This window comes from Streptomyces sp. NPDC055254 (assembly GCF_053606025.1).
Map to the genome: position 1 here is coordinate 345600 of NZ_JBSGQV010000001.1, position 55112 is coordinate 400711.

Here is a 55112-nt window from a genome sequence, read left to right on the forward strand (position 1 = left end):
GACACACCGTCGTGGTTGTTGGCGACGCGGTAGATCATTTCCTGGATCAGAACGGTCTTGCCGACACCGGCACCACCGAACAGACCGATCTTTCCACCCTTGACGTACGGGGTGAGAAGGTCGATGACCTTGACGCCGGTCTCGAACATCTCGGTCTTCGACTCGAGCTCGTCGAAGCGAGGCGCCTTGCGGTGGATCGGCCACCGCTCGGTGACCTCGGCGTTCGTCTCGGGGTAGTTCAGCACCTCACCGAGGGTGTTGAACACCTTGCCCTTGGTGAAGTCACCGACGGGGACGGTGATGCCCTCGCCCGTGTTGGTCACCGCGGCCTGGCGGACCAGACCGTCGGTCGGCTGCATCGAGATGGTACGGACGAGGCCGTCACCCAGGTGCTGCGCGACCTCAAGGGTCAGGGTCTTGAGCTTGCCGTCCTCGGCCGGGTCTGCGACCTGGACCTTGAGGGCGTTGTAGATCTCCGGCATGGCGTCGACGGGGAACTCCACGTCGACGACCGGGCCGATGACCCGGGCGACGCGGCCCGTGGCGGCGGCCGTCTCAACAGTGGTCGTCATTACTTGTCACTCCCCGCGGTCGCGTCAGCCATGGCGCTCGCGCCACCGACGATCTCGCTGATTTCCTGGGTGATTTCGGCCTGGCGGGCCGCGTTGGCAAGCCGGGAGAGGCTCTTGATGAGATCCCCGGCGTTGTCGGTCGCCGACTTCATCGCACGGCGGCGGGCGGCGTGCTCGGAAGCGGCCGACTGCAGCAGTGCGTTGTAGATACGGCTCTCGACGTAGCGCGGCAGCAGGGCGTCGAGGACGTCCTCCGCCGACGGCTCGAAGTCGAACAGCGGAAGGATCTCGTCCTTCGCACCGCTCTCCTCCGCAGCCTGGTCGAGGCTGAGCGGCAGCATCCGGCCGTCCACCGCGTTCTGCGTCATCATCGACACGAATTCCGTGTAGACGATGTGCAGCTCGTCGACGCCGCCTTCGGCCGTCTCCGTCTGGATGGCCTCGATCAGCGGCCCCGCGACGCGCTTGGCGTCGGCGTAGGCCGGGCTGTCGGTGAAGCCGGTCCACGAATCCGCGACCTTGCGCTCGCGGAAGCCGTAGTAGGCCAGACCCTTGCGGCCGACGATGTACGTGTCGACTTCCTTGCCCTCGCCGCGGAGCCGCTCGGAGAGCCGCTCCGCCTGCTTGATGGCGTTCGAGGAGTAGCCGCCGGCCAGACCGCGGTCGCTCGTGACGAGCAGAATCGCGGCACGGGTCGGCGTCTCGACCTCGGTCGTCAGGGCGTGCTTGGTGTTCGAGCCGGTCGCCACCGCGGTCACCGCACGGGTGAGCTCGGTCGCGTACGGCATCGACGCCGCCACCTTGCGCTGCGCCTTGACGATGCGCGAGGCGGCGATCATCTCCATCGCCTTGGTGATCTTCTTGGTCGCCGTGACGGCACGGATGCGACGCTTGTAGACCCGGAGCTGCGCTCCCATGAGTCAGGTCCCTTCCGTCGTCACTTGGAGACGTTGACGGCCGGCGCGTCCTCGCCCAGGAGCTTGCCGTCCGAGGTCTCGAACTGCTGCTTGAACCCGGTGATGGCGTCGGCGATCGACGTCAGGGTGTCGTCCGACATCTTGCCGCCGTCGGCGATGGAGGTGAGGAGGTCCTTGCGCTCGCGGCGCAGGTGCTCCAGCAGCTCCGACTCGAAGCGACGGATGTCGTTGACCGGGACGTCGTCCATCTTGCCGGTGGTGCCGGCCCAGACGGAGACGACCTGCTCCTCGACGGGCATCGGCTGGTACTGGCCCTGCTTGAGCAGCTCGACCAGGCGCTTGCCGCGCTCCAGCGAGGCCTTCGACGCGGCGTCCAGGTCGGAACCGAAGGCGGCGAACGCCTCCAGCTCGCGGTACTGGGCCAGGTCCAGGCGCAGACGGCCGGACACCTGCTTCATGGCCTTGTGCTGCGCGGAGCCACCGACGCGGGAGACCGAGATACCGACGTTCAGCGCCGGGCGCTGGCCCGCGTTGAACAGGTCGGACTCCAGGAAGCACTGGCCGTCGGTGATGGAGATGACGTTGGTCGGGATGAACGCCGACACGTCGTTCGCCTTGGTCTCGACGATCGGCAGACCGGTCATCGAACCGGCACCCATGTCGTCGGACAGCTTCGCGCAGCGCTCCAGCAGACGGGAGTGCAGGTAGAAGACGTCACCCGGGTAGGCCTCGCGGCCCGGCGGGCGGCGCAGCAGCAGCGACACGGCGCGGTAGGCGTCGGCCTGCTTCGACAGGTCGTCGAAGATGATCAGGACGTGCTTGCCGGCGTACATCCAGTGCTGACCGATGGCGGAACCGGTGTACGGCGCCAGGTACTTGAAGCCGGCCGGGTCGGACGCCGGGGCGGCGACGATCGTCGTGTACTCGAGCGCACCGGCGTCTTCCAGGGCGCCGCGAACGGACGCGATGGTCGAGCCCTTCTGGCCGATGGCGACGTAGATGCAGCGGACCTGCTTGTTCACGTCGCCCGAGCGCCAGTTGTCGCGCTGGTTGATGATCGTGTCGACGGCCAGGGCGGTCTTGCCGGTCTGACGGTCACCGATGATCAGCTGACGCTGGCCGCGGCCGATCGGCACCATCGCGTCGATGGCCTTGTAGCCGGTCTGCATCGGCTCGTGGACCGACTTGCGGACCATGACGCCGGGGGCCTGCAGTTCGAGGGCGCGGCGGCCCTCGGTCGCGATCTCGCCGAGTCCGTCGATCGGGTTGCCGAGCGGGTCGACAACGCGGCCGAGGTAACCCTCGCCGACGCCGACGGAGAGCACCTCACCGGTGCGCTGCACCGGCTGGCCCTCCTCGATACCGCTGAACTCGCCGAGGACGACCGCACCGATCTCGCGCTCCTCAAGGTTGAGGGCGAGACCGAGGGTGCCGTCCTCGAACTTCAGCAGCTCGTTCGCCATGGCGGAGGGCAGGCCCTCCACCTTCGCGATGCCGTCGCCGGCAACGCTGACCGTTCCGACCTCCTCGCGCGAGGCCGCGTCCGGCTGGTACGACTGGACAAAGTTCTCCAGTGCGTCCCGGATCTCCTCCGGCCGGATCGTGAGCTCCGCCATCTGGGTTCCCTGCTCTCCTTGTTGGGCCTGAAGCTTCTTAGGGGTCTGGGGGCGACCCCCAGGAATCTTCTGCAAGTTCTGCACGGCCCAACCGGGCCGCTAGGAATGCTTTTGTTCTGTTGGTGGCTGGTCAGCCGGCCATGCGACGGGTCGCCTCGGAGAGGCGGTCCGCGATGGTGCCGTCAATGACCTCGTCGCCGACTCGCACCGAGATCCCGCCGAGGACCTCGGGGTCCACGTCGAGGTTCAGGTGCATCTGGCGGCCGTACAGCTTGGCCAGTACCGCACCGAGACGCTGCTTCTGCGCGTCGCTGAGCGGAACCGCGGTGGTCACGGTGGCGACCATGCGGTCACGGCGCTCGGCGGCGAGCTTGGAAAGGGACTCCAGTCCCGCTTCCAGGCTACGTCCACGCGGGTGCGTGACGAGACGGACGACCAGGCGCTCGGTGACGGCGTTCGCCTTGCCGCCGAGCAGGCTGCGCAGCAGCTCGCTCTTGGCGGAGGCGGTGGCCGCACGGTCGGTCAGCGCGGAGCGCAGCTCGGTGCTGGAGGAGACGATCCGGCCGAACCGGAACACCTCGTCCTCGACGTTGTCGAGCGCGCCCGACTGCTGGGCCGCCGTGAGGTCGGCGGTCGCCGCCAGCTCCTCCAGCGAGTCCACCAGGTCGCGGGACTGCGACCAGCGGGACCGTGCCATGCCGGACACCAGGTCGAGGGTCTCCCCGCCCACCTGGCCCGCCAGCAGTCGGCCCACCAGCTCGGCCTTGGCCTCGCCGGACTGCGCCGGGTCCGTGATGACCCGACGCAGCGAGACCTCACGGTCGAGCAGCGCGGTGACGGCAGCCAGCTCACCGGCGAGCTTCGCCGCGTCGACGGACGTGTTGTCCGTCAGCGCGTCGAGACGCTCGCGTGCGGAGGCCAGTGCCTCGCGGCTCGCTCCGTTCATCGGGCGGCCTCGGCCTTCTCCTCGAGTTCGCTGAGGAAACGGTCGATCGTGCGGCTCTGCCGGGCGTGGTCCTCAAGGGACTCGCCGACGAGCTTGCCGGCCAGGTCGGTGGCGAGCTTGCCCACGTCCTGGCGCAGCGCCTGAGAGGCGGCCTTGCGGTCGGCCTCGATCTGGGCGTGGCCGGCAGCGATGATCTCCTCACGCTGCCGCTGGCCCTCTGCGCGCAGTTCTTCCTTGAGCGCAGTGCCCTGCTCCAGCGCGTCCTGGCGCAGGCGCGCGGCCTCGTGCCGGGCTTCGGCGAGCTGGGCCTTGTACTGCTCCAGCACGCTCTGGGCCTCGGTCTGAGCGGCTTCCGCCTTTTCGATACCGCCTTCGATGGCCTCGCGACGCTCGTCCAGAACCTTGTTGATGTTCGGGAGGAGCTTCTTGGCGAGGAAGCCGAAGACGATGACGAAGGCGATCAGACCGATGACGAGCTCGGGGAGCGGCGGGATCAGAGGACTCTGAATTTCCTCGGCCGCGAGAACCATGAGGTTCACATCAGTGCCTTTCGTCTAGTGGACTGGTCGTGAGTCCGAAGATCACACGCCGTAGACGAACGGCATGACCAGACCGATGAGGGCGAGCGCCTCACAGAAGGCGAAGCCGAGGATCTGGTTGGCGCGGATCAGACCGGCCGCCTCGGGCTGACGAGCAAGAGCCTGGGTGCCGTTACCGAAGATGATGCCGACGCCGACGCCGGGGCCGATGGCAGCGAGGCCGTAACCGATGGAGCCGAGGGAGCCGCTGACGGCAGCAAGGGTCTGGGACATGCCAGTTCTTCCTTCTCTTTCACGGACCGGTGGGGGTTGGCCACCGGACGAATAAGGGACTCAGGGAGCGTTGATCAGTGGTGCTCGGCGAGCGCGCCCTGAATGAAGCTGCAGGCCAGGAGGACGAAGACGTACGCCTGGACAGCCTGGATGAAGAGCTCGAAAGCGGTCATCACCAGGACCATGATGAACGAGACGCCCGCGTAGGCGATTCCGATGCCGTTCAGCAGGTACCAGCTGGCGATCGTGAAGAGCAGCAGCAGGGTGTGACCGGCGAACATGTTCGCGAACAGTCGGACCGCGTGGGTGAAGGGGCGGACCAGGACGTTCGAGAAGAACTCGATGACCATGACCATCGGCAGGACCGGGCCGAGCGACTTGTCGTAGCCCGTCAGGTTCTTGAAGCCGCCGACGAAGCCGTGACGCTTGAACGTCACGCTCATCCAGATCACGTACACGATGGCCGCGAGGCCGGCGGGGTACGCGATGATCGCGGTCACCGGGAACTGGGCCAGCGGAACGATGGACCAGAGGTTCAGGACCCAGACGAAGAAGAACAGCGAGACCATCAGGGGGACGTACTTCTCGCCCTCCTTCTTGCCCAGCGTCTCGTAGACGATGCCGCGGCGCACGAAGTCGTAGCCGGCCTCGGCGACCATCTGGAGCTTGCCCGGGACCACCTTGGGCTTGCGGAAGGCCGCCCAGAAGAAGGCGAGGATGACGACCGAGCCGAGGAGGGCCAGCAGCATCGTCTTGTTGAAGTAGATGTTGCTGTCCGCGTCACCGAAGATCGGCTCGAACAGGAACGAGTGCAGGCCGGGAGCCGGGAAGCCACAACCGTCGAAGATGTGGCAGTCGGTCTCGAAGGCGAGCACCGTCGTCGGGTCAGCACTCACCGCGGGCTCCTTCAGCGTGGCGCATAGGTACGGCAACCTCGTTGTGTCGGCGCGGCGCACAGCCGCTGTTCGGCACTGGACTGGTGTTACGGGTGTGGGGGCGGCGTTCAGGCATCGAGCCTCGCGATGGGACAGGCGTCAGCTCAGATGCCCGCGCCCGCAGTGCCGCAGTTGGCACCGGACGATAGCAGGATCTCGAACGCCCACTTATCCCGGCCCTACCGTTCACGACTTCGGCCCCGAGTTCTCGGGCTTGTCGCCCTTCATCGAGTCTGGTTCGACGTAAAGGATCTTGGCTTTCATGTGAGCACGCGTCTGTGCGCCGATCCACACCAGGGTGGTGGCGACGAGCGTCACGGCGAAGGCCTTGGGGTGGAACAGCGTGGTGTTCTTGAACGCCGCGACAAAAACGAAGAGCAGCAGGATCTGGGCCGTGTAGAGCATGAGCCCCATGGCCTGGAAGAGGTGCGGTAGCGACTTCGCGGTGCGCTGCAGAACGACGAATCCGATGCCCATGAACAGAATCACGACCAGCGTCGCGACGACGGCCCCGATCGCGCCCTTGCCGCCGACGACCAGCACGCTGATCACCGCGGCGAGAGCACCGGCGACAGCCGTGGGTACGGCGGCTTGCAGGAGGGATCGGACGTCATCAGACCGCATGGCGGGTCGCTCCGCGTGGTGGTGGGGGCATGGGACTCGTGCGGGACGAGCGTAGGCCCGGTCCGAGTGTGAGCCTCGGGCCAATGGACCGTCGCACTACGGTCCTTCGGCTCTGTCGCCGGGTTTAGTGAACGGTATCACAAACTATTTGATGAGAGCTTTACCTGGCAGGTGTGCCGACTGTCACACATGAGAGTGACCCTGCGCGTGTGTGCGCGCCACCGAGGCGTCTTGTCTGCTAAAGGGCGTCCATGTCGGACATGCGCCCTCGGGGTCACCGGGTCGACTCGGCCTTGCGCCGGTCGGGGAAGCGCGAACGGGGGCCCACGGCGGTCGCCCCGTTGACGCCGGAGACACCCGCGACGACGGGCCTGACGGGTTCGGGCTCCGTCGCCGTCGCCTCCTGCGCGGCCGCCTCGGCGGCGGCCTCCGCGGCCCGCGCGGCGTGCCGGTAACGGGGCGGAACAAGTCCCTCCGCCCAGCGCGGGGTCCGCGGGGTGAAGCGCGGCAGGAGCAGCAGGATCAGGCCGACGGCGCTCAGGCCGGCGATCGCCAGCACGATCCACATCGAGGCGGAGTGCACGGAGTAGGCCACCGCCCCGAAGGCGATCAACCCCGACCAGAAGTACATGATCAGCACCGCGCGGCTGTGGGAGTGCCCGAGCTCCAGCAGCCGGTGGTGCAGGTGGCCCCGGTCCGCCGCGAAGGGCGACTGGCCCTTCCAGGTCCGCCGGACGATGGCGAGGGCCAGGTCGGCCATCGGGATCGCGATGATCGTCAGGGGCAGGATCAGCGGGATGAAGACGGGGATCATCGCGTGCGTCGCGTTGCGCTCACCACCCGCGAACAGGGCCATCGTGTCGGGGTCCACCTGGCCGGTGATGGAGATGGCGGACGCGGCCAGCACCAGGCCGATGAGCATGGATCCGGAATCGCCCATGAAGATCCGCGCGGGGTGCATGTTGTGCGGCAGGAAGCCCAGGCACATGCCCATCAGGATCGCGGCGAAGAGCGTCGCGGGCGCGGCCGCCTCGATGCCGTAGCCGAACCAGATCCGGTAGGCGTAGAGGAAGAACGCCGTGGCGGCGATGCACACCATGCCGGCGGCCAGGCCGTCGAGCCCGTCCACGAAGTTCACGGCGTTGATGGTGATCACGACGAGGGCGACGGTGAGCAGGTTGCCCTGCCACTGGGTCAGGGAGACCGTGCCGAGGCCCGGGATCGGAATCCACAGCACGGTCAGGCCCTGCATCACCATCACGCCCGCGGCGATCATCTGCGCGCCCAGCTTGATCAGGGCGTCGAGCTCGAACTTGTCGTCGAGCACGCCGACCAGCCAGATCAGGGCCGCCCCGGAGAGCAGGGCCCGCGGCTCGTTCGACAGCTCGAAGACCCCGTTGAGGTTCCGCAGGTGGTCGGCGACCAGCAGTCCCGCGCACAGCCCGCCGAACATGGCGATGCCGCCGAGCCGGGGTGTCGGCTCGCGGTGCACGTCGCGGGCCCGGATCTCCGGCATGGCCCCGACCGCGATCGCGAACTTCCGCACGGGCCCGGTCAGCAGGTAGGTCACCGCGACCGTGACGCAAAGCGTCAGCAGATATTCACGCACGGGCTGCCCCAGATGTATCGCCGGCCATCTCAGCCCCACACATTAGCTGCGATGTTCCCAGTGCCGAGGACGCGAGGGGGCGGTATCCCGGTTGCGGTACGCCCCGCTTGTCCTGCTTATTGCCCGTACGGGGGAAATTCGCGCACGAGCTCCGTGACCTCCGTACGGGTCCTCGCCGCCTCTCCGCGCAGTGCGGCCGTGAACAGCTCCGCGATCTTGAACATCTGCGCCTCCCCCATCCCCTGGGTGGTGACGGCCGCCGTCCCCAGCCGGATCCCGCGCTGGTCCCCGTACGGCAGGGCGCAGGTGTCCAGCACGATCCCGGCCGCCGCCAGCCGGCCGCGGGCGGTCGGGCCGTCGACCCCCAGCGAGGCGGGGTCCGCGGTCACCAGGTGCGTGTCGGTACCGCCCGTGGTGACCGTGAAGCCGTGGTCCGCCAGGGCCTGCGCCAGGGTTCGGGCGTTGGCCACGACCCGGTGGGCGTACGTACTGAAGGCCGGTGCGGCCCCTTCGCCGAACGCCACGGCCTTGGCGGCGATGGTGTGCATCTGGGCGCCGCCCTGGGTGAAGGGGAACACCGCCCGGTCGATCCGCTCGGCGAACTCCGCGCCGCACAGGACCATCCCGCCGCGCGGCCCGCGCAGCACCTTGTGGGTGGTCGCGCACACGATGTCCGCGTACGGGACGGGGCTGGGCGCGGCCCCGCCGGCGACGAGCCCGATGGGGTGGGCGGCGTCGGCGATCAGGTGGGCGCCGACCTCGTCGGCGATCTCCCGGAAGGCCGAGTACTGGAGGTGGCGGGGATAGGAGATGGAGCCGCAGACGATCGCCTTGGGCCGGTGCGCGTGGGCGAGCTGCTGCACCTGCTCGTAGTCGACGAGCCCGGTCTCCGGGTCCACGCCGTACCCGATGAAGTCGAACCACCGCCCGGAGAAGTTGGCGGGCGAGCCGTGGGTGAGGTGTCCGCCGTACGGGAGCCCCATGGCCAGAACCGTATCCCCCGGTCTGAGCAGTGCGGCGTAGGCGGCGAGGACGGCGGAGGAGCCCGAATGCGGCTGGACGTTGGCGTGCTCGGCCCCGAACAGCGTCTTCGCCCGCTCCACCGCGAGCTGCTCCGCCAGGTCGGCGTACTCGCACCCGCCGTGGTAGCGGGCGCCGGGATAGCCCTCGGCGTACTTGTTGGCCAGCGGTGACGCGAGCGCCGCGAGGACGGCGGGCGAGGTGAAGTTCTCGGCGGCGATCAGCTGGAGCGTGCCGGCCTGCCGGTGCGCCTCCCCGGCGAGCACGTCGGCCATCTGGGGGTCCTGCTGCCGCAGCAGGTCCGTAGGCGGGGTGATGACGCTCATGGCGCGACTCCAGGGGGTACCGGGTACCAGCCACTGTAGGCCCGCTCCCCGCGACCCGCCCTGCGGAAACGCGGCCGGCCCGTCGCGCGGCGCCGCGGCCGCGCACCCACGGGGTCGGCGCGGGGCGGTGACACCCCTCAGCGCGGGGCAGTGACAGCCGTCAGCGCGGGGCGGTGACGCCCGTCAGCGCCGTGACCACGGGGTCCAGCGCCTGGTTGATCTCGTCGCCGATCGAGCGGAAGAAGGTGATCGGCGCCCCGTACGGGTCGTACACCTCGTCCGCGTCGGGCGAGGGGGCCAGCAGCCAGCCGCGCAGCGCGGCCGCCGCTCGTACCAGGGACCGCGCCCGCTCCGCCATGCCGTCGTCCAGCGGCGGCAGCGTGGCCGGGTCTATCGCCCGAACCAGCCGGGTGAATTCCTTCAGCGTGAAGGTGCGCAGCCCCGCCGAGTGCCCCATGGAGATGACCTGGGCCCGGTGGTCGCGCGTGGCGGTCAGCACCAGGTCGGCGCGGATGACGTGCTCGTCGAGCAGCTCCCGCCCGGTGAATCCGGTGGCGTCGGCCCCGAAGTCCGCCAGCACCGCGGCCGCGTTCGCCTCCATCGGGGCGCCCTCGTGGCCCCACGTCCCGGCGCTCTCCACGATGAGGTCGCCCGCGACGATGCCGCCGAGGCGGTGCGAGAGGGCGTGGCGCGTCAGCCGCTCGGTGATGGGCGAGCGGCAGACGTTGCCGGTGCTGACGTGGAGTATGCGGAAGGAGTCTCCCCCGGACTCCGCCGGGAGGTGCCCCCTTGCTATGCCACGCCCCTCAGGGCTCACGGGGCCACCTCGAGGTCGGGTACGACCTCCCGCAGCTGGTCGGCGGTGAGCGCCCCCTCACGCAGCAGGACGGGCACCTTGCCGGTGACGTCGACGATGGACGACGGCTGGATGCCGGGCGTCGGCCCGCCGTCCAGGTACACGGACACGGAGTCCCCGAGCATCTCGCACGCCGCGTCGCAGTCCTCGGGCGCCGGGTGCCCGGACAGGTTGGCCGAGGACACCGCCATCGGGCCGACCTCGGTCAGCAGCTCGATCGCGACGGGGTGCAGCGGCATGCGTACGGCCACGGTGCCCTGGGTGTCCCCGAGGTCCCACGCCAGCGACGGCTGGTGCCTGGCGACCAGGGTCAGCGCGCCCGGCCAGAAGGCGTCGACGAGCTCCCACGCCTGCTCGGAGAAGTCCGTGACCAGGCCGTGCAGGGTGTTCGGGGAACCGATGAGCACGGGCGTGGGCATGCTGCGGCCCCGGCCCTTGGCGGCCAGCAGCTCGTGGACGGCGTCCGGGCTGAAGGCGTCCGCGCCGATCCCGTACAGGGTGTCGGTGGGCAGCACGACGAGCTCGCCGCGGCGTACGGCGGATGCGGCTTCACGCAGGCCCGTCTTGCGGTCCGTCGCGTCGTTGCAGTCGTATCGCCGGGCCATCAGCGGGCCTCCTCGTGCGGAAGGGGGGTGGCAAGGAGAGACGTCGCGCCGGTCACGGCAGGGCCTTGCGGGCCGTGGCGAAGCGCGGGCGGTTGTTGAGGTCCGGGTGGTCGGCCGCGTCGGCCCAGCCCCGCTCCTCGGCGAAGATCCACGGCACCTGGCCGCCCTGGGTGTCGGCGTGCTCGATGACGACGATGCCGCCGGGCCGGAGCAGCCGGTGGGCGGTGCGCTCGATGCCGCGGATCGTGTCCAGGCCGTCCTCGCCCGAGAAGAGCGCCATCTCGGGGTCGTGGTCCCGGGCCTCGGGGGCGACGTACTCCCACTCGGTGAGCGGGATGTACGGCGGGTTGGAGATGACGAGGTCTACCTGGCCGTCGAGCTCCGGGAGGGCGCTCAGCGCGTCCCCCTGGTGCACGGTGACCCGGGAGTCCTCGGCGTTCTTGCGGGTCCAGCGCAGGGCGTCCTCGGAGAGCTCGACCGCGTGCACGCGCGAGCGCGGCACCTCCTGCGCCATGGCGAGCGCGATGGCGCCGGAGCCGGTGCACAGGTCCACGATCATCGGCTCGACGACGTCCATCGCCCGGACCGCCTGTATGGCCCAGTCGACGACCGACTCGGTCTCGGGCCGGGGTACGAAGACCCCGGGGCCGACCTGGAGCTCCAGGTACCGGAAGAAGGCGCGGCCGGTGATGTGCTGGAGCGGCTCGCGCGCCTCGCGGCGGGCGACGGTCTCCCAGTAGCGGGCGTCGAAGTCCGTGTCCTTGACGTGGTGCAGTTCCCCCCGCTTGACGCCGTGCACGTAGGCCGCGAGCTCCTCCGCGTCGAAGCGCGGTGAGGGCACGCCGGCGGCGGCCAGCCGCTGAGTGGCTTGGGCCACTTCGGCAAGCAGCAAGTTCACGCTGGTCCTCCGGGCTGCTGTCGTACGGGGGTGGTACGGGGCGTGGGTAGCGCGTCGCCGCGCGACCGCGGCAGCCCCGTCAGTGGGCGGCCGCGAGCTTGGCCGCGGAGTCGGCGTCGACGCAGGCCTGGATGACCGGGTCGAGGTCGCCGTCGAGCACCTGGTCCAAGTTGTACGCCTTGAAGCCGGTGCGGTGGTCCGAGATCCGGTTTTCCGGGTAGTTGTACGTACGGATCTTCTCGGAACGGTCCACCGAGCGCACCTGGCTGCGGCGCACGTCGGAGGCCTCCTGCTCGGCGGCCTCCTGCGCCGCGGCCAGCAGCCGCGAGCGGAGGATGCGCATGGCCTGCTCCTTGTTCTGGAGCTGGCTCTTCTCGTTCTGGCAGGAGGCGACCACGCCGGTCGGCAGGTGCGTGATCCGCACGGCCGAGTCGGTGGTGTTGACGGACTGGCCGCCGGGGCCGGAGGAGCGGTACACGTCGATGCGCAGGTCGTTCATGTTGATCTCGACCTCGACCTCCTCGGCCTCCGGGGTGACGAGCACGCCGGCGGCGGAGGTGTGGATGCGGCCCTGCGACTCGGTGGCCGGAACCCGCTGGACGCGGTGCACGCCGCCCTCGTACTTCAGGCGGGCCCACACGCCCTGGCCGGGCTCGGTGGCCCCGTTGCCGCCCTTGGTGCGGACGGAGACCTGGACGTCCTTGTAGCCGCCGAGCTCGGACTCGGTGGCGTCGATGATCTCGGTCTTCCAGCCCACGCGCTCGGCGTAGCGCAGGTACATCCGCAGCAGGTCGCCGGCGAACAGGGCCGACTCGTCGCCGCCCGCGCCCGCCTTGACCTCCAGCAGCACGTCCTTGTCGTCGCTCGGGTCGCGCGGGACGAGCAGCAGCCGGAGCTTCTCGGTGAGCTCCTCGCGCTGCGCCGTGAGCTCCTTGACCTCCGCCGTGAAGTCCGGGTCGACCTGGGCGAACTCCTTCGCCGTCTCGATGTCCTCGGCCGACTGCTTCCAGGCACGGAAGGTCGCGACGATCGGGGTCAGCTCCGCGTAGCGCTTGTTCAGCTTGCGCGCGTTGGCCTGATCCGAGTGGACCGAAGGGTCGGCGAGCTTCTTCTCGAGATCGGCGTGCTCGCCGATCAGGTCCTCGACCGCTTCGAACATCGGGGTACTCCTGGGGTAAATGTGCGGGACTGCGCGGGGGTGGCGGAACGACGACAAAGGCGCCGGTCCGGCCGCCCCCGCGTGGTCAGGGGGCGGCCGGTGACCGGCGCCTGGGTCGCGCTACTTCGTGGCCGCACCCTTGCCGAAGCGGGCCTCGAAGCGGGCCACGCGGCCACCGGTGTCGAGGATCTTCTGCTTGCCCGTGTAGAACGGGTGGCACTCGGAGCAGACCTCGGCACGGATGTTGCCGTTGGTCAGGGTGGAGCGGGTGGTGAACGACGCGCCACAGGTGCAGCTGACCTGGGTCTCGACGTACTCGGGGTGGACTTCGCGCTTCAAGGTGTCTCCTAGATTCGGGAGGGCGCCGGGTCGCAGGAGCCGAATTGCGCACTGCGTGAACCGGGGCCGACAGACCAGTCTGCCAGGACCGGGCTGCCTGTCAAAATTCTGATGACGCCTCCCTCAACGGAGGGGGCCCGGCATCTATTCCGGCCGGCTCCGGGGGCGCGCACTAGCGGACGATCGAGCCGGCTCCACCCTTGTCGCCGACCGAGTCCGCGACGGCCTCGGCGGGGATCGGCCGGTCCGCCAGGAGGGCGTCCCAGACCAGTCGGGACTCCTTGGTGAGCGGGGCCACGCGGTGGGGATCGACGGCGTCGGCGGTCACCGGCAGGGTGATCATCTGCATGTCCTGGACGTCGATGCCCTGGAGGCCCTGGGCGAATCCCGCGAGGGACTTCACGTCGCCGAGCGCCTTGTCGGTGGTCAGGGCCTTGGTGGCGGTGTCGGCGAGGTCGAGCAGCCGCTTGGGGTTGTCGAACACGCCGACACCCTTGACCTGCCTGATCAGGGCCTTGATGAAGGCCTGCTGGAGCTGGATGCGGCCCAGGTCGCTGCCGTCGCCGACGCTCTTGCGGGTACGGACCAGGCCCAGGGCCTGCTCGCCGTTCAGTCGGTTCGTGCCGGCCGCGAGGTCGAGGTGGCTGGCGGCGTCCTTGATCGGCACGGTGGTGGTCACCTCGACGCCGCCGAGGTTGTCGACGATCTTCTTGAAGCCCGTGAAGTCGACCTCGATGTAGTGGTCCATGCGGATCCCCGACATCTTCTCGACGGTCTTGACCGCGCAGGCGGCCCCGCCGACGGTGTAGGACTCGTTGAACTGCTCGCGCGGGCCCCCGGGGTCGGTCTTCCCGCCGGCGGTGGCGCAGGAGGGCCGGGCGACCATGGTGTCCCGGGGTATCGATATGACACCGGCCTTCTCGTGGCCCTCGTACAGGTGGACGATCATCGCGGTGTCGGAGCGCGCGGAGCCGCCGTCGTCGCGGCCGTACTCGCCGTTGGCCCCGCCGCGGGAGTCGGAACCGAGGACGAGGATGTCCATCGAGCCGTTGTCGGTGTTCTGCGGGCGGCCGGTGCCCAGCGCCTGGTCGATGTCCACGGTCTTCAGGTTGCCGTTGAGCTTGACGTAGAAGTAGCCGACGCCCGCGCCACCGAGCAGGACCACGCCCGCGGCGGTCCACGCGGCGACCGCGAGGGCCCTGCGGCGCTTCGCCGGCTTGCGGCGGCGGCCCGCGGCGCGGCGGCCCCGGCCCGTGCTGTCCTGGCTCATGCTCTCCTCGGTCCTGAGTCCGGTGCCCTCTTCTGTGCCCTTCTCGCTGCCCTGGGGGAGACGACCGGTACCTCTCCAGGGTTCCACGCGCACCGGGCGCTCCGGTCTTGCTGCATCTGCGAAGCAGCGGGCAAACCCCCCGTACTGGCGCACCTACCTGCGGTTTCGGTAGGCGGCGCGGTGGGCGGGTACGGGGTCGGCGCGGGGCCGGGGTGTGGCGAAGGTCGCACCGCACGCCCGCGGCCGGCTCGTGGCGACGCCGTCCGTCCCGCAGGGGGAAAACGCGCGGCCGCCCCCGCCGCGGGTGCGGCGGGGGCGGCTGCGGGCGGACCGGTGGGACCTCAGTCGTCGTTCTTGCCCGACGGCGTCGTCTTCGCGATCTGCATCAGGAACTCGGCGTTCGACTTCGTCTGCTTCATCTTGTCGAGCAGCAGCTCGATCGCCTGCTGGGAGTCGAGCGCGTGCAGCACCCGGCGCAGCTTCCAGACGATGGCGAGCTCCTCCGCGTTGAGGAGGATCTCTTCCTTGCGGGTGCCCGACGGGTCGACGTCGACGGCCGGGAAGATGCGCTTGTCGGCGAGCTTCCGGTCGAGCTTGAGCTCCATGTTGCCGGTGCCCTTGAACTCCTCGAAGATCACCTCGTCCATGCGCGAGCCGGTGTCGACGAGCGCGGTGGCCAGGATGGTCAGCGAGCCGCCGTCCTCGATGTTGCGCGCGGCACCGAAGAAGCGCTTCGGCGGGTACAGCGCGGTCGAGTCGACACCACCGGACAGGATGCGGCCGGAGGCGGGCGCCGCGAGGTTGTACGCGCGGCCCAGACGGGTGATGGAGTCCAGCAGGACGACCACGTCGTGACCGAGCTCGACGAGACGCTTGGCGCGCTCGATGGCCAGCTCGGCGACGGTGGTGTGGTCCTCGGCCGGGCGGTCGAAGGTGGAGGAGATGACCTCGCCCTTCACCGACCGCTGCATGTCGGTGACCTCTTCCGGACGCTCGTCGACCAGGACGACCATCAGGTGGCACTCGGGGTTGTTGACGGTGATCGCGTTGGCGATCGCCTGCATGATCATGGTCTTGCCGGTCTTCGGCGGAGCCACGATCAGGCCTCGCTGGCCCTTGCCGATCGGCGCGACGAGGTCGATGATGCGGGTCGTCAGCACACCCGGGTCGGTCTCCAGGCGGAGCCGGTCCTGCGGGTAGAGCGGGGTCAGCTTCTGGAACTCCGGGCGTCCGCGGCCGGATTCGGGCGCCATGCCGTTCACCGAGTCCAGACGCACGAGGGCGTTGAACTTCTCGCGGCGCTCCCCGTCCTTGGGCTGGCGCACCGCACCGGTGGTGTGGTCGCCCTTGCGCAGACCGGCCTTGCGGACCTGGGCGAGGGAGACGTACACGTCGTTCGGGCCGGGCAGGTAGCCCGAGGTCCGGATGAACGCGTAGTTGTCGAGGATGTCGAGGATGCCCGCGACGGGGATCAGCACGTCGTCGTCGGCGACCTGCGGCTCGCTCGGGGCGAACTCGTCGCGGCCGCGACGGCCCCGGCGGTCGCGGTAGCGGCCCCGACGGCCGCGACGGCCGCCCTCGTCGTCGAAGTCGTCCTGCGGACCGTTGTCCTGGCGGTCCTGGCGGTCCTGGCGACCCTGCTGGCCCTGCCCGCGGCCGCCCTGCTGCTGGCGGTCCTGGCGGTCGCCGCGCTCGGGACGGTCCTGGCGGTCGCCGCGCTCGGCGCGGTCCTGACGGCCGCCGCCCTGCGCGGACTGGCCCTGGCCGCCCTGGCCGCTCTGGCCCTGGCCGCCCTGGCCGCCCTGAGCGCCCTGGCCCTGGTCGTCGGCCTTGGCGCCGCGGTCGCGGCGGTCGCGCTGGCGGTCGCCGCGCTCGGCACGGTCACCGCGCTCGGCGCCCCGGTCCCGGCGGTCACGACGGCCGCGGCCCTCGCCCTCCTGGGCCGGCGCGGAGACGGCGGTGGCCGCCTCGGCACGGACGTCGGTCTGCGGCACGGTGGCCGCCTCGGCCCTGGCGGCCTCGGTCTTCTCCTCGACCTGCACGGCGGCGGGGGCCGAGGCCTCCGGGCTACCGGACGGGGCGGTGGCCCGACGGCGGCGGCGCTCGCCGACCGGGGCGTCGTCGCTGGCCGGCTGCCCCGGAATGTCGATCTGCGCCTGCGCGGCGGGCTTCTCGGCGGGCGCCTCGGCGGCGGCCTCACCGGTACGGGCCTTGCTGGTGGCGCGGCGCTTCGGCTTGGCCTCGGCGGTGTCCGCGGCGGAGGACGCGGCCTTGGGGGCACTGCCGCCCGCCTGCGCCTCCTTGATGACCTCGATCAGCTGGCTCTTGCGCATCCGCGCGGTGCCCCGGATGCCGAGGCCCGACGCGACCTGCTGGAGCTCGGCCAGGACCATCCCGTCAAGGCCGGTGCCGGTGCGGCGACGCTTGGGCGCGGCGCCCGCGGCGGGGGCACTGGTGTCGACAGAGGTGTCGGCAGCGCCCATCAGATCGGTGGTGTCGCTCACGAAGGGTCCTTCCCTGGAGCGGACGTCGGCCTGTCTGGCTCGGCGACCGGTTGTGCTGTCCGACAGCAGTCCTGGATGTGGACCGTGCCGGGGCGGTGGTCCGCCGATAGGGATACGGCGGAGAGAAACGTGCGTGGGTGGTTCCGGCGAGAAGCTCCCGAGCTGGAAGCGTGGGAATGTCACGCCGATTCCGGAGCGTGCTCGAAACTGCTGGAGTGGATCAAAGCAGTCGGGGAGGCTCCCGGAAGAAAGGTGGTCCCGGAGGGGGACACTGAGCACCGAGCCATGGCGGCTTCGGATGCGCACTTGAGACTAACACTACCGGATCCAACAGACATTCCCCCTCTCAATGACCGGCAATCGCGCCGTTCCGCTCGGACGGCCTGCCCTGACCGTCCGCCCCTGACCGGCCGGTATCAGCCGCCCTGGGTTCCCAGCGGAAGGACGCTCGCGCCCGCGGCGTCGAGTGCGAGCCGGTTGGCCGCCCACCCCTCGCCCGCGAGCCGCGCGACCTTGTCGGCCGCGCCGTTGTCGACCAGCGCGAGGACCGTGGGGCCCGCACCGGAGATGACCGCGGGGATGCCGTCCGCCCGCAGCCGGTTGACGAGTGCCACGCTCTCGGGCATCGCCGGGGACCGGTACTCCTGGTGGAGCCGGTCTTCGGTGGCCGGCAGCAGGAACTCGGGACGCCTGGTCAGGGCCTCCACGAGCAGGGCCGCGCGACCCGCGTTGACGGCCGCGTCCACGTGCGGGACGGTGCGCGGCAGCAGGCCGCGCGCGGTCTCCGTCAGGACCGGCTTGGAGGGGACGAAGACCACCGGAACGACGGAATCGGCGGGCTCCATCCGGATGGCCTTGGCGCTGCCCCCGTCCATCCACGCCAGGGTGAAGCCGCCGAGCAGGCAGGCGGCGACGTTGTCGGGGTGGCCCTCGATCTCGGTGGCGAGTTCCAGCAGCGCGCTGTCGTCGAGCTTGGCCTCGCCGCCTATGGTCACGGCGCGCGCCGCGACGATGCCGGCGCAGATGGCGGCGGAGGAGGAGCCGAGGCCTCGGCCGTGCGGGATGCGGTTGGCGCAGACGACCTCAAGGCCGCGCGGCTGTCCGCCCAGCAGGTCGAAGGCGGTGCGCATGGAACGTACGAGCAGGTGGCTCTCGTCCCGCGGGAGGGTGTCGGCGCCCTCGCCCGCGATGTCGATGTTCAGGCCGGAGTCGGCCACCCGGACGACGACGTCGTCGTAGAGCCCCAGGGCCAGGCCGAGGGCGTCGAAGCCCGGGCCGAGATTGGCACTGCTGGCGGGAACGCGCACCCGTACGGCGGCGGCGCGGAACGCTGGACCGGCCATCGTCCGATGACACTCCTTGTGACTGTGCGAGATCTTCGCTCTTCGCTGACTCGCTGCGAATGTACTGGAGAACGTACGACACCCGAAGGCCCTCGGGGCAGCACCGCGGTCATATGCGGGTGGCGGATGTAAGTACAGCCTATCGAAGGAAGGTTCTCCCGCGACACAGGGCGCACGGGAGGCGCACGATGCGTGTCGCGGGCTTCGGCCGCACTTTTGTCGTCGTACGGGGTGAGTTGCCGGGTTCCGGAGGGTTCCGGACGGGCCCGGGGGCCTTGGGCCCCTCCGGAACCCGGCACTCGGGCCGTTCGGTCAGACCAGTCCGAGCCGCACGGCGGCGGCCTCGGCGTCCACCGGAATGGTGACCGGTTGCGGAGCGCCGGCGACCGCCCAGTCGGGGTCCTTCAGGCCGTTTCCGGTGACGGTGCACACGATCGTCTGACCGGGGTCGACCAGGCCCAGCTCGGCGGCCTTGAGCAGGCCGGCCACCGAGGCGGCCGAGGCGGGCTCGACGAAGACGCCCTCCTGAGAGGCCAACAGGCGGTACGCCGCGAGGATCTGACGGTCGGTCACCTCGTCGATGAAACCGCCCGACTCCTCGCGCGCGGCCAGCGCGTAGTCCCAGGAGGCCGGGTTGCCGATCCGGATCGCGGTGGCGATGGTGTGCGGCTCCTTGACGATCTCCCCGCGCACGATGGGCGCGGAGCCCGAGGCCTGGAAACCCCACACGCGCGGCGTACGGGAGGCCAGGCCGTCGGCCTTGTACTCCTTGAAGCCCTTCCAGTACGCGGTGATGTTGCCGGCGTTGCCGACGGGCAGCACGTGGATGTCGGGGGCGTCACCGAGCGCGTCGACGATCTCGAACGCGGCCGTCTTCTGACCCTCGATGCGCACCGGGTTGACCGAATTGACCAGCGCCACCGGGTAGTTGTCCGACAGCGCGCGGGCCAGGGCGAGGCAGTCGTCGAAATTGCCGTCCACCTGGAGGATCTTGGCGCCGTGCACGAGCGCCTGGCCCATCTTGCCCAGCGCGATCTTGCCGCGGGGCACGAGGACCGCGGACACCATCCCGGCACGCACCGCGTACGCGGCGGCGGAGGCGGAGGTGTTGCCCGTGGAGGCGCAGATGACGGCCTTGGCGCCGTCCTCCTTGGCCTTGGTGATCGCCATGGTCATGCCGCGGTCCTTGAAGGACCCGGTGGGGTTGGCCCCCTCGACCTTGAGGTGCACCTCGCAGCCGGTGCGCTCGGAGAGCACCTGCGCGGGGACGAGGGGAGTGCCGCCCTCGCGGAGCGTGACCACGGGAGTCGCGTCCGTCACCGGCAGGCGGTCCCGGTACTCCTCGATGATGCCGCGCCACTGGTGGGTGCGATTGCTGCTCATGGGTCCTTACTCCCCTTCAACACGCATGATGCTGGCGACACCGCGCACGGTGTCCAGCTTCCGCAGCGCTTCGACGGTCCCGGAGAGGGCGGCGTCGGGCGCCCGGTGAGTGACGACGACGAGGGAGGCTTCGTTGCCGACCCCGTCCGGACGTCCTTGCTGTCGTACGGTATCGATCGACACCCCGTGCTCGGCGAACGTGGTCGCCACCTGGGCGAGGACGCCCGGCTTGTCCGACACGTCCAGGCTGATGTGGTAGCGGGTGACGACCTCGCCCATGGCGCTGACCGGCAGCTGGGTGTACGCCGACTCGCCGGGCCCCGTTGCCTCGGCGAGCTTGTTGCGGCAGACGGCGACCAGGTCGCCGAGGACCGCGGACGCCGTCGGCGCGCCGCCCGCGCCGGGCCCGTAGAACATGAGCCGCCCGGCGGCCTCCGCCTCGACGAAGACCGCGTTGTACGCCTCGCGGACAGAGGCCAGCGGGTGGCTGAGCGGGATCATCGCGGGGTGCACGCGGGCGGTGACGGACTCGCCGTCGGCGGCGCGCTCCAGGATCGCGAGGAGCTTGATGGTGCAGCCCATGCGCTTCGCCGAGGCGAAGTCGGCGGCGCTGACCTCCGTCATGCCCTCGCGGTAGACGTCGTCGAGGCGGACCCGGGTGTGGAAGGCGATGCCCGCCAGGATCGCGGCCTTGGCGGCGGCGTCGTAGCCCTCGACGTCGGCGGTCGGGTCGGCCTCGGCGTACCCGAGGGCGGTGGCCTCGTCGAGCGCCTCCTGGTACCCGGCGCCGGTCGAGTCCATCTTGTCGAGGATGAAGTTCGTCGTGCCGTTGACGATGCCCATGACCCGGTTGATCTTGTCGCCGGCGAGGGATTCGCGCATCGGGCGGACCAGCGGGATGGCGCCGGCGACGGCGGCCTCGTAGTACAGGTCCAGCCCGGCCGCCTCGGCGGCGGCGTGCAGGGCCGCGCCGTCCTGGGCGAGCAGGGCCTTGTTCGCCGAGACGACCGAGATGCCGTGCTCGAAGGCGGTGGTGATCAGGGTGCGGGCCGGCTCGATGCCGCCGATGACCTCGATGGCGACGTCGACGTCCCCGCGTTTGAGGAGGGCCGTCGCATCGGTGGTGACGAGGGCGGGATCGATGCCCTCGCGCACCTTCGAGGGGCGGCGTACGGCCACGCCGGCGAGCTCGACGGGAGCGCCGATCCTGGCCGTCAGGTCGTCGGCGTGCGTCGTCATGATGCGCGCCACCTCTGAGCCGACCACTCCACAGCCCAGCAGCGCCACCTTCAGCGGACGCGTACGCATCATTCGACCTACGCCTTTCGATCTTCCCTCGGTACCCCGCGCGCGGTTTGTTCGCCGGGTTTGAACCAGTCTCACTCAATGGACAGCACTTTCCATCCTCGGTCCATTGAGTGAGACACCTATTTCATCATCCGAGGTCGAGTCGCAGGAGATCTTCCTCCGTCTCGCGCCGGACGATGACGCGGGCCTGTCCGTCACGCACGGCGACGACGGGCGGGCGCAGCGCGTGGTTGTAGTTGCTGGCCATCGAGCGGCAGTACGCACCGGTGGCCGGGACGGCGAGGAGGTCACCGGGCGCGAGGTCCGCGGGCAGGAACGCGTCCTTCACCACGATGTCACCGCTCTCGCAGTGCTTGCCGACCACGCGGGTGAGCATCGGCGCGGCGTCGGAGGTGCGGGAGACCAGGCTGATCGAGTACTCGGCGTCGTACAGGGCCGTACGGATGTTGTCGGACATGCCGCCGTCGACACTGACGTACGTACGGAGTCCCTCAAGGGGCTTGATCGTCCCCACCTCGTACAGCGTGAACGCCGTAGGGCCGACGATCGCCCGACCGGGCTCGACGGAGATTCGCGGCGCCCGCAGGCCTGCGCCCTCGCACTCGCGGGACACGATCTCGGTCAGCGCCTTGGCGATCTCGTGGGGCTCGCGGGGGTCGTCGTCGGAGGTGTAGGCGATGCCGAGGCCGCCCCCGAGGTCGATCTCGGGAAGCTCGACGCCGTGCTCGTCGCGGACGGCGGCCAGCAGCTGCACGACACGCTTGGCGGAGACCTCGAAGCCGGCCATGTCGAAGATCTGCGAGCCGATGTGGGAGTGGACGCCGAGCAGCTCCAGCGAGTCGTGCCCGAGCGCCCGCCGGACCGCCTCGGCGGCGGAGCCGTCGGCCACGGCGATGCCGAACTTCTGGTCCTCGTGGGCGGTGGCGATGAACTCGTGCGTGTGCGCCTCGACGCCGACCGTCACCCGGATCTGCACGGGCTGGCGCACGCCCAGCTCACGGGCGACGTGCGCGACGCGGGCGATCTCCTGGAAGGAGTCGAGGACGATGCGCCCCACGCCCGCTTCCACGGCCCGCCTGACCTCGGCCTCGGACTTGTTGTTGCCGTGGAAGGCGATCCGCCCGGCGGGCATCCCGGCGGCCAGGGCGGTGGCCAGCTCCCCGCCGGAGCACACGTCGAGGTTCAGCCCTTCCTCCTTGAGCCACTTCACGACGGCCTTGGAGAGGAACGCCTTGCCCGCGTAGAAGACGTCGGCGTCCTTGCCGAAGGCGTGCGCCCAGGCGCGGCAGCGCGCCCGGAAGTCCTCCTCGTCGAGGAAGAAGGCGGGCGTTCCGAACTCCTGCGCCAGTCGGGTCACTTCGATCCCGCCGACGGAAACCACCCCATCGGGTGCGCGCCGGACGGTGCTCGCCCAGACCTTCTCGTCGAGGACGTTCAGGTCGGCGGGCGGCGGGGAGTAGTGCCCCTCGGGCAGGACGTCGGCGTGGCGGGGCCCTGCGGGGTGGGCGGAACGGCTCATCGGTATCTCTCTTCGCGGGTCACAGGCGTGTCGGTGCGGCTATGCCGAGCAGGGCGAGGCCGCCGGCCAGCACCGTCCCGGCGGCTTCGGCGAGAGCCAGCCGGGCACGGTGGGCGGCCGAGGGTTTCTCGTCCCCGTGGGGCAGGACGCGGTACTGGTAGTCGAGCAGCGCGTCGGCCAGCTCGACGAGGTGCCGGGCGAGTCGCTCGGGCGCGCGGTGGTACGCGGCGGCTTCGAGGACGAGCGGGTAGTCGGCGAGGGCGCGGAGCAGCGGACCGCGGGCACCGCCGTCCGCGGTCTCGCCGGGGGCGGGGCCGAAGCCCAGGAGTGCGGCATTGGCCACGAGGGCGCGGGCGCGGGCGTGTGCGTAGCGCACCCGGAAGAACGCGCTGGCCTCGCCCTGCACGAGGAGCCCGTCGGAGAACTCGGGCGTCTCCCGGGCCGGCACGACGAGCATGGCCCAGCGGGCGGCATCACTCCCGTACCGGGCCAGGACGTCGCCGTCACGCTGGGCGACGGGGGCGACGGGGGTGTCGTGGGGCGGTGCTGCCTCGTCGGCGCTGCCTTGGGCCCGCAGGATCCGCCCGACGGCGTCCCGGACGACACGTTCCCGCAGGCCGGTGGGGCCGGCGTGGGCGGTGGGGCCGGCGTGGCCGGCATGGCCGCCTCCGCCGTCGTGGCCGGCATGGCCAACCTGACCGACGTGGCCAGCATGGCCGTCTCGGCCAGCCTGACCGACGTGACCGACGTGACCGGGAGGAGGCTCGGCCGGCGCGGAGGTGCCGGTATCCGTATCGGCATCCCCGGCTCCCTCGGCCGCGACGACGAGAGCGGCAAGACAAACTGGTGAAAGGGGAGCGAGTACGAAATTCAGAAATCCCGCCCCGGTGACGTCGACGCGCTCGATCCCGGGAACGGCTTCCAGCCGGCGGGCCAGCACAGCGGCGACTTCGGCGGGCCTGCGTCCGGCGCTCTTGGCCACCTGGAAGGCGACGGGGGTCGCGTACTCCCCCACCCCACCGGGACGCGTCCGCTCGACGACCACCCGCCCGGGCGCCTCGACCCCGACCGGCAGCTCCCCGTCCTCGACGGCGCGGCGCACGGCGCCCACGACGGTACGGGGAAGGTCAGCGGGGTTCACGCGACCCAGCCTAGGGGAGACGACCGCCCACCAGGCGGAGGGTTTCGCCATATGAACAGGGACGACCACAGGAGCCCGCCCGGAGACTCCCTACCGACCGCCCCCGGGCCGGGGGCCGGGGGCGGGGGCCGGGAGCCGAGAGCCGAGAGCCGAGGGCGGGGGCCGGGGGCCGAGGCCGGGGGCCGAGAGCCGAGAGCCGAGAGCCGAGGGCCGAGGGCCGAGGCCGAGAGCCGAGGCCGAGAGCCGAGGACCGGGGGCGGGGGCCGGGGCCGCAGCCGAGTTCAGAGCCAGGGCCGGGGCCGGAGGCGGGGCGGGGGCGGGGGCTGGCCGCCCCAGCCACCGAGCGCCCGATCACCAGTCGTCAACCCGGCAGGGGCAGGGGGCTGGGGCCCGGGGGCCGGGTTCAGGGCCACGCCCGGAGCCGGGCCCAGAGCCGGGGCCGGGGCGGGGGGGGGCGGGCCGCCCCAGCCATCGGCCGCCCGATCACCAATCGTCAACCGAGCCGGGGCCGGGGGGCCAGCGGCCCGGGGGGCAGGGGCCGGAGCCAGTACCGGAGCCGGAGCCAGAGCCGGGCCCAGAGCCCATGGCCGGAGACTGAGGCAGTGGCCCCCCCCAGCCACCGGCCGCCCGATGCCCAATCGCCAAACGGGCAGGGGATGGGGGCCGAGGGCCCGTGGGCCCGGGGGCCGGGGGGCCGGGGCCGAGCTCAGAGCCAGGGCCGGAGGCGGTGGCGGGGCGGGCCGCCCCAGCCATCGGCCGCCCGATCACCAATCGTCAACGGGCAGGGGCTGGATGTCTGGATGTACAGGGCGCTCAACCCCGCGGACTGGCACGACGCACAACGGCCGATGCGGGGGCAGGGGCACCGGCAAGATCCGCAAGGACGACCCAGGAAGGTGTTCCAGTCGGCACTCGGGCGGTCGGATGCTCGGGCGTAGGGCACTCGGCACTTGGTCGGGCGGTCGGGCGGTATGGCGGTCGGGCGGTGGATGCTCGGGCGGTAGGGCACTCGGCGCTCGGGCACTCGGCGCTCGGGCACTCGGCGCTCGGGCGGTCGAGCGGCCGGATGAGGGCCAAGCGGTCAGGCGCTCGCGCGGGTCGGCCGGTCGGCGGTCAGGCCACTCGTGCGCTCATACGTTCGGCCGCCGGCTGGCGATGCGCGGCGCCGGACAGGGCGACAGGGCGAGAGGGGCTCAACCGGGACGGAATCCAGCAGGGGACGGGACCACCCTCAGCCCCTCCCCCGCCCGGCGGGGGTCCCCTTCCGCTCGCGCCGATCCTTGCGCTCGGCCAGCCGCCGCACGACCTGCACCAGCTCGGCGGGCTCGAAGGGCTTGGCGACGAAGGCATCCACCCCGGCCACGATCCCGGCCTCCACCTCGTGGTGCGTACAGGCACTGACGATGGCGACGGGCAGGTGCCGCGTCCGCGGATCGGCCCGCAACTGCGCGGCGGCCCCGAACCCGTCCAGCCGGGGCATGACCACGTCAAGGGTGATGACATCGGGACGCACGCGATGCACGATGTCCAGGCACTCGACACCATCGTTCGCGGTCACGACCTCGAAACCCTCCAGCTCGAGATTGACCTTGATCAGCTGCCGGATGACCTTGTTGTCGTCGACAACAAGCACCCGGCCCGAGGCGCCTGGCACAACTCGAGAGTAGGTCCGCCGAACCCCCCGCGTCCGGGTTTTCGCCACTTCCACCCCGTCCGGGCGACCCGCCCTCCCTCCCCCCGCAAACGGGTTCCTGATCACCCCGACGAAGCTGGTAGTGTTCAACCCGTCGCCGCAACACAGGCGACGCGCCCCCGTAGCTCAGGGGATAGAGCAACGGCCTCCGGAGCCGTGTGCGCAGGTTCGAATCCTGCCGGGGGCACTCCAGCCGGACCAGCGTGAAACACCCGCTGACCAGCAAGAGTGCCAAGCATGAAGACCTGGACCCAGTCCCACTGAGTCCAGGTCTTTGTCGTTGTTGCGCACTGATCGCGATAGACCTGCGCTAGAGCTGCTGGGGACCGGGCCTCCGAAGAGGGAAGCACCGTCCGTCTGCGGAACGAAGCAACCGAAGCTCCAGCCCAGTCCCGACCGGCTCGACCGCAGTCAGATTGCGCCAGCCCGCTCGGTCGGGGTGACTCGAAGCTACGCCCGGCACCCCCTTCCGCCCCTTCAAAGTGCACCGCTGTTGGTCGTGTGCTGTCCTGAAGATGCCGGTTGGCGCGCGAGCCTTCGAGCATGGCAAGCAGAACTTGAACCGAGCCATCAGCGGCCAAGCAGCTGACTCATATCCACCGCGCAAGCCGAATCCGGCCCCCTTGGGTCACCGCTGAACTCGACACCTCTCAGTCCGAGATGAGATCCGAGGTGAGAGCTGTGCACTTCTCTAAGAAACTGTCAGCCAATCTTGCGGTGCTAGCGGCCGCAGTCCTTGCGTCTTCCGTCGTTTCATCTGGATCGGCAAACGCCAAGGCCGTTCCCGATGCGCCGTTTGGCTTGCGGGTCACCGCTACGGCCAACAACACATTTCTTCTGTCGTGGAGCGACCACTCGGACAACGAAACAGGTTTCGAAATCACTGACGGAATCTCTTCACGCAGGACAGGACCGAATGACACCGTGGACAATTGGCATGTCACGCCAGGCACGTACAAGTGCTTCAGGGTGCGGGCGGTCAACAGCGACGGACCGTCAAATTGGTACCCGAGTGCATCCTACGTTTGCGGTACCACGCCTTCCTGAAGAGCCCCGGCACAGACCAGTCCCGGCTGACGACGAGGCCTCTCCGGGCAGGGGTACGGGGCCGGCCGAGCTCGATTCCTGAGCTCGGCCTGACCAACCCAGCAGGACCCGGTCAGCCCTCGCGGCCGTGTTGCGTGGGCCAGTTGAGCTCCGCTTCAATTTTCCTGTTCATGGCTTCCTCCTGGCCGTAGATGCACCCCTCGTAGACGCGGTGGATCACCTCGGGCGAATTGCCAACGCGGCGGGCGACCTCGGCCACGGGGACTCCAGCGTTCAGCCACGTTGTGATGCAGGTATGCCGAAGGTCGTACGGCCGCCCGCCGAGGATGGATGCCTGGAGATCCGGCGGGAGCGCGTACCCCCGGGCGTCCTTCCAGACCCGCCAGTACGTACTGCTCCCGACAAGTCCGAGCCGCTCGTTCGTGAAGAGCCGGCCGTCCTTGGCCGTGCCGAACTCCTTGAGGTGGGCTCGGAGTATCGCCACCAGGGGCGGCGGGATCGGGACTGGCCGGTCGTCCTTGGCCTCCCGGGACTTCAGGCCGCGCTTGTCGTGCCGCTCCCCGCTGTCCGTCCACTGCTTGCCCGATACGGGGTGAGTGTCGTGAAGGGTGAGCGTCCCCCACCCTTTCTCGGGGAGGTAGCAGTCGGACTTTCGCAGCCCTACGGCCTCGCTCGGGCGGAGCGCCGCGAAGTACATCACCGCGTAAAACGCCACCAGACGGCGCCCCTTCTTGCGGTCCCACGTCCCAACGTAGGAGACCGCGGCAAGCAATTGGGCTGCCTGGATCTTGTTCACGAGAACACGGGGGTCGACGCGATCCGATGAAGAGATCTTCACCTTCTTGAGTCCGGCGAGAGGGTTCTCGACCAGGAGCTTGCGCTCGATCGCGTACTCCACGGCGGTGTTTAAGGCACGGCGCCTGCGGCGGGATGTCTCTCCCGCCGCAGGCGTCCCGTCCAGCTTGAACGAAAGCCGGTACTGGACGTCTCGCAGGATCTTCGGATCTTCCAGGGCAGAAACGAGCAGCGACTTCTTCGAAAGCCACTGATAGGCATCTTCGAGTTCGGCCGGCGGCTCCCGATCGGCGTTTGCCGGGACAACGGCCCAGCGAAGAGCGAGACGCAGCTCCTCCACCTCGGGCATCTGCTTGTTCTGCTCCACCATGGCCAGGGTCACCGCAGCGAGACCATCCGCAATGCCCTCGCGCGTCTTGGCAGCAGCCGTGGGCCAGCGCATGGCCAGGTACTCACGGCAGAACGTGAACCAGGAAAGTTCCTCGCGAGCATCCGCGGGTTCTGCGGCCTGCGCGGCGGCGCGGACTTCCGACTCAGGAAGGCCGTCCTTGATGCGGAAGGCCTCGCCGCGCTTCATTGCCAACCACAACTCGGACCGGCGGCTCCCCGCAAGCGCCACGGTGGCGAACGTCTTACTACTGACCTTCCCCCCGACGATCCAACGGAGCTGATACGGGCGGGTCTTGCTCTGCGCCTTGGTCACATTCCACAGACGGACATCGAGGGAAAACCCTTCCGGGTCCAAGCCGTTGTTCTGCTCGGACCCGGAATCGGCGTTGTTCGTCACGCGGATTCCTCCCGCGTCTCCAGCCAACGGACCAGCTCGGAACGGCGGATACGCACGGAGCCATTCGGGAGCTTGATGGCCTTGGGGCCCTTCTTGCACTGCCGCCAGCGATAGAACGTGGCTCGCGGAACACCGATCTCTTCGACCACCTGCGGGATGGTCAGCATTTCGTCGCGGGGCTTGGCCACGGCGAGACTCCTTCGGGAAGGTGTGGATTGGGGAGCAACAACCCCGGGACCGCTGACACAACTGACAGAACCTCGGTGAGAGCACGTTGACCTGCGGGTTCAGGGCTGAGGGCGGCTCTGACAGAACTCGCGGAAACTCCGACAGAACCTCCGGCGGCGGGTTCTGGCACGGCCGACGGGTGGGGTTCTGTCGGAGTTTCCGGAGGTTCTGTCACGGTGACCGTGGGGCCCGTTCATGCAGGTCAGCGGGACAGATCGGGGGTTCTGTCAGTTGTGGCAGTCCGGTGGGGTTGTGTCAGGCGCCGCGAGCGAGGCGCGGGTGCGCGTCGTACTTCGGAGAGGGCGGTCGGCCACCGCGCCCCGAGCGCGGGGGCGGGGGCTGCTGACGGAGCCAGCCGTGCTCCTCCAGCAGGGCCAAGGCCGGGTCAAGGTCGGCCATGGCGGGGAAGTCCCCGCGGGAGAGCTGGCGGAACAGATCCCGTTTGGTGAAACCGCTCACCCGGGCGTCGCCGATGTGGGTGAGGAGCCGACGGGCTGCTTCCTGTGCCGGGTCCGCGCCCATGGCGTCGAAGACGTGCTGAGCGTGGGCGGTGAAGTAGTCCCCGAGCCTGGTGGCGTCGGCCAGCGTGGCGGCCTCGATGGGGCGGGTCCACCCGCTGTCGGGGTAGGTGGCCAAGTGGAGCAGCCCGGCAAGGCGGGCGACGGCTCCATCCCTCTTGCTGGCCCACTTCACAATGGCTGAGAGCGAGCCGCCTTTCCCGATCCGGGATTCGGTGACCTTTTGGTAGGCGAGCATGACCGCGTCGGCCTCGGGGGTGAGGGTGAGTACCGCCGGGTCGGTCCAGCCGTTCAGGGCCATGGCCAGACCGCCGAGCTGGCGGGTGTAGGTGTCGGCCACGTCGTCCGGGATGAGCTCCGGGGTGAGGTTGCGGCGGCCGACCAGCGATTCGGGCTGCGCGTACAGGAACCGGGCCAGCAGTCCGCGGCCATCGGCCCCTTTGATCTGCCCGATGGATTCGAGAACTTCGGGCTGAACGGCGAGGCCCATCGTGACGGCGGGGTGTTCGACGTGCTGGGCCTCGCGACCCTGCCGGTTGACCCTCACCATGTCCCCTGCGTGGCCCTTGAGGAAGATCTCCATGTTGGGTGCTCCGCTGTAGCGGCCCGAGATGATTTCGAAGATTCCGCCCTCCGGGGAGAGGACGGAAATCCGGCCTTCCTGCTCAGTGAGCAGGGTGGCCAGGTTCTCCGGCGTCACGTCGTCCGCGACGAGCTGGGGTTTGCAGGGGACCTTGATTTCCTCGGCGGCCTGGGCGAGGGCGACGGCTTCAGCGGTGAGCTGGTCTCGCAGTCCCGGCTCGGCGTTCGCAGCCTTGGCCGCTGCTTTGTCGGCGGCGGCCTTGGCAAGGCGCGCGGTGGTCTCGGCCTCCGCGCGGGCGGGGCCGGAGAGTTCCACGAGTGCCTTCTCCACGGCCATGAGCGGCTCGGTCATCAGGGAGAACACGGCGCTCTTGCGGTTGCCGGGGTCCAGGGCCACTGCGGTGTAGAGGTTGACCGGCTCGCGCCACCGGCCGCGGACGCAGACGGTGGCCCGTCCGCCGGCAGCCGTGGCGATGACTGCCAGGGCCAGGCATCCGGCGAGGTCGGCGGGGGTCTGGGTTTCCTCGGCGACGGCGGCGACCATGGCGGACAACCACGGCGGGAGTGTGTCCACGGGGAAGGTGGGGAGGTCCCGGCGGCCTGTGAGCGGGACGGGTTCGTCCCAGACCGGTCCGGTCACCTCCTCGGTGGCGAGGGCGTCGAACCCGGCCCAGAGGTCGGCGTCGGTGGGCTGTGCGGTCATGCTGCGGTCCTGCCTTCCTGCGGGCCACTACGAAGGGCTGAAAGGACGGCCTGGCGGCCGACGACCTTCGGCGCGCTACTGCCGTCCCGGGCCTGGTGTCGTCCGGCGGAGCTCGGGTTGTCAGTGGTGGTCATGCGGCGTCTCCGCTCGCGTTGCGGAGTGAGCGACGGATGCCGTCGCGGATGCTCGCTGCGACCCGGGAGGGCGCGAGCCCCTTCGGCGCGGCGGCGGTGAGCGCGTCGGTCACCTCCGTCTCGGTGAGGGTGCCTGCGGCGATGAGGCGGCCGAGGGCGTAGGCCGCGTTGTAGAGCGTCGTGTTCTGGGCGCCGGTGACAGCGGCGGCCACCTTGGCGACCTCGCCGTTCAGGGCGGCCGTCGCGTACTGGTCCGCCTTGCCGATGCGGGCGCGGAGAACGGCCACGGGGATCGGGGCGGGTGCGGGCGGTGGGGTGAGCAGGTCACCGAGCCACGTGGGGAGGGGGACCGCAGGCGCGTCGTGAATGATCTCGTAGACCCCGGTGCCCACGGTGCTGCCGGCCGCGACCACGTACCCGCCCCAGGCTCGCGTGTCGACCTTCCACCCCAACCGACCTGCGCTCCCACGTAGCCGCTTTTCGGCGGGGGCAGTGAAGTACAGGTGCTGTCCGCCACGGCGGGTACGCACCGTGAACGTCTCGGTCGGCAGCCGCTCACCGGCCCGCTCGCAGATCATGGCGAACACGTCCAGGCCATCGGTCGCCCCCGCCCAGTCTTCGGGCGCGGGTCCGTCGTCTTCCTTGGGGATGTCGAGGTCTACGACCAGGAGTCCGGCGGGGCCGGTGGCGATGCCGACGTTGTAGGGGGCCGCCTGCCAGCACGCCGTGATCTGCCCGGAGTCGAGGGTGGCGCGCTGTTCGGGGGTGCGGTGGCCGTCCGTGCAGCGGCTGGTGCGGGGGCAGTTGCGTTCGGGGTGTCCGGCGGGTCGCTTGTCACCCGCGCGGAGCGGGAAGACGGGCCAGCCGCGTTCAGCCGCGGCGAGGGCGGCGTTCAGAAGGTTCGTGTTCATGCCGCTGCCTCCTCGCTGCGGGTCAGGAACGCGGCGCCGATCCACCGCGTGTACGCGGGCGGCAGAGCCTCGCGCAGGGCAAGGTGGTCGTGGGACCAGTCGATGCCCTTGGCCTCTCGGATCTCAGCGACGGTGGCTTTACCGCCCCCCTTGCCGTAGGCCGCGACGTAGGGGCCGTCGAAGTACTTGCCGTGTCGCCAGCCGCGGACCCTGCCCCGGTGCGCGGGGTGCGCCGGCTGCACCGTGGACCAGCCGCCGAGTTCGAAGTAGCGGTGCATCAACACGGCCAGGCCGAACTGTTCACCGCACAGCCGCAGGTCTTTCCGGACCTCCGAGCCGGCCACGTTCTCGATCACGTAAGGCCTGCCCACGATGTCCAGAGCGGCGCGGGTGGGGGCGATGAGCCTGGGGTGCCAGCGGCCGGTGCGGGCGTTGCGGGCGGCGTTCGTGCCCTTGGTCGGCGCCCCTTCGCCCTGGCAGGGCGGGGAGGTGTGGATGAAGTCGAACTCGTGGCCGTGCTCGCGGATGAACTCGATGGCGTCGCCCTGGTGGAAGACGTCGCCGCAGTAGTCGGGCTGCGGGTTGATGTCCACGCCGGTGACGTGCCAGCCGAGGTACTGGTATCCACGGGCCGCGCCACCGATGCACGAGTACGCGTCGAGTACCCGCAGGCGGGATCGCCGGATCGGGGTGGGGTGCGTCATGCTGGGGGTTCTCCTGTTTCTGCGAAGGGACGGAGAAGCCGGGGCGGTCGCGGTCTTGTGGTGAGAGGCGACCGCCCCGGGCACAGCTAGAGGTCGGTGAGCGCGGCGGTGGGGATCTCGTAGACGTCGATGACGTCGTTCACGCCGTGCCAGCGCCCGGTGGTGTGGTGGATGTAGACCACGTGCAGCGGGATGCCGTCCCGGCTGGTGAACGCGTAGACGTTGACCGCGTCAACGTTCTTGGGGCTCTTGCGGGCGCTGCGGATGTGGGACAGGGCCGCGATCACGCTGCTCCGCTCGGGCCGGTAGCTGAGACCGTCGACCTGCGTGTGCATCGTGGGGTGCTGCGTGGTGCTCAGGGCGGGGCTGGAGCTCATGGCGATCTCTCCTCAGTGGTGGCGGATCCAGAGGGCGTATTCCTGGCGGACGTAGCCGCGGGGCTCGCGGATGCTGTCCGGGTGGTCCGGGGTGTAGGGGCCGTTCGCGTAGCCGGACGGGCCGAGGCCGGCGGCGTGGTCGATGTCCATGAGGCGCCGGGCCGCTTCGACGGCGAGGGTGGCGGCGTCGCCGCCCGCGGGGTCGTTGTCGGTGACGGCGATGCGGTCCAGGAGTGCGGCCTTGCGGAGCCAGAACTCGCGGACGGCGATGCCGTGCAGGCAGTCCCGGGCACCTCGGAAGGTCCACCCGATTTCGCTGATGATGCTCGGCGCGGTGGCGTACGCCGATGACGGCGTCGGCCAGTGGCTGGGCTGCTGCTCGGCGGTGACGTAGAGGCGGACGCGCTCCCCGTCGCGGGCGGGGTGCTGGCGGACCGCGCTGGTCGCGAACGTCTCGGACAGGGCCTTGGTGATCTCGGGGGCTTCGGTCGGGGCGCAGATGACGCGGATCTCGAACATTGGTGTCAGTTCTCCTCTTCGGCTTCCGTCTGGTCGGCCATGTCGTCCAGCTGAAGCAGGAGTTCGCCCAGCTGAAGGCGGGTGACTCGTCGGGTGTAGGGCTGGTCAAGGAGGTCCCAGTCCAGTTCGACGCTCACGACCTCGTGGGGGTCGATGTCCATGTGTGTGCTCCTTCGGTCAGTGGTCGTGCTTGGCGGGGAGTTCGGGCAGTCCCGCGTCCGTGATGGCCTGCGGGTTGAAGCCGGGGAGGGTGGCGCGGGTGATGAGGGCGTTGGCGAGCTGCTCGGCGTAGGCCGCGCCGGAGCGGGCTACCTCGATCTGAGCTCCGGCGCGCAGCGCTTCGACCCGTTCCACGTGCGCGTGGTCCTCGCGGCGGCCGAGGGTCTGCCGCTCGTACGCGGTGGTCTCTCGCCTGTCGGTGCGCCAGTAGCGGGCAGCGAGCCCGTAGGCGACGGCGGTGGCCAGCGCCCACAGCAGGAGCGGGAGGGAGAGACCATCGGCGTATCCGGCGACGCCGGCCAGGGCCAGTCCGCCGGATGCGGCGAACGCGGTTCCGGCGATCACGCTGTCACCGGATCGGCCGCCGGAGGCGAAAGCGCCGGCCGTCGCGGCTCCGGTGGCGAGGACGACCATGAGTGCCGCGTTTCCGGCGGAGTGTTCGGCGCCGTTGGCGTTCCAGATCCGGCCGAGGATGAGCACGGTCGTGGTGGCCAGCGCGGGGGCTGCTTTGGGGGCGAGGTCGATGGCCCAGTGCCGGTAGGTGATGGGGTCGTTCATCCCTGGCTCCCCAGGTCCGAGACGGCCTTGATGATCGCGGTGGTGAGTTCGTTGATGGGGCCGGAGGCGCCGGTGGAGGCGAGGAAGAAGCCGAACATCATGGCGACGAACGCGGAGCCGTAGCCGAGGGTCTTGGAGCGCAGGAGGAAGAACAGGACCAGCCCGAACAGGGCGACGAGCGAGAGGGTGATGGCCATGGGTTATCCCTTCGGGGCGAACGTCTTGCGCGGGGTGGGGGTGGCGTCGCGGTAGAGGTGCAGCCAGAGGTTGTAGAGGTGGCGGCCGATGCGGATGCGCTTGCCGTGGCCGTCGCAGCGGCGGCAGTGCTTGCCGCGCTTGAGGCGGCCCTTGCGGTCGGTCTTCATCGCGTAGCCGAAGCCACGGCACTTGCGGCAGGTGCCGAACGGGCTGGACGCACACAGACTGATGTAACCGAGGGTGACGATGAGTAGGCAGGCGCTAGCAAGGAGGGTGAGGGCCATGGGATGCCTTCCGGGCGGGGGTTCCGGTGTTTTCGCAGGTCGGCTGCTAGGTGCCAGATCGCTGATGAGAACCGGTTTGGGCTGCTAGCGGGGGTGCTAGACCTAGCAGCGATGGCCGCTAGGTCTAGCAGCAGTGCGCGTCAGCTTCCGGACCGCTTTCCATCACGCTGGGTGATGGCGGCGGCGAGGTCGGCGCGGGCGATACCGCGTCGGGTGGTGCCCTTGCCAGAGGCGGTGGAGCCCCAGACGTCCTGGGCGGTGATGCCGTGCGGCTTGAGGTTCGTGGTGACCGTCTCGGCCTTCCAGCCGCTGTAGACCTCGGGGCGCAGGGCGGCGAGGCGGGCGGCGACCTTCTCGTTCCAGACCTTCTCCTCATCGGCCGGCACGACCTTGAGGATGTCGGCGAGCAGGTCGAAGGCGGCTTCGCCGCTCTCGGGTTCCTGGCCGATGGCGTGGCCGGTGACGTTGCCGTACTCCTCGCGCATCCGGCGGGCCCGCACGACGACCTGTTCGGCGCCGAGCGCGTCCACGAACGCGGACGCGACGATGCGCGGGTCGTCGCCTTCACCGGCCATCCAGCAGATGCCGCGGTCGGTGCGGGAGAACATCGTGGCCCGGTACCCCGCCTTGTACATCGAGGTGCCCAGCACCATGTCGTTGGCGGGCTGGCCCATGACCTTCAGGCAGAACCGCAGCACCGCGTTCGCGGAGATGCCGGTGGGCAGCGACTTCGCATCCGGGCGCTGAGTTCCGAACAGGGTCACCATGCCGAGGGCCGGACCGCGCTTGCCGAGGTCGGTGCAGATCTCTTCGATCTCTGAGCCGTACTTGTCGTGCTCGAAGGGGACCTGGCACTCATCGAACGCGGCCACGATCGGGTGCAGACCCAGGCTCTTGTCGTTGGCCAGGTCCGGGGTCACCTTCGACTCCGGGCAGCGCGAGCGGGGCAGGGACTTGATGACCTTCGCCCGGCGGCGCAGCTCGGCCCGCAGTTCCCGCAGCGATTCGAGGACATAGAGGATGTCCTCGTCCTCATCCCCGGCCCGGTAGCGGTGGCAGACCGGTTCCAGCGCTCCGAAGTCGCCGGTGCCCTTGAAGTCGAACGCGTACAGCTGGGCTCGCGGGTCGAGAGCGGCGATGAGCAGGAACAGGCGCATCAGGAACGTCTTGCCCATGCGCGGGATGGAGCCGACGACCACAGAGGCGAACATCAGGGTCACGGCGACGTCGCCCATGCGCTGGTCGTTGCCGAAGACGACCGGCTTGAACAGGTCCACGCTGCCCGACTTCAGCAGCGGCCACGCGGGCTTCTTGGTCTCGTTCATGGGCTTGTCGCCCACCCACAGGATCAGTCGGCCTTCGTGTTCGGTCGGGTCGGCGGATGGCCAGACGGAGCCGACCTTGCGGCGCAGGCCGGAGGCGAGCGGCTTGCGGGCCTCCATGATGTCCTCGGGGGTGACACCCCAGGGAAGGTCCAGGTCGGCGCGGTAGCCGGGCCCGTCCCGGGTGATCTCCGAGGTGAACCGCAGCCCGTTCATGTCGCCGCCCTTCTTGATGGCGGCCGACAGCTTCGCGTTGCCGATGTTGTCCAGCGCACGGAGCACGAGCATCCCGGTCAGCTTCTGGAGTTCCGTCTTCAGCACGGCCGGCCCGATCACCGGCTGGTCCTGCGGGGCGCCCCAGAAACCGGCGGTGAGGACTGCTGCCGAGGCCAGGACCGCGAGCCAGCCGGGGGCCATGACGTACATGGTCAGCGCAAAGCCGGTACCGAAGATGAGCGCCACCACCGTGACCAGCGTCCGCAGCCGCACCCGGCTGTCCCGCTGCCGCGACAGCTTCAGGTACTCGGCGGTGTTCTCCTTGTAGACCTCATACGCCCGCAGCGGGGCAGCCTCGGCGTCCCACACCCACCGGTTCGTGTCCCGCGCCAGCCGGGCCATGCCGCGCGGGGCGAGCATGCCGAGCTGGAGCGCGTACCAGGGGGTGCGGATGCCGTGGAAGGCCGTGGCATAGAACGCGTTGCTCGCGGCGCGCTGGGTGGTGGAGACGAACCCCGGCTTCGACTTCAGCCAGGTCGGAATGATCGGCAGCCGCTTGTAGGTGGTGACGCCCGGGGACGGCAGGTCGGGCGAGTCGACCGGGCGCGGCCGGGGCGACTCGTCCTCGTCGTCGTCCGGGTCGGCCGGCGGCGCGGCCGGGGCGGGGGTCGGGTTGGTGGGGCGCTTGGTGGTGATGTCGAAGACCTCGGCGCCGGGACGCTCGGGCTCTTCGTTCTGGCCGGTGGCGTGGACGTCAGACACGGTGGTCTGCTCCCTACGTATCGAGTGGGGTGGAAGGGCCCGGACAGCGAGGTGTTCGGGCCCGTGCAGGTCAGGCAGCGCGCTGGTCTTCGGGGTAGGCGCAGGGCAGGCACATACCGAGCGAGGTCGGGATGACGTAGCCCGCATCCGTGCGGCACTCAGGGCAGGTCCGGCGGGCGGCGTTCGCCTTGACGAGCGCGGCGGCCTTGCCTGGGGTCATCGGCCGGACCGGCTTGGCCAGGTCGACGCGGTACAGGTAGGCAGTCAGAGACTCCCGCCGGTATCGGGGTCGCTCCAGCTGGGCCACGACGTCCTGTCCGCCGGGGCGCAGGCCAGCCGCACGGAGCTGACGGCGCGTGGCAAGCCCGTCCGGAGCCAGCCGCCAGGAGTAGACGGGTATGCCGTGCCCGGCCATCACGCGGCCGGCGCTTCAGCCGCGGCGGCACGCTCGGCCTTGAGCGTGTCGCGCAGCAGACGGCCGTTGGCGGACGACGTACGGACCGCCTTACGGATCGCCTCGGCGGTCAGCTCGCCATCGGACCAGTTGGCCGTGACCGACCTCGCCTCGTCCAGCAGCTCATCCGAATCGCGCGTCGGTCGGGGCGTGCGGGCCGACTTCGGTACCCGACCTGTCGCCCGACGCGGAGCCGACTCCACAGCCGCAACCGACTTCACCGAAGCCGACTGTGGAAGCGCGACCGGCTCGACTACCGGAACCGACTCGGACAGCTTCACCGGCTCGATGACCGGTACCGGGTCGGCCGACTCAGGGGCCACAAGTTCGGCGGTCACGGGCGGGGCCTCGGGGGCCGACTCGTGCAGGTCAGACCCCAACCGATTTACGGTGATCTCTGCCGTTTCATGCTGGTTTGCGGAGGCGGTGAACATGTGGGCCAGGGCGGCGTCCGCACCGCTGGTGAGCCGGTCGCGCTGGACATCCAGGAGTCGCGCACCCAACGACGCGTCCCCCAGCCCGACCTTGCGGGCCAGCTTCCACGACGTCCGGTCGGACGACTTCCGCACCCATGCCTGCGGGTGGTTCGCCGCGCGGGCCCGGTGGTAGGCCAGGGCTCGCACCACAGCGGCAGCCTTCGCTTCCGCCTCGATGTCGCGGCCGTCCTGGTGGACCACGATCCGCCGGGCGAGGAACGCCATGCCCTCGGCCGACACGCACATGCCCATCGGGGTCACGGCGTAGATCACGGTGCGGCCCGGGTCATCGGCGGCCATCGCGGCCATCACCGACGCGGCGGCCGGCAGGGCCCACAAAGCCACCCGGATGATCCCCGGGGAGGACTGGCCCAGCATCGTCAGCCCGAGCAGCACCAGCGCCAGAACGGCGGTCGCGCCCTCACCGGCCGCCACCGCGCCCAGCGCCGTCCCCGAGCCGTAGGCGCGGCTGATGTTGCTGAACGTCCCCACCCCACCGGCGACACCGGTAGCGAGCATGGGCACGAACGCGGCCGTCAACACGATCTTCTGGGCCTTGCTCAGTGCCTTGCGGGTCGCCATCACGCCGCCTCCCCGCTGGTGCCGCGGCGGCCGTCACGGCGGCCGTTGACCGTGCTCATCGCAGGGACGGTCAGCCGGTGCGCGATGCGCCAGCCTCCGCCGCGCTGCTTGGCCCTGTACATCTGCTCATCAGCGCGGCGCAGCAGGGTGGACAGCTCCCCGGTGCCGGTGCGGTAGTAGGCGGCGCCGATCGAGGTGTGCACCTCGATCGGGTGGCCGTCGAACGGCACGGGCTGGTCCAGTCGTCCGGTCAGCATGAACAGGTCCACGCGCAGCTGGTCGATGCCGTAGCCGGGGATGATCGCGGCGAACTCGTCTCCGCCCAGGCGTCCGGCGACGCCGGCGTGTTCCTCGGCCCACCGGCCCAGGCGCTGCCCGGTTGCGCGGATGACCGCGTCTCCGGCCGCGTGGCCGAGGGTGTCGTTGATCTCCTTGAACCGGTTGAGGTCCAAGACGAGAACGGCCCGTTGGCACTTGTGGGACAGGCTCTTGCGGGCCCGCTCCTCGAACGGGTCCCGCGTCCACAGGCCAGTCAGCGGGTCGCGGCGGGCGGTTTCGATCCGGCGCCGCATCCACAGACTGTGGACCGACCAGCCGGACACGAGCGGCAGCGCTGCGGCCAGGGCTGTCACAGTGTGACTCATGCCGCTTCCCCCGTCCGGGCGGAACGGCTGGCGTCACGGGCAGCGCCCCGCAGGAAGGGGACCGTGCGGGTCAGCGCGTCGGCGTAAAGCGCGTCCCACGCGGCGATCTCGTCGCCACCCTCGCCCAGCTCGGCCAGCTCGGCGATGACCTCACGGGCCACCGCCTCACGGGCCGCTCGCTCCTGGGCGGTCTCCGGGGTGAGCGGGCCGCGGAACAGGTCGCGGTCCAGTCCGATGGGCAGTTCGTCGAAGCCGAGCGCCAGCTCCTCGAACTCGGCGGGGTTCACGATCTGGTGGCTACCGATGTACGAACGCATGTGGATCTCTCCTGATGAGCGAAGGGAATCGGAGCGGCCTCGGTCCGTGGTGAGAGGCGACCGCTCCGGGCAAGCTGCAGGCAGAGCCCCAGCAGAGGGGGCCCGTGCTCCGGCCAGGAGTCGAACCTGGCCTACGACCATCGGAGCAACACGGAGGGCGAGGCCCTCCGATCACTCGGCCCATCGACCACACGTGTGCATGTGGCTGGACCGGCACGCTGTTCAGTTCTCAACAGACAGGCGCTTCCTTCGCAGCCGTCCGAAGACGGGCACTTCCGGGCGCTGACGTACGGAAGAAGCTGTACCGACTAAGCGATACACGCTTGAACATGTATCTCACATTGGCCCGCTCGGTCCGGGCTGTCAAGCCCTTCGTGATTTCCGCGCCGCTGTGATGTGCCATCAGAGTGCCGCCAGAGGCGGGGACGAAGTCACCATGTCCCTGGACGACTTGGGACGTCCTCGGTAGCGTTCCGTGGGGGCGACTACGTCCCTGGACGTCCCTGGGGGTGAGGATGGCAAACGCGCGCTTACGGTCCGCCATGCTGTCGAACGGCATCACGGTGGACGCCATGGCAGAGCACGTTGGGGTTGACCCAAAGACCGTCGAACGATGGATTACGCAGGGGCGCGCGCCATACCGCCGACACCGGCTCACCATCGCGGCCCACCTGCGTGAAGACGAGGCCTACCTCTGGCCCGACGGGCTGCCCGACGGGCAGCGCAAGGATGCGGCTGACGCCGAAGTCCTCAAGGTCTACCCGCACCGGTCCTATGTCCCGGCGGACCTCTGGCTACAGCTCTTCGGCAGAGCACAGCGAGAGATCGGCATCCTGGTTCACGCCGGCGTGTTCCTGGCAGAGAACCCGCGCTGGACACAGCTGCTCAAGCTGAAGGCGTCCTCCGGTGTCCGCGCCCGGATACTCCTCGGCGATCCGGAGAGCCCAGAGATCCAGCGCCGCGGTGAAGAGGAAGAGATCGGGGAAGGCGTCGCGTACAAGGTTCGAGAAGTACTGAAGCTCTACCGTCCGCTCTACGGCGTCTCTGGAGTCGAGTTCCGCCTGCACCGGTCCACCCTGCACAACTCGCTGTACCGGTCCGACGATGAGTGGCTGGTGAACACCCAGGTCTACGGGGTCAGCGCCCCGATGGCCCCGGTACTCCACCTGAGGAAGGTGGCCGGGGCCGAACTCGTATCCACCTACCAGCAGAGCTTCGAGAAGGTCTGGGGCGAGGCAGTCTCCATCGAAAGGCAAGCATGAGCCGCACCGACTACTTCAACGATCCCTCAGCCCCGAAGGCCAACAGCATCGTTCCGGCGGTAACCGCCTTCGTGGTCAACGACGCAGACGAGATCCTCATGGAACGCCGCTCAGACAATGGGCGATGGGGCATGCCCGGAGGCGTTCAGGAGATCGGCGAAAACATCTCCGGGACGGTCGCGCGAGAGGTCTTGGAGGAGACGGGGATCTCGGTAGAGGTGATCGGCCTGGTCGGCATCTTCACCGACCCCGGGCACGTGATCGCGTTCTCGGACGGCGAGGTCCGCCAGGAGTTCTCGCTCTGCTTCCGTGCCCGCCCCATTGGCGGTGCCATCAAGGTCAGCTCAGAGTCGTTCGAGGTCCGATGGGTGCCGCGGGCCGAAGTGGATGCACTCGACATGTCGCCTACGACAAGGCTGCGTCTCGAAGAGGGCTTCCGCAGCTCACCAGTCCCCCGAATCAACTGACCCTCTCCTGCACCGCCTCGGCCCGACGCTGAAGCACGCGCTCGACGCGATTCAGTAGCTCGGGCCGAGCGGCAGAGACAGCTCGGAACACAACATGTTCGGGCCCGTAGCGGTCCAGCACCTCCACCAGCCGCCGGGTGGGATCAACCAGCTCCCCAGTAGGGCTGCTAGTCAGGTCGCAAAAGGTGATCGCGTCCACCAATTCAGGTTCTGCGGGCCCGAACTCGCCGAGGGCATCCGACAGCCCCAGCTCTGCTGCCTCCCACGGGGAAGACGTGTGGAAGGCGACGATGCTGCACAGCCGGGGGTCGGCTCCGACGACATCACGAAGGTACCGGGCACCATCGATCATGTGCTGGCCCGTGTCCACAGCATCCCTGGCGTAGCCGACGTCGTGTGCGATGGCGGCCGCGGCCAGCAGCTCGGCATCGACACCCAGTGCTGGCACCAGCGTCAAGGCTTGGGAGTACACCCGCTGCGAGTGAGCCCACCGGTCCGGAAGGCTCTCCGCGAGAAGTGATTCGGCAAGATCGTACGCCCACTTAGCCAGCTTCACGTGCATGCCCTCCGAGGCCATCTCGACTCAAGAGCGCGGGCTGACGAAGCGCCCAACACCCTGCCGTGCTTCGACATACCCAGCCGTTTCCAGTTCACGTACGGCCCGACGCACGGTCCCCCGAGCTACGCCGTAGGTATCCGCTAGCTCCGCTTCGCTCGGAAGCCGAGCGCCGGCAGGGAGCCCCCCTTCCCGCATCCGCTCTTGGAGGTCCGCCATGATCCGCTCATATGGAGCCAGACGCCCCTCCGCCGCCACCTGCCACCCGACCCCGGGGGTAGCAACGATCTCCCCCGCCGCTTCCAGAACGCGCAGGGCTCGCCGCACAGTCGTACGCGCCACGCTGAACTCCAGCCCAATCTCTGCCTCTGATGGCAGCCCGCGAGCGTAAGCCCCCTCAGCGATGCGCGCACGGAGAGCTTCTGAGACCACTAGATACGTTCCGCGCGGGCTGGTTCCAGGCACGCATAGCTCCTTCAGCAGCCGGTTGAGTACAACCCCTCAAGCTTCCCACGGGAAGCAGAACCACAAGCCGCAGGTACTTCAGACCACGGCACGGAACCTCAGCACTCACCAACCCCAACCTCCCGCCGGTCGCAGGGGTAGGGGACACCCGCGCTGGCACCGGGCGAGAGTTCCTAAAACCCATACCTTCGACCACCCATCCTGCCAAAATGATCGCCATCGTTTCGACACTGGAGGACGACTGTGACTACGCCAGAGCTGACCCCCATTTTCAGCCGCGAAAATATATTAACAGGACTTCAAATTCTATTTCAAAATGTCAAAGAAACTCCCGACGGGATCAAGGTAGACGAAAACGAAAGCCGATTTAACAATATCAGCGGGCGCGTGACGAACGAGGAAATAGACGAGATCCTCATCAAACTGCAAGACGCCGTACACGTCGACGAAAACTCGATCCAGTGGACCGATAGCGCCGAATTCCACTTGACCCCGCTCAATCTCCACGGGGATTTCGAGATGCTCCTAGAAGATAAGCCAATCGCAAATGAGGGTGAATCGCCAATCACCTATCTCGTCGGACAGCCTTCCAGTGCGGCTACCGTGTACCTACTATGTTGGATTGCGCAACGCAAGGAGTTCGCAAGAAGTAGACGTTGGGTAATGCTGCGTCAGCGTGCACGCAACCTTCGAGTACGCCTAGCAGACGACGAGAACCCGACGGAAAGGTCCCTCCTTAAACTCACATCCGTAGTCCTGCGAGTGACCACACTGCAGATCACATCAAATAGGACGAGGAATGACTTCGAGTCGCTGGCTCATGGATTCCTGTTCCAGGCCGCATACAACCTCGATACATCTGCACGGATCGGCCTCGACCCACACCTAAGCACACCTCGAATTAAGAAAGTCAGGCGAGCCCAAGAATCCACCTTCGACGCGCCTCGCCAGTCTTACGATACCGATCTCGTCAGCCATTACCTTATGGGAGTGGCTGCGGAAATGCCCCTCCTTGAATACCTGTCCTACTACCACATCGCCGAGCACTATTTCGACAAGGTTTTCAATGCTGACCTAGTGGATCAGGTCAGGGTCAGCATCACAGATCCGAGCTTCTCAGTGCGACGATCGAAAGACATCGAAAAAATCATTAAGACCATTGACCGAGCTCATCGGCAGGTCCGAGAAGACGGGGTGAACGAACAACGTGCTTTGGAGCTCGTACTGGAGAAGTTTGTAGACGTTGATCGTCTAATTTCGGACCTTGATGCCTGGGATAGCGGAATAGTGCAGCACTACAAGACTAACGGAGTCCCCTTCGCCGGTGCGAGCAAGTTGGATCTGCGCCCATCTGACAGAGGAGAAGTAAAGAAGCTGATCGCTAGGCGTATCTACAAAGTAAGAAACGCTTTGGTGCACGCAAAGGAAGGATCACTCCCCAAGTACGCCCCATTCGCTCACGACGCCGAACTCGCACAAGAGATCCCCTTGATGCGATTCACGGCGGAGCAGATCATCATCAAAAATGGGGCGAGCATTTGAGGGATGGCGCTTCATCTCTTAACTCGAGAAGCTACGAGAGACGGTGAGTAGGAATGTCCAACGGACCAGCCTGGCTAGCAGCCGGGGCTGCAACGGCCGGAGCAGGGGCAGCATGGTTTGCCGCCGTCAATGGAGTCCGCACCCTGAGGCAGACTCGCACCGACAGCATCAACCGCAGTCGCCCCATGGTCACCGCCGAGCTTCGTGACGCTTATCCCGCCGAAGCCACCCTCTATCTGGTAATCCGAAACAACGGACCATCTGTAGCCCGGAACGTAAAGGTGACTTTCTCGCCAGAAATCCCCGACCCAACCCCAGAAAAGTCCGCCCGCAGCCTCATCCCCTTCCTTAAGGATCGCTATGCGCAGCTAATCCCAACCCTTACGCCAGGAACTGAGTACAAAAACATCTATTTTGCAGGAACGCCCGGACCCGACGATCAATTCATCAACTCAGAGAACGTCCCAGATCAGGTCACCGTCACGATCGACTATGAGTCATCGGACGGGAAATTCAAGTACAAGGATTCGTACCACCTGGACATTGAATTGATGAAAGGGGAGACGCGCGTGACTTCGTCGAGGTCCCTCGAATCTCGTGCGAAGGAGATCAACAGAGCCCTCCAAGGAATCAAGGGAGCTGCTGACAAGATCGCCCGTCAACTCGCGAAGGAGGATTGAAGGCCCGGGTCTCCACGGTGATGATCCACATGCGCGGCCTCACTCTGGCTACTACGGCCGGTCCCGTCGCGCCTGAAACTGACCCTGTGGGCGCATCGACTGCGGAGACCTCTGGTGGGGCCGGCCGTCTCAGTTCCCGTCTCGTTCGTCCCCGTACGCGGGCGTGCAAGGCCGTCCATGAAGTTCTGGTGATCGTTGGCCACGCACGGGGACGAACGTCCTTGAACGCATCTGCATCAGCCTCTCCCTGACCTGAACAAACCTGCAAAGCGAGTTACGCCGGTTCGATTCTGGTCACGGCTTCTGACTGCCCGGCCACGCGGGCCGGAAGGGCGGCGCCCCCGAGGGATGTCGCCCTTCCGGTCGTCCGTCTTGATCTCCGCCTCAGTGGGTGCCCCTACGGGGCTGGGGAGACTGCCGCCGAACCCTAGCGGCGTAGACAGCACAGGTGAACGAGGAGCCTGAAGGGGGCCAGGGGCGCACGCCCCTCGGAGAGCCGGCGAGCGGGGCAGCGGCTCAGCCGCCGACCGGCTGGGCGAAATGCTCCCAAGCAACGATCTTGGGCTTGGCTACGTAGCCGTTCACGTCTTCCACCGAGAGGATCAACGCCAGGGGCTTGGACATATCGAACCGCCGGGCGAGCTTTCTGGCGTACTCAGGAGAGAAGACGGCAGGTGCGGCCAGAGTGGCAAGGTAGCCACATCCCGCCATCATGATCAGCCTGCTAGACGGCTCGAAGGGGTTCCAGGCAAAGATCACCAAGGCGGAATCCGCCTTTGTTCCCGCCTCAGGATCCCTGGCCCCGCCGAAGGATTCGCCTCCATCTCGGGCCACGATCCGGTAATGCTCACCCACTATCCGGAATTCATACGGAAGGTCCAACCTGTTCACGTAAGTCTTCCATGTCTGGTTCATCGCAGGCCCACCGATGACAACTACGTTGTCCTCTGCGTGGGCAGCCATGCTGAAGGTGGATGACCTGACTGTCTCGATCGAATGGATCTTGAGTTCGCGTGCAAGGCTGAGGCGCACATTCATCGCCGCAAGAGCATCCGCCTCCCACAGCACTTTGTCGTCGCGGGAGTCACCGACCACAGCGGTCACAGGCGCTTGACGGTTGACCCGCCACAGGCGAGCTACAGGACGACTGCTCCGGTAGTAAGCGAGGAGATTGCGCGTCATCCATCCGACCAGAAAGGCTATGAACGAGGCGACTAGGTTGATCGCAACATCGAGTGACACGACTCGCTCTTCCCCCCGCTACTGCCTGTACCCAAAGCAAACGGCAATCCGGCTCGGCGCCTGTCGTCAAGCATGACGGACAGGCTCCGAGCTGAGAAGACCGCAAACGACAGCAGGTCAGCCGCAGGTGTGCCCACTCAATGGCCGGACGGCCATGGGCCCGTTGCCGACCGGCTGGGATGTACGGGCGCTCGAACGGTGCCACCGTCCGGACCGCCGCCACCCGGATTCCACATCAGTCCATCGACCTGTCGTGCGACGTCTCTGCGTACGGGATCGACCATAGCTGTGCAGGCCGTTGCGGCACGCCCCGGTCACGTGCGGGATGGAACGTCCTTCAGCGCAGCCAACTCCTGTTCCGCCCGGTCGTGGACAAACCTGCAGAGCGAGTTGCGCCGGTTCGCTTTCGACCACAGCTTCGCAGCGGGCGGCCCAGGGCAGGCGCGCCCCCGGCGCGTTCCCGGTCCGGCCCAGCCCGCCGTCGGACGGCCTTCTGAGCCGGCCTGTCCGGTCGCCAGGCACGCCAGAGATGTAGGCGGGATCCGAGCGACCGGCACACGCTGGCCGACTGAAGACATGCGCCAGACGACAGGCCATGCAGGGTATGCGATAGAAGTCAGCTTCCGACAAAGCTGCCCCACACCAACGCCCCAGCTCAGCGCAGGTTTCCCGCCCTGATTGGGCGTGCCCTCCGGAGCCGTGTGCGCAGGTTCGAATCCTGCCGGGGGCACTCCAGCTGGCAGTGTGCAAGTGTCGCTGACCAGCTGAAGTGCCAAACATGAAGGCCCGAACTCAGTCCCACTGAGTCCGGGCCTTTGTCGTTGTCACGCACGGGTCCCGTGTGAGCGGCGTGTGAGGCCACTCGGCAGGTAGGTGGGGGTCTAGCCGCCTCGACGATCGAGGATCTGAACGCTTATTCGGCGGCGCTCAGACGATCTGGTTGGGACGATGGCGCCCATGGCGGAGAAGCGAGCACACAAGTACGCGTGGCCCGGCCTCCTGTGCAGACCCCAGCCCGACCTCCGGATCGTCTACCTGGACTTGAACCACTGGATCAGTCTGGCCAAGGCCGCAACAGGACATCCCAGTGGGGATCAGCACGGGGACGCCCTCTCTGTCGTACGAGAGGCTGCCACTTCGGGCGCTGCGGTCTTCCCCCTTTCGGCGACGCATTACATGGAGATGTCCGCCATCCGCGATCCACGCCAACGCGCAGACATCGCTGCGGTGATGGAGGAGCTGTCGGGGTTCACCACCATCATCGATCGCGTGATCATCATGCGCTACGAAATCGAGGCCGCCCTGGACTCCGTCGTCCGGCATGCGCCGCCGCGCTTCGAAGCGCTGCCGCTGCTCAATCACGGTGTCGGCCCGGCCTTCGGGCGGCGCGGCGGTCTACGAATTCGCTCTTCAGATGGCGAGGATGTCACCGAAGCCACCCGCGCACAGTGGCCAGGAGGTACCAGCGCGTTCGACGAGATGTTCGCCGAGGCAGACAGGCGACTTGAGCGCGAAGTCTTGCAGGGCCCCTCTGATGCCGAGGCGGATGCACTGGCCGCAACCGGGTGGGACTCATCGGCGGCAAAGGCCGGCGCTCAGAAGCGTGTCGAACAAGAGCGTCAGCTCAGCGCCCATCTCGACGCAGAGCCCCGATGGCGAATCGGACGCCTAAGAGACGTGGTGTCGGGTCGCTACATGGCCATCGAAGTGTTGGATCTCCTGAACGAAGCACTGGCCGCCCGTGGCGTCACGATGGCGGACATCCTCCCGAACAGAGAAGCCGCCCGGCAATTCGTGGACGTCATGCCTAGCGCCGACGTCCATGTCACCCTGGCCACCGCAGCTCACCGCAATCGCGATAAAAAGTGGGATCCCAACGACATCTTTGACATTGATGCCCTTAGCACTGCGGTCCCGTACTGCGACTTGGTCGTCACCGAACGTCACGCGTGCCACGTTCTGCGAACAGCGCACATGCCGACCAAAATCGGCACCGAGATTGTCCCGACACTTTCAGCTCTCGTTTCCTGGTTGACCACGGGCTGAAGGCGCCGTCTTTCACCGTGCGGCGGGCTACTCATCCCCGTTGTCGGACCACCCCATCGCCTTCGCGATCTTCGCGTTGTTCAGCTCCTCATGGCCATCGATGCATCCCTCGTACCGCCGGTGAATGACCTCCGGGGAGTTGCCGGCGCGGCGGGCCACCTCGGCGACGGGCACGCCCGCGTTCAGCCAGTTGGTGATGCAGGTGTGCCGCAGGTCGTACGGCCTGCGCGCGAGCGGTGCCGCTGCCTCGTCCGGAGGGAGCGCCAAAGGTCCCGCCTCCTGCCAGACCCTCCAGTAGCTGGAGGTGCCGAGCACGCCCCCACACTCGTTGGCGAAGAGCCTGCCGTCGCCGGCCGTGCCGAACTCCTCGACGTGGTCGCGGAGCATCGCCACCAGGAGGGGTGGAATGGGCACCGGCCGGTCGGCCTTGGCCTCTCGCGACTTGAGCCCCCGCTTGTCGTGGCGCTTCCCCGAGTCCGTCCACTTCTTGCCGGAGACAGGCAGCGTCTCCTGCAGCGCGAGCGCCCCAGCCGGTCTCGGGCAGGAAGCAGTCCTGCTCCCGCAGCCCGACCGCTTCCGCCGGCCGCATCGCCGCGTAGAGCTGGCAGCCGAAGAAGGGACCAGCCTCCGGCCGCGGTTCCGGTGGACGGAGCCGACATAGGAGACGGCGACGGGGAGCTCCCGCCCCTGCACGGCGTTGACCAGGACGCGGGGGTCCGCCTGGTCTCCGCCCTCGGGCCCCATGACAGACCCTGCTCGAAGGAGGACGGCACCTTCGAACTCGACTACGTCTACACGGAGGAGGGCCTCCTGGAGGTTCGGGCGACACTCGTCAGGACCGGTAAGACCGTAATGGACGAGACCGTATCCGGCTTCGGTGTCGCGGGTACTTCCCCCGAGGTTCAAAGGGAACTTGAGGCGTTGCTGTCACTCGATGGCGGTGCCGCTGCCGGTCGGCGGCGGCCCGCGCCGGCGGCCGTAGCCGCCCCCACGACTTCACCCCTGAGGGGTCTCCGCCCGGAAGCACTTGAATCTCTCCGTCCGCTCGTCGTCGACGGCTCGAATCTCGCATGGATATCGAGCCCCCGGCGGCAGGGAGGAGGCCGGCCAAGCTTCGCGACGCTCTTGGAGGGAATCGCGGCGTTGAAGCGGCGATTCCCCGGTTGGGATGTTTACGTGGTCGTCGACGCGACGCTGCGTCATGATGTCCTGACGGACGAACGGGAAGCCGTACAGGCCGCCATCGATGCCAGAACCGTGGTGCATCCTCCGGCAGGAACGCAAGGACGCGGTGACGCGCTGGTGATCGAGCCGGCCAACGAGGCCGACGGGATCGTCGTCACCAATGACAACTTCGCCCCGTTCCAGGCGGCCAATCCGTGGCTACGTACCGAGAGCCGCGTACTCGGCGCCACGATGTGCGGCGGCATCTGGGTCTTCAACCCGCGGGTGCCTCCCGCTTCGGGAGGGGTACGGCGCCTCCGATGACTCCACCAAGTCGCAATCAGTCCATCCACCGCCCGCTGGAGGAAGACGATGACCACCCCGCCCGACGAGCCCGCGCCCGATGAGGCCACCGTCTCCGATACCGCCAACGGCGGCTGGGCCCCTATAGCGCCGGTCAACCCCGACGACCGCGCCGCGCGCCGCAGGACTTGGCTCACCCACGGTGCGACCGCTGCCGTCGCACTTTTCGTAGGAGGAGTCTTCGCGTCGGGCATCGCCACGGGAGCCGACGCCGACGAGCGAACCGACGGGAAGGAAGAAAGCACCGCAGCAGCGCAGCCGACGGTGACCGTGACCGTGACGGCCACGAAAACCGTCACGGCCACGCCGACGGCGCAGCCCGCACCGACCGTGGTGGTCACGGAAACGACCACCGCCGCCCCCGAGCCCTCCGAGGAAGAGGGGCCCGCTTCTCGCTTCGCCGGCAGTGGCGAATACCTCGTCGGCGAGGACATCAAGCCCGGTACGTACAAGACGGATGGCCCGGCCGGGTCCTTCAGCTGCTACTGGGAGCGGGCAAAGGACTCGAGTGGAGAGTTCGACTCCATCATCACCAACAACAATCTCGACGGCCCGGGCCGGGTGACCCTGCGGAAGGGCGAGATATTCAAGACCTCGCGCTGTCAAGAATGGCAGTCGGTCGGCTGATCCTCCCGCGCCCCGTCCTGGTAGCCGCCCCGGGTGCCGGTGCGCGTACGCCGGTGGGGGCAGCTGCCGGGTGGCCGGGGGTCGGTCAGCGCCGCTCTCGTTCCCCGTCTGCGCGCTTGGCGGGCTTCGTCGGGTGCGGGGAGCGAGCCATACCGCTTGTGCGGAAGGTCCGCCAGGCTCGCCGGGCCCGTTCGGCGGCGGCGCGGTCGGGGTGTCGAGAGAGGTGCTGCGCCAGGAAGGCGGATGTGTACGGGTCCCCGCCGGCGACTGCGGTGAGCAGGGCCGGCCCGCCGCCGGGCCAGTCTGCCGCGGCCTCGTCGAAGGCGGCGTGCAGATCGGCGAACAGCTCCGGCTCCTCCTCTTCCGGATCCGCGGCATGCGGTGGTCGAGGGGTGCCGCGAGCCGAATGGCTTCGAGCTCGTTCACGTAGCCAGGCAACTCGTCCGCTGCTGCGCTCACGTACAGCGGAAGGAGGGTGTGCGGCAGTTCCTTGGCCAGCTCCTCGGTGGGTTCGGGCAGGCCGGTCCGGCGGCGGGCCTGGCTCAGCGCGAGCAGGTCGAGGACGGCGTCGGCCGCCCGCGCGTCCATCGAGGCGCCGCGCTCTTCGGCCCGGGCGAAAAACGAGTCCAGATCGAGGAGAAGCGTGTGGCGGCGTTCATCCCGGCAGCGTGGCGGCGCGCACGGGCCCGCCCCGCTCCCGGCGGCGGAAGGCGCCGAAGCCGAACACGGCCCATCACCCACGGAGAGCTCCAAGCCCTGCGTGACCAGCTCCACCAGGCCCGGCATCAGCAGAGTCTCAGCGGGGCGGATGCGGTGTGCTCCCCCATCGTCCTCGGCGGCACCCTCACCCTCGACAGCGAGGGGGCGACCAAGACTGGCCTGCACGACCGCGCCGTCACTGCCTGGTCGGCGCTCGCCCGGGTCGATGACCTACGGGTCATCACATCCGTGGCCACTTCGTGGAAGTGATGCACCGCAGAAATCAACCGCCCGGCCCGGAGGGGGCCCGCGGTGCGGCTGCTGGATGGCCTCGACGGAATGCGTCCCCACGTCCGAAGCCACGACAGACGCCGGTGCGCGGTCATTGCCGTAGCCCAGTGTCAGGGCCTGATGTCAGGGCCTGATGGCACGCTGGGGCGGACGGTCACGTAGCGAGGAAGAGGGACATGACCACGATTCCCAGCGGGCGGCGGATGGAGCAGGCGGCCGTGAACGCCTTACGCACCCTCCTACAGCGTCACGATCACGTGGTGGAGGAGATTTCTGGGCAGAACGACTACGGCGAGGATCTGTTCGTCACGTTCGCTGACGCCGGCCGCGTGACCAATGACGTCATCAAGGTGCAGGTCAAGGGCGGCACCTCGTGGAGGCGGTCATACGGCTACGGGGTACCCGTGCGGCAGCACGCCGAGACGTGGGCACATGGAAACGTGCCCGTGTTCTGTGTGGTCTTCGATCCGGACACGGAAAAGCTGTACTGGGCCAACGCCACCGAACAACTTCGTCGCGGGGAGCACGAGCGCCGTCGGCCGCGGACCATCAGGCTGGCGGACGCCGCAATGCTGGACGACACCACCTTGGCGACCTTCGTCGACAAGGCCCGTGCGTACGTCGGCGGGTACCGAGGTCGAAACGCCGTGTCAGCTCACCTCGGCGAGATGGCAGGGGTTGCCTTCGGCCGCTCGGACCATGTCCTGCACTGGGTCAACGAGTTTGAAGACCAGTTGATTTTCTGGCAGCGCCCAGGTGAGTTCTACGCCACTCTCCTCCACAGCGACCTCGACTGGGATCCCATCCCGATAACCCCCGCCGGCCTCGTCATCCCGGGCGGATCGTCGTTGGGGTCGTTCGGCCGGGACTTCCCCGAGGATCTTCGGCAAAGCGCACCCTTCCCGTGCATCAGCGGGATCATCCTCAACATGCCCGAGGCCCTGTGGCTCGCCTCCTGTTTCTCGGCGACAGAGTGGGCTCGGCGAGGCGCTGAAGTGGGATAGGTGCCAATGCGCGGCCGCAGCCCACCAGCGAGGTGTCGAGGGACAACAGAGCCCTACACGGCGAGCCCGGGTGTGACGACGCGCACCCTGAGTCCCTGGGTCCCTGGGTCCCTGGGTCCCTGGGTCCCTGGGTGCGGGCTTTTTCGTTGGTGCGGGCCGATCGCGGTCGTGGTCGGACTGCCGGCGACGGACGGCCTGGTCGCTCGGCGAGATGCGGGTGGGCGGGGTGGCGCGCCGGACGGGTGGCCATGACGTGCGCGGGCCGGGGCGGGCGGACAGACTGGGCGCATGCCCGTGAAGGCGCGGCGGCCGCCAGCGGCCCCTCCCAAGAGGTCGTTCCTGGAGACGGCGGCGTACGTCGCGGCGCCCGGGACCGTCGTCCTCGGGCTGCTCTACTACTTCGGCAACCAGTACAACGAGGCGTACTACCGCGCGTTCGGCGTCCCGCTCGGCGACCTGCCCATCACCATTCAGGCCGTCCTCGCGCGCAGCCCGCAGGCGCTCTTCTTCCCGGTCTGGGTGCTGCTCGTCTGCGGGCTCGTCGTCCTGCTCGTACTCGGCTGGCTCGGGCACGCCCTGGCCCGCCCGGAGAACGAGCGGCGGCGCCGCACGGCGTACCGCGCGCTGCTGGCGGTGGGCCTGCTCCTGGGGGTGGTCGGGGGCTACCCCGTGTTCTTCCGGGACGACCTGCTCGCCTTCCTCCCCGCGGGCTGGCCGCGCGGGCTGCTGCCCGCCCTCGTGGTGGCCCTGGGAGCCAGCCTGGCGTTCTTCGCCATCCAGGTGCGCCTCGGGCAGCACGCCTCCGGACGGCGCAGCCCTCGGGTCCGCGACGCCGACCGGCTGTGGCTCGTGGCCGGGGCGCTGCTCCTGGGGATTCTGACGTTGAGCCTGTTCTACGGCATGTCCCGGTACGCGGCGATGGCGGGCGAGACGCAAGCGAGGGCGGACGCGGACGGCGGCATGGAGCGGAGCCCGGCCGTGGAGGTCCTTTCGCGCCTGCCGCTGGTCCACCACCACGCCAAGGGCATCAAGTTCAAGGACCTGGGCGCGAGGGCCGGGCCCTACCGGTACCGGTACCGAGGGTTTCGCCTCCTGGTGAAGACCCCGACCCGCTTCTACCTGGTCCCCTACTACGGGGGGTACAAGAACACCGTGACCGTCGTGCTCCCGGACGACGACGGCACGGTCCGCGTGCAGATGAAGGGCTCTGTCAGGTGAGCTCCGGGTCGGGCGCGGGGGCTTCGGTCTCTTCGAAGGTTTCCACGGTCTCCTCGGCGGTTTCCGGGGTCTCCTCGTGGGTCTCGGGGGTCTCGTGAGGCTCCGGTGTCGAGGGTTCGGAGGTCGTCTCCGAGGCGGCCTCGACGGCCTCACCGGTCAGGGTCACCGAGAACACGGGCCCCTCGGCGGTCGGAGCGGTGACCGTCCCCGTCCACGTGCCGGCTTCGTGGGCGATGTGGCTGACCCCTACCCTGCATGTCTCCTGGGGCTGGAGAGTGACGCCGCTGCAGCCGTCCTGGTCGATCGAGAGCTCCCCGCTGCTGCTGGTGGCCCTCAGCGGCTGGATGGTCAGGGGTACCTGCTGGTCGTTGGCGAGCTTCACGGTGCCTCCGGCAGGCTGGTCCAGCGGCGTCGTCGGCACGGCGACCGCCGCACCGCCGCCGGAGCCTTTGTCGGTGCCGGGGAAGACCTTGCCCAGGTCCTCGTCCGCCCGTGCGGTGGGGGACGTGTCGGTGTCGGTGGTCGCGGCGTCGGGGGTCGGGACGGGCTCGGGGTCGGGTCCCCCGCACGCCGTCGCCGTCATGGTCAGGGCTGTCAGCAAGAGTGCTGCGGCGAAGCCGCGTCTGATGTCGGGCATCACGCTGTCGTTCCCTCCGCTCCGGGTGGGTCGGCGCCCAACGTCCCACAGGGGCTCGCGGTAAGCGCGGAACCGCAGCGGTGACACTGCGTTATCACCCGGGCTGCCCAGCCCGATGGCAGCTCGGGCAGCAGATGTGCGCTGCTGTCCTGCGAGTCGGACCGCCGCCGGGCCGAGTCGTCGAGCAGTACGGCAGCGGCTTGTCTCGGTGCGGCCCGAAAGCCCGGCCGGACGGCTTGGCCCCCCCTCGCGGTCTCGACTGTTCCTTCACGCGTTTCGCCAGGTCGGGGGCCTGGAGCGGGGCTCAGGGGCTGAGCCATGCCCTGCGGTGTCGTGCTACCGCGAAGACCGTGTCCACCTGGTGCGGGGTGAGTCGGCCGGTGAGGGGTCCGAGAGCGGCGACCTCCTTTTCCCGGTAGACCCGTACCTGGTGCTGTGTCGCCGCCCTGGGGAGTTCCTGGGCGCCGACGAAGACGAGGACCGGCTCCACCTCGATGGCGAAGGGGCAGTGGCGCTCCAGCACCGCGCGCGCGAGTTTCGCCTCGGCCCTGCTCTTGGCCGGGTACGGGTGCGGCCGTCCGTGGTTCACCTTGACCATGTCGTCTCCGATCCATACCGACGCACCCCGCAGGTGCTTGGTGTTGACGGTGAACACCCCGCCCGGCCCCACGAGCAGGTGGTCGATGTCGCCCCCGCGGCTCAGGGGAATCGAGTGGAGGACCCGCCAGCCCCGGGCGGCGAGACGGTCGAGTTCGGCGCCCGCGATGCGCTCGCCGGCCAGCCCCTTGAACCAGGGGTCCCATTCCGTCTCCCTGCGGAGCACGCGGTCCAGGAGCCGCCGCACGGGCCCGGGCCCCTTGGAGCGGAGCATCTCGTGGATGCCGGAGCCGGGCCGGTTGAGGGCGAGGTCGTCGGGTGCCGTCAGGGGAGGCAGCGTCCGGACCGTCCGGCGTGCGGGGTCATGCGGGGGCGGGGGGTTCGTGGTCGCCGGGGTGGGCTGCGGCTTCACGGGGTTCGCCCGATCCGCCAGAGGCCTCGGACCCGTCGGCTCCGTCGGCTCCCTCGGCTCCCTCGGCTCCCTCGGCTCCGTCAGCTCCGTCAGCTCCGTCAGCTCCGTCAGCCGGAGTTTCAGCAGTGCCAGTGCCGCCTGCCGGTGTTCCTCGATGAGTACGGTCACCTTGCCGGTACGGCAATCCGCCCAAGCGACCGCGGTACCGTCCGGCAGGTTCACGTACAGCCGGTCATGACCGGGCTTCCGCCATCGAGTCACCCTCAGTTCAGCCATGCCGCCCCCTGCCCCGTAGCGCCCACGACCATGGGAGCAGTCGAACGGGGCCCTCACAAGACGACCCCCTCGGCTTCCCGGCGAGCCGGCTTCTTCGTACGGGGGTCCGGTGGTCTGTACGAGGGAGGTGGGGGCAGGTCTGTGGGTTGTGGGGCATGGGGAGGGGTGGGGGGCGTGCGTAGGGTGGTTGTTGAGGCCACGTCGCGCCACTGACCTGGTGCTGTGTGGGGATGAGCTCGCATAGGGATGGGCGGCGCGGATGCGTGAGCTGGCGGAGACGGCACGGCGTTGGGTGGCCGAGGGGCGGGACGGGTTCCTGGCCCGGCCCGTGACCGAGCAGGGGTTCGGGCCGCGGGATCCGGCCGGGGCCGTGCTCGTCGACGCGCGGGGGGAGTGTGTCGGGAACCTGTACCGGGGGGTGTTCGACGCCGAGCTCGTCGCCGAGGCCGGGACCATGGGGGCCGGCGAGACCGCCCGGGTGTGCGAGGTCGCGGTGGGAGCGGGCGAGGCCGTCGAGGCGCGGCTGACCTGTGGCGGTCGGGCGGAGGTGTTGATCCAGCCACTGGGCTCGGTGCCCGACGAGTGGTGGGAGCTGCTCGGCCGGGGAGTCGGGGCGGCGTTGGTGACCCGGCTGAACGAGGCCGCCGATCAGGCCGTCAGTCACGTGGTGCGGGCCGCCGACGCGCCGCGCGACGACGTGGGGCGGCGGGCCGGCGAGCTGTTGGGGACCCGGCGGCCCGGGCGGGACGCGCTGTACGGGGAGTCCGGGCTGGTGCTCGTCGAGGCGTACCCGTCGGCGCCGTACGTGGTCATCGGCGGGGGCGGCGAACTG

The 55112-nt window shown here is 69.0% G+C and carries 54 protein-coding genes, 1 tRNA gene and 2 pseudogenes (2 of these 57 cut by a window edge); 12 read left to right on the plus strand and 45 right to left on the minus strand.

All coding sequences use genetic code 11. The features are described from left to right. The 23 genes from atpD to ACWFQ8_RS01580 all read right to left on the minus strand — a co-directional run. Positions 1 to 572 carry the start of a F0F1 ATP synthase subunit beta gene (gene atpD / locus ACWFQ8_RS01470; RefSeq protein WP_453784147.1) on the minus strand. The gene continues 871 nt to the left of window position 1, outside the view, so 572 of the gene's 1443 nt are visible here — the first part of the coding sequence; it begins with the start codon at positions 570 to 572; the stop codon falls past the left edge of the window. Then, a complete protein-coding gene (locus tag ACWFQ8_RS01475) occupies positions 572 to 1489 on the minus strand; it encodes a F0F1 ATP synthase subunit gamma (protein ID WP_453784148.1) in 918 nt (305 codons plus the stop codon). Before ACWFQ8_RS01475 ends, atpD begins: the two co-directional genes overlap by 1 nt. 20 nt (positions 1490 to 1509) lie before the next feature. Beyond that, a complete protein-coding gene (atpA, locus tag ACWFQ8_RS01480) occupies positions 1510 to 3105 on the minus strand; it encodes a F0F1 ATP synthase subunit alpha (protein ID WP_453784149.1) in 1596 nt (531 codons plus the stop codon). Positions 3106 to 3235: 130 nt separating this feature from the next. After that, positions 3236 to 4051 carry a F0F1 ATP synthase subunit delta gene (locus ACWFQ8_RS01485; RefSeq protein ID WP_453784150.1) on the minus strand — a complete coding sequence of 272 codons (816 nt, stop codon included), beginning with the start codon at positions 4049 to 4051 and terminating at the stop codon, positions 3236 to 3238. Continuing rightward, a complete protein-coding gene (locus ACWFQ8_RS01490; RefSeq protein ID WP_384532808.1) occupies positions 4048 to 4581 on the minus strand; it encodes a F0F1 ATP synthase subunit B in 534 nt (177 codons plus the stop codon). The genes ACWFQ8_RS01485 and ACWFQ8_RS01490 overlap by 4 nt, the downstream gene beginning before the upstream one ends. Before the next feature lie 51 nt (positions 4582 to 4632). After that, positions 4633 to 4863: an ATP synthase F0 subunit C gene (atpE, locus tag ACWFQ8_RS01495; protein WP_031039373.1), complete on the minus strand. Its 231-nt coding sequence runs from the start codon at positions 4861 to 4863 to the stop codon at positions 4633 to 4635. Between the two features lie 74 nt (positions 4864 to 4937). Then, complete coding sequence (gene atpB, locus ACWFQ8_RS01500; protein WP_453784288.1) at positions 4938 to 5774, minus strand: F0F1 ATP synthase subunit A; 837 nt, start codon at positions 5772 to 5774, stop codon at positions 4938 to 4940. Between the two features lie 210 nt (positions 5775 to 5984). Next, entirely contained in the window at positions 5985 to 6422 is a 438-nt protein-coding gene (locus tag ACWFQ8_RS01505) for a hypothetical protein (protein WP_453784151.1), read from the minus strand. A gap of 274 nt (positions 6423 to 6696) precedes the next feature. Continuing rightward, positions 6697 to 8031 carry an MraY family glycosyltransferase gene (locus ACWFQ8_RS01510; RefSeq protein WP_453784152.1) on the minus strand — a complete coding sequence of 445 codons (1335 nt, stop codon included), beginning with the start codon at positions 8029 to 8031 and terminating at the stop codon, positions 6697 to 6699. A gap of 116 nt (positions 8032 to 8147) precedes the next feature. Then, positions 8148 to 9377 (minus strand): serine hydroxymethyltransferase, encoded by a 1230-nt coding sequence (locus ACWFQ8_RS01515; RefSeq protein ID WP_453784153.1) that lies wholly within the window; start codon positions 9375 to 9377, stop codon positions 8148 to 8150. Between the two features lie 160 nt (positions 9378 to 9537). Further along, positions 9538 to 10194: an arsenate reductase/protein-tyrosine-phosphatase family protein gene (locus ACWFQ8_RS01520; RefSeq protein WP_453784154.1), complete on the minus strand. Its 657-nt coding sequence runs from the start codon at positions 10192 to 10194 to the stop codon at positions 9538 to 9540. Continuing rightward, a complete protein-coding gene (locus tag ACWFQ8_RS01525) occupies positions 10191 to 10838 on the minus strand; it encodes an L-threonylcarbamoyladenylate synthase (RefSeq protein WP_453784155.1) in 648 nt (215 codons plus the stop codon). Before ACWFQ8_RS01525 ends, ACWFQ8_RS01520 begins: the two co-directional genes overlap by 4 nt. 52 nt (positions 10839 to 10890) lie before the next feature. Then, complete coding sequence (prmC, locus tag ACWFQ8_RS01530; protein ID WP_453784156.1) at positions 10891 to 11736, minus strand: peptide chain release factor N(5)-glutamine methyltransferase; 846 nt, start codon at positions 11734 to 11736, stop codon at positions 10891 to 10893. A 79-nt stretch (positions 11737 to 11815) separates the two neighbouring features. Then, complete coding sequence (gene prfA, locus ACWFQ8_RS01535) at positions 11816 to 12895, minus strand: peptide chain release factor 1 (RefSeq protein WP_453784157.1); 1080 nt, start codon at positions 12893 to 12895, stop codon at positions 11816 to 11818. A 120-nt stretch (positions 12896 to 13015) separates the two neighbouring features. Continuing rightward, entirely contained in the window at positions 13016 to 13234 is a 219-nt protein-coding gene (rpmE, locus tag ACWFQ8_RS01540) for a 50S ribosomal protein L31 (RefSeq protein WP_453784158.1), read from the minus strand. Between the two features lie 172 nt (positions 13235 to 13406). Continuing rightward, positions 13407 to 14504: an LCP family protein gene (locus ACWFQ8_RS01545; RefSeq protein ID WP_453784159.1), complete on the minus strand. Its 1098-nt coding sequence runs from the start codon at positions 14502 to 14504 to the stop codon at positions 13407 to 13409. A 341-nt stretch (positions 14505 to 14845) separates the two neighbouring features. Further along, positions 14846 to 17008 (minus strand): transcription termination factor Rho, encoded by a 2163-nt coding sequence (gene rho / locus ACWFQ8_RS01550; RefSeq protein WP_453784160.1) that lies wholly within the window; start codon positions 17006 to 17008, stop codon positions 14846 to 14848. Positions 17009 to 17424: 416 nt separating this feature from the next. Next, positions 17425 to 18351, minus strand: a complete 927-nt coding sequence (gene thrB, locus ACWFQ8_RS01555) for a homoserine kinase (protein WP_453784161.1) — start codon at positions 18349 to 18351, stop codon at positions 17425 to 17427. 312 nt (positions 18352 to 18663) lie between these two features. After that, the gene (thrC, locus tag ACWFQ8_RS01560; protein ID WP_453784162.1) at positions 18664 to 19734 is read right to left on the minus strand and encodes a threonine synthase; all 1071 of its coding nucleotides are present in this window, start codon (positions 19732 to 19734) and stop codon (positions 18664 to 18666) included. Positions 19735 to 19740: 6 nt separating this feature from the next. Then, positions 19741 to 21045: a homoserine dehydrogenase gene (locus ACWFQ8_RS01565; protein ID WP_453784163.1), complete on the minus strand. Its 1305-nt coding sequence runs from the start codon at positions 21043 to 21045 to the stop codon at positions 19741 to 19743. A gap of 124 nt (positions 21046 to 21169) precedes the next feature. Then, the gene (gene lysA, locus ACWFQ8_RS01570) at positions 21170 to 22561 is read right to left on the minus strand and encodes a diaminopimelate decarboxylase (protein ID WP_453784164.1); all 1392 of its coding nucleotides are present in this window, start codon (positions 22559 to 22561) and stop codon (positions 21170 to 21172) included. Between the two features lie 19 nt (positions 22562 to 22580). Further along, positions 22581 to 23702: an ArgS-related anticodon-binding protein NrtL gene (nrtL, locus tag ACWFQ8_RS01575; RefSeq protein WP_453784165.1), complete on the minus strand. Its 1122-nt coding sequence runs from the start codon at positions 23700 to 23702 to the stop codon at positions 22581 to 22583. Between the two features lie 1231 nt (positions 23703 to 24933). Beyond that, positions 24934 to 25458, minus strand: a complete 525-nt coding sequence (locus ACWFQ8_RS01580; RefSeq protein WP_453784289.1) for a response regulator — start codon at positions 25456 to 25458, stop codon at positions 24934 to 24936. Positions 25459 to 25510: 52 nt separating this feature from the next. Here ACWFQ8_RS01580 and ACWFQ8_RS01585 point away from each other — a divergent pair. After that, positions 25511 to 25582 (plus strand) — tRNA-Arg (locus ACWFQ8_RS01585). 972 nt (positions 25583 to 26554) lie between these two features. Here ACWFQ8_RS01585 and ACWFQ8_RS01590 read toward each other — a convergent pair. From ACWFQ8_RS01590 to ACWFQ8_RS01665, 16 genes and pseudogenes are all read right to left on the minus strand, one after another. Further along, the gene (locus tag ACWFQ8_RS01590; protein WP_453784166.1) at positions 26555 to 28024 is read right to left on the minus strand and encodes a tyrosine-type recombinase/integrase; all 1470 of its coding nucleotides are present in this window, start codon (positions 28022 to 28024) and stop codon (positions 26555 to 26557) included. Beyond that, positions 28021 to 28218 (minus strand): annotated as a pseudogene (locus ACWFQ8_RS01595) (helix-turn-helix transcriptional regulator); the annotation flags it as partial. The pseudogene ACWFQ8_RS01595 and the gene ACWFQ8_RS01590, both read right to left, overlap by 4 nt. A 289-nt stretch (positions 28219 to 28507) precedes the next feature. After that, the gene (locus ACWFQ8_RS01600) at positions 28508 to 30055 is read right to left on the minus strand and encodes a YfjI family protein (protein WP_453784167.1); all 1548 of its coding nucleotides are present in this window, start codon (positions 30053 to 30055) and stop codon (positions 28508 to 28510) included. A 130-nt stretch (positions 30056 to 30185) separates the two neighbouring features. Beyond that, positions 30186 to 31100 (minus strand): bifunctional DNA primase/polymerase, encoded by a 915-nt coding sequence (locus ACWFQ8_RS01605; protein ID WP_453784168.1) that lies wholly within the window; start codon positions 31098 to 31100, stop codon positions 30186 to 30188. Beyond that, positions 31097 to 31804 carry a class I SAM-dependent methyltransferase gene (locus tag ACWFQ8_RS01610; RefSeq protein WP_453784169.1) on the minus strand — a complete coding sequence of 236 codons (708 nt, stop codon included), beginning with the start codon at positions 31802 to 31804 and terminating at the stop codon, positions 31097 to 31099. The genes ACWFQ8_RS01605 and ACWFQ8_RS01610 overlap by 4 nt, the downstream gene beginning before the upstream one ends. A gap of 86 nt (positions 31805 to 31890) precedes the next feature. After that, complete coding sequence (locus tag ACWFQ8_RS01615; RefSeq protein WP_453784170.1) at positions 31891 to 32181, minus strand: hypothetical protein; 291 nt, start codon at positions 32179 to 32181, stop codon at positions 31891 to 31893. 12 nt (positions 32182 to 32193) lie between these two features. Further along, entirely contained in the window at positions 32194 to 32700 is a 507-nt protein-coding gene (locus tag ACWFQ8_RS01620) for a hypothetical protein (protein ID WP_453784171.1), read from the minus strand. Between the two features lie 5 nt (positions 32701 to 32705). After that, positions 32706 to 32861: a hypothetical protein gene (locus tag ACWFQ8_RS01625; protein WP_356867155.1), complete on the minus strand. Its 156-nt coding sequence runs from the start codon at positions 32859 to 32861 to the stop codon at positions 32706 to 32708. Positions 32862 to 32877: 16 nt separating this feature from the next. Beyond that, positions 32878 to 33477 (minus strand): hypothetical protein, encoded by a 600-nt coding sequence (locus ACWFQ8_RS01630; RefSeq protein ID WP_453784172.1) that lies wholly within the window; start codon positions 33475 to 33477, stop codon positions 32878 to 32880. Further along, positions 33474 to 33674, minus strand: a complete 201-nt coding sequence (locus ACWFQ8_RS01635) for a hypothetical protein (RefSeq protein WP_453784173.1) — start codon at positions 33672 to 33674, stop codon at positions 33474 to 33476. Before ACWFQ8_RS01635 ends, ACWFQ8_RS01630 begins: the two co-directional genes overlap by 4 nt. Before the next feature lie 3 nt (positions 33675 to 33677). Beyond that, entirely contained in the window at positions 33678 to 33959 is a 282-nt protein-coding gene (locus ACWFQ8_RS01640; RefSeq protein WP_453784174.1) for a hypothetical protein, read from the minus strand. 140 nt (positions 33960 to 34099) lie between these two features. Further along, complete coding sequence (locus tag ACWFQ8_RS01645; RefSeq protein ID WP_453784175.1) at positions 34100 to 36259, minus strand: cell division protein FtsK; 2160 nt, start codon at positions 36257 to 36259, stop codon at positions 34100 to 34102. Positions 36260 to 36329: 70 nt separating this feature from the next. Continuing rightward, positions 36330 to 36674 carry an RRQRL motif-containing zinc-binding protein gene (locus tag ACWFQ8_RS01650; RefSeq protein WP_453784290.1) on the minus strand — a complete coding sequence of 115 codons (345 nt, stop codon included), beginning with the start codon at positions 36672 to 36674 and terminating at the stop codon, positions 36330 to 36332. Further along, positions 36674 to 37771 carry a conjugal transfer protein gene (locus ACWFQ8_RS01655; RefSeq protein WP_453784176.1) on the minus strand — a complete coding sequence of 366 codons (1098 nt, stop codon included), beginning with the start codon at positions 37769 to 37771 and terminating at the stop codon, positions 36674 to 36676. The genes ACWFQ8_RS01650 and ACWFQ8_RS01655 overlap by 1 nt, the downstream gene beginning before the upstream one ends. Further along, positions 37771 to 38415 carry a GGDEF domain-containing protein gene (locus ACWFQ8_RS01660; RefSeq protein WP_453784177.1) on the minus strand — a complete coding sequence of 215 codons (645 nt, stop codon included), beginning with the start codon at positions 38413 to 38415 and terminating at the stop codon, positions 37771 to 37773. The genes ACWFQ8_RS01655 and ACWFQ8_RS01660 overlap by 1 nt, the downstream gene beginning before the upstream one ends. Beyond that, positions 38412 to 38732: a hypothetical protein gene (locus ACWFQ8_RS01665; protein ID WP_453784178.1), complete on the minus strand. Its 321-nt coding sequence runs from the start codon at positions 38730 to 38732 to the stop codon at positions 38412 to 38414. Before ACWFQ8_RS01665 ends, ACWFQ8_RS01660 begins: the two co-directional genes overlap by 4 nt. A 572-nt stretch (positions 38733 to 39304) precedes the next feature. Here ACWFQ8_RS01665 and ACWFQ8_RS01670 point away from each other — a divergent pair. Together ACWFQ8_RS01670 and ACWFQ8_RS01675 are read left to right on the plus strand one after the other, a co-directional pair. Beyond that, the gene (locus tag ACWFQ8_RS01670) at positions 39305 to 39994 is read left to right on the plus strand and encodes an XRE family transcriptional regulator (RefSeq protein ID WP_453784179.1); all 690 of its coding nucleotides are present in this window, start codon (positions 39305 to 39307) and stop codon (positions 39992 to 39994) included. Continuing rightward, positions 39991 to 40461, plus strand: coding sequence for an NUDIX domain-containing protein (locus ACWFQ8_RS01675; RefSeq protein WP_453784180.1), 471 nt, complete (start codon positions 39991 to 39993; stop codon positions 40459 to 40461). The genes ACWFQ8_RS01670 and ACWFQ8_RS01675 overlap by 4 nt, the downstream gene beginning before the upstream one ends. Here the strand turns inward: ACWFQ8_RS01675 and ACWFQ8_RS01680 are convergent. Both ACWFQ8_RS01680 and ACWFQ8_RS01685 read right to left on the minus strand, forming a co-directional pair. After that, positions 40454 to 41023: an HD domain-containing protein gene (locus ACWFQ8_RS01680; RefSeq protein ID WP_453784181.1), complete on the minus strand. Its 570-nt coding sequence runs from the start codon at positions 41021 to 41023 to the stop codon at positions 40454 to 40456. The genes ACWFQ8_RS01675 and ACWFQ8_RS01680 overlap by 8 nt on opposite strands. Before the next feature lie 21 nt (positions 41024 to 41044). Then, positions 41045 to 41482, minus strand: coding sequence for a GntR family transcriptional regulator (locus tag ACWFQ8_RS01685; RefSeq protein WP_453784182.1), 438 nt, complete (start codon positions 41480 to 41482; stop codon positions 41045 to 41047). A gap of 243 nt (positions 41483 to 41725) precedes the next feature. On the opposite strand from ACWFQ8_RS01685, the gene ACWFQ8_RS01690 reads away from it, so the two are divergent. Both ACWFQ8_RS01690 and ACWFQ8_RS01695 read left to right on the plus strand, forming a co-directional pair. After that, complete coding sequence (locus tag ACWFQ8_RS01690; protein WP_453784183.1) at positions 41726 to 43024, plus strand: hypothetical protein; 1299 nt, start codon at positions 41726 to 41728, stop codon at positions 43022 to 43024. A gap of 53 nt (positions 43025 to 43077) precedes the next feature. Next, complete coding sequence (locus ACWFQ8_RS01695) at positions 43078 to 43704, plus strand: hypothetical protein (protein WP_453784184.1); 627 nt, start codon at positions 43078 to 43080, stop codon at positions 43702 to 43704. Positions 43705 to 44220: 516 nt separating this feature from the next. Here ACWFQ8_RS01695 and ACWFQ8_RS01700 read toward each other — a convergent pair. Then, positions 44221 to 44946, minus strand: coding sequence for a hypothetical protein (locus ACWFQ8_RS01700; protein ID WP_453784185.1), 726 nt, complete (start codon positions 44944 to 44946; stop codon positions 44221 to 44223). 957 nt (positions 44947 to 45903) lie between these two features. Between ACWFQ8_RS01700 and ACWFQ8_RS01705 the strand changes: the two genes are divergently transcribed. After that, positions 45904 to 46992 (plus strand): hypothetical protein, encoded by a 1089-nt coding sequence (locus ACWFQ8_RS01705; protein ID WP_453784186.1) that lies wholly within the window; start codon positions 45904 to 45906, stop codon positions 46990 to 46992. A gap of 27 nt (positions 46993 to 47019) precedes the next feature. Here the strand turns inward: ACWFQ8_RS01705 and ACWFQ8_RS01710 are convergent, their stop codons facing one another. Further along, on the minus strand, positions 47020 to 47406 hold the full coding sequence (locus ACWFQ8_RS01710; RefSeq protein WP_453784187.1) for a hypothetical protein: 387 nt from the start codon (positions 47404 to 47406) through the stop codon (positions 47020 to 47022). A 228-nt stretch (positions 47407 to 47634) separates the two neighbouring features. Here ACWFQ8_RS01710 and ACWFQ8_RS01715 point away from each other — a divergent pair, with 228 nt between their 5' ends. The 5 genes and pseudogenes from ACWFQ8_RS01715 to ACWFQ8_RS01735 all read left to right on the plus strand — a co-directional run bounded on the left by ACWFQ8_RS01715 (position 47635) and on the right by ACWFQ8_RS01735 (position 52358). Further along, positions 47635 to 48480, plus strand: a complete 846-nt coding sequence (locus ACWFQ8_RS01715; RefSeq protein ID WP_453784188.1) for an NYN domain-containing protein — start codon at positions 47635 to 47637, stop codon at positions 48478 to 48480. Positions 48481 to 48528: 48 nt separating this feature from the next. Then, positions 48529 to 49146 (plus strand): hypothetical protein, encoded by a 618-nt coding sequence (locus tag ACWFQ8_RS01720; protein WP_453784189.1) that lies wholly within the window; start codon positions 48529 to 48531, stop codon positions 49144 to 49146. An 813-nt stretch (positions 49147 to 49959) separates the two neighbouring features. Then, positions 49960 to 50146, plus strand: a pseudogene (locus tag ACWFQ8_RS01725) (DNA-binding protein); the annotation flags it as partial. Positions 50147 to 50312: 166 nt separating this feature from the next. Continuing rightward, positions 50313 to 51140 carry a DUF4365 domain-containing protein gene (locus ACWFQ8_RS01730; RefSeq protein WP_453784190.1) on the plus strand — a complete coding sequence of 276 codons (828 nt, stop codon included), beginning with the start codon at positions 50313 to 50315 and terminating at the stop codon, positions 51138 to 51140. A 288-nt stretch (positions 51141 to 51428) separates the two neighbouring features. Further along, entirely contained in the window at positions 51429 to 52358 is a 930-nt protein-coding gene (locus ACWFQ8_RS01735; protein WP_453784191.1) for a hypothetical protein, read from the plus strand. On the opposite strand, the gene ACWFQ8_RS01740 is transcribed toward ACWFQ8_RS01735, so the two are convergent. Together ACWFQ8_RS01740 and ACWFQ8_RS01745 are read right to left on the minus strand one after the other, a co-directional pair. Next, on the minus strand, positions 52351 to 52995 hold the full coding sequence (locus ACWFQ8_RS01740) for a hypothetical protein (protein ID WP_453784192.1): 645 nt from the start codon (positions 52993 to 52995) through the stop codon (positions 52351 to 52353). The two genes, ACWFQ8_RS01735 and ACWFQ8_RS01740, sit on opposite strands and share 8 nt — an antisense overlap. 304 nt (positions 52996 to 53299) lie before the next feature. Further along, positions 53300 to 54280, minus strand: a complete 981-nt coding sequence (locus ACWFQ8_RS01745; RefSeq protein WP_453784193.1) for a nuclease-related domain-containing protein — start codon at positions 54278 to 54280, stop codon at positions 53300 to 53302. A gap of 259 nt (positions 54281 to 54539) precedes the next feature. Between ACWFQ8_RS01745 and ACWFQ8_RS01750 the strand changes: the two genes are divergently transcribed. Continuing rightward, positions 54540 to 55112 carry the 5' portion of an XdhC family protein gene (locus ACWFQ8_RS01750; protein WP_453784194.1) on the plus strand. It continues 411 nt past the right edge of the window, so 573 of the gene's 984 nt are visible here — the first part of the coding sequence; it begins with the start codon at positions 54540 to 54542; its stop codon lies beyond the right edge, outside the window.

What these genes read in the sequence shown, in the direction of transcription:
- ACWFQ8_RS01475 (WP_453784148.1), bottom strand. Translation starts at nt 1,489, where the DNA reads ATGGGAGCGCAGCTCCGGGTCTACAAGCGTCGCATCCGTGCCGTCACG.
- atpA (WP_453784149.1), bottom strand. Translation starts at nt 3,105, where the DNA reads ATGGCGGAGCTCACGATCCGGCCGGAGGAGATCCGGGACGCACTGGAG.
- ACWFQ8_RS01485 (WP_453784150.1), bottom strand. Translation starts at nt 4,051, where the DNA reads ATGAACGGAGCGAGCCGCGAGGCACTGGCCTCCGCACGCGAGCGTCTC.
- ACWFQ8_RS01490 (WP_384532808.1), bottom strand. Translation starts at nt 4,581, where the DNA reads ATGGTTCTCGCGGCCGAGGAAATTCAGAGTCCTCTGATCCCGCCGCTC.
- atpE (WP_031039373.1), bottom strand. Translation starts at nt 4,863, where the DNA reads ATGTCCCAGACCCTTGCTGCCGTCAGCGGCTCCCTCGGCTCCATCGGT.
- ACWFQ8_RS01505 (WP_453784151.1), bottom strand. Translation starts at nt 6,422, where the DNA reads ATGCGGTCTGATGACGTCCGATCCCTCCTGCAAGCCGCCGTACCCACG.
- ACWFQ8_RS01515 (WP_453784153.1), bottom strand. Translation starts at nt 9,377, where the DNA reads ATGAGCGTCATCACCCCGCCTACGGACCTGCTGCGGCAGCAGGACCCC.
- ACWFQ8_RS01525 (WP_453784155.1), bottom strand. Translation starts at nt 10,838, where the DNA reads ATGGCCCGGCGATACGACTGCAACGACGCGACGGACCGCAAGACGGGC.
- prfA (WP_453784157.1), bottom strand. Translation starts at nt 12,895, where the DNA reads ATGTTCGAAGCGGTCGAGGACCTGATCGGCGAGCACGCCGATCTCGAG.
- ACWFQ8_RS01545 (WP_453784159.1), bottom strand. Translation starts at nt 14,504, where the DNA reads ATGAGCCAGGACAGCACGGGCCGGGGCCGCCGCGCCGCGGGCCGCCGC.
- thrB (WP_453784161.1), bottom strand. Translation starts at nt 18,351, where the DNA reads ATGGCCGGTCCAGCGTTCCGCGCCGCCGCCGTACGGGTGCGCGTTCCC.
- thrC (WP_453784162.1), bottom strand. Translation starts at nt 19,734, where the DNA reads ATGAGCAGCAATCGCACCCACCAGTGGCGCGGCATCATCGAGGAGTAC.
- ACWFQ8_RS01565 (WP_453784163.1), bottom strand. Translation starts at nt 21,045, where the DNA reads ATGATGCGTACGCGTCCGCTGAAGGTGGCGCTGCTGGGCTGTGGAGTG.
- lysA (WP_453784164.1), bottom strand. Translation starts at nt 22,561, where the DNA reads ATGAGCCGTTCCGCCCACCCCGCAGGGCCCCGCCACGCCGACGTCCTG.
- ACWFQ8_RS01600 (WP_453784167.1), bottom strand. Translation starts at nt 30,055, where the DNA reads ATGACCGCACAGCCCACCGACGCCGACCTCTGGGCCGGGTTCGACGCC.
- ACWFQ8_RS01605 (WP_453784168.1), bottom strand. Translation starts at nt 31,100, where the DNA reads ATGAACACGAACCTTCTGAACGCCGCCCTCGCCGCGGCTGAACGCGGC.
- ACWFQ8_RS01610 (WP_453784169.1), bottom strand. Translation starts at nt 31,804, where the DNA reads ATGACGCACCCCACCCCGATCCGGCGATCCCGCCTGCGGGTACTCGAC.
- ACWFQ8_RS01615 (WP_453784170.1), bottom strand. Translation starts at nt 32,181, where the DNA reads ATGAGCTCCAGCCCCGCCCTGAGCACCACGCAGCACCCCACGATGCAC.
- ACWFQ8_RS01620 (WP_453784171.1), bottom strand. Translation starts at nt 32,700, where the DNA reads ATGTTCGAGATCCGCGTCATCTGCGCCCCGACCGAAGCCCCCGAGATC.
- ACWFQ8_RS01625 (WP_356867155.1), bottom strand. Translation starts at nt 32,861, where the DNA reads ATGGACATCGACCCCCACGAGGTCGTGAGCGTCGAACTGGACTGGGAC.
- ACWFQ8_RS01630 (WP_453784172.1), bottom strand. Translation starts at nt 33,477, where the DNA reads ATGAACGACCCCATCACCTACCGGCACTGGGCCATCGACCTCGCCCCC.
- ACWFQ8_RS01635 (WP_453784173.1), bottom strand. Translation starts at nt 33,674, where the DNA reads ATGGCCATCACCCTCTCGCTCGTCGCCCTGTTCGGGCTGGTCCTGTTC.
- ACWFQ8_RS01640 (WP_453784174.1), bottom strand. Translation starts at nt 33,959, where the DNA reads ATGGCCCTCACCCTCCTTGCTAGCGCCTGCCTACTCATCGTCACCCTC.
- ACWFQ8_RS01650 (WP_453784290.1), bottom strand. Translation starts at nt 36,674, where the DNA reads ATGGCCGGGCACGGCATACCCGTCTACTCCTGGCGGCTGGCTCCGGAC.
- ACWFQ8_RS01655 (WP_453784176.1), bottom strand. Translation starts at nt 37,771, where the DNA reads ATGGCGACCCGCAAGGCACTGAGCAAGGCCCAGAAGATCGTGTTGACG.
- ACWFQ8_RS01660 (WP_453784177.1), bottom strand. Translation starts at nt 38,415, where the DNA reads ATGAGTCACACTGTGACAGCCCTGGCCGCAGCGCTGCCGCTCGTGTCC.
- ACWFQ8_RS01665 (WP_453784178.1), bottom strand. Translation starts at nt 38,732, where the DNA reads ATGCGTTCGTACATCGGTAGCCACCAGATCGTGAACCCCGCCGAGTTC.
- ACWFQ8_RS01670 (WP_453784179.1), top strand. Translation starts at nt 39,305, where the DNA reads ATGGCAGAGCACGTTGGGGTTGACCCAAAGACCGTCGAACGATGGATT.
- ACWFQ8_RS01675 (WP_453784180.1), top strand. Translation starts at nt 39,991, where the DNA reads ATGAGCCGCACCGACTACTTCAACGATCCCTCAGCCCCGAAGGCCAAC.
- ACWFQ8_RS01680 (WP_453784181.1), bottom strand. Translation starts at nt 41,023, where the DNA reads ATGCACGTGAAGCTGGCTAAGTGGGCGTACGATCTTGCCGAATCACTT.
- ACWFQ8_RS01695 (WP_453784184.1), top strand. Translation starts at nt 43,078, where the DNA reads ATGTCCAACGGACCAGCCTGGCTAGCAGCCGGGGCTGCAACGGCCGGA.
- ACWFQ8_RS01705 (WP_453784186.1), top strand. Translation starts at nt 45,904, where the DNA reads ATGGCGGAGAAGCGAGCACACAAGTACGCGTGGCCCGGCCTCCTGTGC.
- ACWFQ8_RS01720 (WP_453784189.1), top strand. Translation starts at nt 48,529, where the DNA reads ATGACCACCCCGCCCGACGAGCCCGCGCCCGATGAGGCCACCGTCTCC.
- ACWFQ8_RS01730 (WP_453784190.1), top strand. Translation starts at nt 50,313, where the DNA reads ATGACCACGATTCCCAGCGGGCGGCGGATGGAGCAGGCGGCCGTGAAC.
- ACWFQ8_RS01735 (WP_453784191.1), top strand. Translation starts at nt 51,429, where the DNA reads ATGCCCGTGAAGGCGCGGCGGCCGCCAGCGGCCCCTCCCAAGAGGTCG.
- ACWFQ8_RS01740 (WP_453784192.1), bottom strand. Translation starts at nt 52,995, where the DNA reads ATGCCCGACATCAGACGCGGCTTCGCCGCAGCACTCTTGCTGACAGCC.
- ACWFQ8_RS01745 (WP_453784193.1), bottom strand. Translation starts at nt 54,280, where the DNA reads ATGGCTGAACTGAGGGTGACTCGATGGCGGAAGCCCGGTCATGACCGG.